The 57,542-nt window shown below is 49.4% G+C and carries 55 protein-coding genes and 2 tRNA genes (2 of these 57 only partly in view); 16 read left to right on the top strand and 41 right to left on the bottom strand.

Going from position 1 to position 57,542, the window contains the following annotated elements:
* Positions 1-1,048, top strand: partial view of a glycosyltransferase family 39 protein gene (locus AWQ23_RS01380; protein ID WP_062431885.1) — the 3' portion only. The gene continues 665 nt to the left of window position 1, outside the view; 1,048 of the gene's 1,713 nt are visible here — the last part of the coding sequence; the start codon falls outside the window, past its left edge; its stop codon occupies positions 1,046-1,048.
* Between the two features lie 103 nt (positions 1,049-1,151).
* Here the strand turns inward: AWQ23_RS01380 and AWQ23_RS01375 are convergent, their stop codons facing one another.
* The 4 genes from AWQ23_RS01375 to AWQ23_RS01360 form a co-directional block, all read right to left on the bottom strand.
* Positions 1,152-1,751 carry a superoxide dismutase gene (locus AWQ23_RS01375; RefSeq protein WP_030006045.1) on the bottom strand — a complete coding sequence of 200 codons (600 nt, stop codon included), beginning with the start codon at positions 1,749-1,751 and terminating at the stop codon, positions 1,152-1,154.
* 276 nt (positions 1,752-2,027) lie between these two features.
* Positions 2,028-2,100: transfer RNA gene (locus AWQ23_RS01370), tRNA-Ala, on the bottom strand.
* A gap of 73 nt (positions 2,101-2,173) precedes the next feature.
* A complete protein-coding gene (locus AWQ23_RS01365; RefSeq protein ID WP_062431883.1) occupies positions 2,174-3,097 on the bottom strand; it encodes an ABC transporter ATP-binding protein in 924 nt (307 codons plus the stop codon).
* Positions 3,098-3,134: 37 nt separating this feature from the next.
* Positions 3,135-4,652 (bottom strand): SagB/ThcOx family dehydrogenase, encoded by a 1,518-nt coding sequence (locus AWQ23_RS01360; RefSeq protein ID WP_062436438.1) that lies wholly within the window; start codon positions 4,650-4,652, stop codon positions 3,135-3,137.
* 49 nt (positions 4,653-4,701) lie between these two features.
* Here AWQ23_RS01360 and AWQ23_RS16285 point away from each other — a divergent pair, with 49 nt between their 5' ends.
* Positions 4,702-5,742, top strand: coding sequence for a hypothetical protein (locus AWQ23_RS16285; protein WP_062431881.1), 1,041 nt, complete (start codon positions 4,702-4,704; stop codon positions 5,740-5,742).
* Between the two features lie 133 nt (positions 5,743-5,875).
* Entirely contained in the window at positions 5,876-7,750 is a 1,875-nt protein-coding gene (uvrC, locus tag AWQ23_RS01350) for an excinuclease ABC subunit UvrC (protein WP_062431879.1), read from the top strand.
* A gap of 39 nt (positions 7,751-7,789) precedes the next feature.
* Here the strand turns inward: uvrC and AWQ23_RS01345 are convergent, their stop codons facing one another.
* From AWQ23_RS01345 to AWQ23_RS01320, 9 genes are all read right to left on the bottom strand, one after another.
* Positions 7,790-8,692, bottom strand: coding sequence for an Rpn family recombination-promoting nuclease/putative transposase (locus AWQ23_RS01345; protein WP_062431877.1), 903 nt, complete (start codon positions 8,690-8,692; stop codon positions 7,790-7,792).
* Entirely contained in the window at positions 8,689-9,972 is a 1,284-nt protein-coding gene (locus tag AWQ23_RS01340) for a valine--pyruvate transaminase (protein ID WP_062431875.1), read from the bottom strand. Before AWQ23_RS01340 ends, AWQ23_RS01345 begins: the two co-directional genes overlap by 4 nt.
* Before the next feature lie 37 nt (positions 9,973-10,009).
* Positions 10,010-11,848, bottom strand: a complete 1,839-nt coding sequence (locus AWQ23_RS01335) for an alpha/beta hydrolase (RefSeq protein WP_232308937.1) — start codon at positions 11,846-11,848, stop codon at positions 10,010-10,012.
* Positions 11,849-11,978: 130 nt separating this feature from the next.
* Positions 11,979-12,098 (bottom strand): photosystem II reaction center protein J, encoded by a 120-nt coding sequence (locus AWQ23_RS15660; protein ID WP_012305869.1) that lies wholly within the window; start codon positions 12,096-12,098, stop codon positions 11,979-11,981.
* A gap of 55 nt (positions 12,099-12,153) precedes the next feature.
* On the bottom strand, positions 12,154-12,273 hold the full coding sequence (locus AWQ23_RS15655; RefSeq protein ID WP_012305868.1) for a photosystem II reaction center protein L: 120 nt from the start codon (positions 12,271-12,273) through the stop codon (positions 12,154-12,156).
* A gap of 9 nt (positions 12,274-12,282) precedes the next feature.
* Positions 12,283-12,414, bottom strand: a complete 132-nt coding sequence (psbF, locus tag AWQ23_RS15650; RefSeq protein WP_071884891.1) for a cytochrome b559 subunit beta — start codon at positions 12,412-12,414, stop codon at positions 12,283-12,285.
* 46 nt (positions 12,415-12,460) lie between these two features.
* Positions 12,461-12,706, bottom strand: coding sequence for a cytochrome b559 subunit alpha (gene psbE, locus AWQ23_RS01330; RefSeq protein WP_012305866.1), 246 nt, complete (start codon positions 12,704-12,706; stop codon positions 12,461-12,463).
* A gap of 103 nt (positions 12,707-12,809) precedes the next feature.
* Complete coding sequence (locus AWQ23_RS01325) at positions 12,810-13,832, bottom strand: photosynthesis system II assembly factor Ycf48 (RefSeq protein ID WP_012305865.1); 1,023 nt, start codon at positions 13,830-13,832, stop codon at positions 12,810-12,812.
* Between the two features lie 65 nt (positions 13,833-13,897).
* Complete coding sequence (locus tag AWQ23_RS01320) at positions 13,898-14,245, bottom strand: rubredoxin (RefSeq protein ID WP_012305864.1); 348 nt, start codon at positions 14,243-14,245, stop codon at positions 13,898-13,900.
* A 257-nt stretch (positions 14,246-14,502) separates the two neighbouring features.
* On the opposite strand from AWQ23_RS01320, the gene AWQ23_RS01315 reads away from it, so the two are divergent.
* The 5 genes from AWQ23_RS01315 to AWQ23_RS01295 all read left to right on the top strand — a co-directional run bounded on the left by AWQ23_RS01315 (position 14,503) and on the right by AWQ23_RS01295 (position 18,278).
* Positions 14,503-16,431 carry a sodium:proton antiporter gene (locus tag AWQ23_RS01315; RefSeq protein WP_062431873.1) on the top strand — a complete coding sequence of 643 codons (1,929 nt, stop codon included), beginning with the start codon at positions 14,503-14,505 and terminating at the stop codon, positions 16,429-16,431.
* A 49-nt stretch (positions 16,432-16,480) separates the two neighbouring features.
* Positions 16,481-16,834 (top strand): iron-sulfur cluster assembly accessory protein, encoded by a 354-nt coding sequence (locus AWQ23_RS01310; RefSeq protein WP_030006037.1) that lies wholly within the window; start codon positions 16,481-16,483, stop codon positions 16,832-16,834.
* Positions 16,835-16,895: 61 nt separating this feature from the next.
* A complete protein-coding gene (locus tag AWQ23_RS01305) occupies positions 16,896-17,327 on the top strand; it encodes a hypothetical protein (protein WP_232308936.1) in 432 nt (143 codons plus the stop codon).
* A 15-nt stretch (positions 17,328-17,342) separates the two neighbouring features.
* Positions 17,343-18,218: a M48 family metallopeptidase gene (locus AWQ23_RS15645; protein WP_071884941.1), complete on the top strand. Its 876-nt coding sequence runs from the start codon at positions 17,343-17,345 to the stop codon at positions 18,216-18,218.
* Positions 18,197-18,278: transfer RNA gene (locus tag AWQ23_RS01295), tRNA-Leu, on the top strand. Before AWQ23_RS15645 ends, AWQ23_RS01295 begins: the two co-directional genes overlap by 22 nt.
* A 27-nt stretch (positions 18,279-18,305) precedes the next feature.
* Here the strand turns inward: AWQ23_RS01295 and AWQ23_RS01290 are convergent.
* The 7 genes from AWQ23_RS01290 to AWQ23_RS01260 form a co-directional block, all read right to left on the bottom strand.
* Positions 18,306-19,622: a TldD/PmbA family protein gene (locus AWQ23_RS01290; RefSeq protein ID WP_062431867.1), complete on the bottom strand. Its 1,317-nt coding sequence runs from the start codon at positions 19,620-19,622 to the stop codon at positions 18,306-18,308.
* 146 nt (positions 19,623-19,768) lie between these two features.
* Positions 19,769-21,187: a decarboxylating NADP(+)-dependent phosphogluconate dehydrogenase gene (gnd, locus tag AWQ23_RS01285; protein ID WP_062431865.1), complete on the bottom strand. Its 1,419-nt coding sequence runs from the start codon at positions 21,185-21,187 to the stop codon at positions 19,769-19,771.
* Positions 21,188-21,591: 404 nt separating this feature from the next.
* Entirely contained in the window at positions 21,592-22,323 is a 732-nt protein-coding gene (radC, locus tag AWQ23_RS01280; RefSeq protein WP_062431863.1) for a DNA repair protein RadC, read from the bottom strand.
* Between the two features lie 47 nt (positions 22,324-22,370).
* Positions 22,371-22,907, bottom strand: a complete 537-nt coding sequence (locus AWQ23_RS01275) for a DUF192 domain-containing protein (RefSeq protein ID WP_062431860.1) — start codon at positions 22,905-22,907, stop codon at positions 22,371-22,373.
* A gap of 56 nt (positions 22,908-22,963) precedes the next feature.
* Complete coding sequence (gene nblR / locus AWQ23_RS01270; RefSeq protein ID WP_012305855.1) at positions 22,964-23,689, bottom strand: response regulator transcription factor NblR; 726 nt, start codon at positions 23,687-23,689, stop codon at positions 22,964-22,966.
* 142 nt (positions 23,690-23,831) lie between these two features.
* Positions 23,832-24,773: an NAD(+) kinase gene (locus AWQ23_RS01265; RefSeq protein ID WP_012305854.1), complete on the bottom strand. Its 942-nt coding sequence runs from the start codon at positions 24,771-24,773 to the stop codon at positions 23,832-23,834.
* A 172-nt stretch (positions 24,774-24,945) separates the two neighbouring features.
* Positions 24,946-25,932: an SDR family oxidoreductase gene (locus tag AWQ23_RS01260; RefSeq protein WP_062431858.1), complete on the bottom strand. Its 987-nt coding sequence runs from the start codon at positions 25,930-25,932 to the stop codon at positions 24,946-24,948.
* A gap of 154 nt (positions 25,933-26,086) precedes the next feature.
* Here AWQ23_RS01260 and msrA point away from each other — a divergent pair, with 154 nt between their 5' ends.
* Positions 26,087-26,746 (top strand): peptide-methionine (S)-S-oxide reductase MsrA, encoded by a 660-nt coding sequence (gene msrA / locus AWQ23_RS01255; RefSeq protein WP_062431856.1) that lies wholly within the window; start codon positions 26,087-26,089, stop codon positions 26,744-26,746.
* A gap of 78 nt (positions 26,747-26,824) precedes the next feature.
* Here the strand turns inward: msrA and AWQ23_RS01250 are convergent, their stop codons facing one another.
* The 3 genes from AWQ23_RS01250 to cax all read right to left on the bottom strand — a co-directional run bounded on the left by AWQ23_RS01250 (position 26,825) and on the right by cax (position 32,723).
* Complete coding sequence (locus AWQ23_RS01250; RefSeq protein WP_062431854.1) at positions 26,825-29,875, bottom strand: plasmid replication protein, CyRepA1 family; 3,051 nt, start codon at positions 29,873-29,875, stop codon at positions 26,825-26,827.
* Between the two features lie 208 nt (positions 29,876-30,083).
* Positions 30,084-31,406: a carboxyl-terminal processing protease CtpC gene (ctpC, locus tag AWQ23_RS01245; RefSeq protein WP_012305850.1), complete on the bottom strand. Its 1,323-nt coding sequence runs from the start codon at positions 31,404-31,406 to the stop codon at positions 30,084-30,086.
* Between the two features lie 213 nt (positions 31,407-31,619).
* Complete coding sequence (cax, locus tag AWQ23_RS01240; RefSeq protein WP_062431852.1) at positions 31,620-32,723, bottom strand: calcium/proton exchanger; 1,104 nt, start codon at positions 32,721-32,723, stop codon at positions 31,620-31,622.
* Between the two features lie 130 nt (positions 32,724-32,853).
* Between cax and AWQ23_RS01235 the strand changes: the two genes are divergently transcribed.
* Positions 32,854-33,657 carry a nuclease-related domain-containing protein gene (locus AWQ23_RS01235; RefSeq protein ID WP_083500674.1) on the top strand — a complete coding sequence of 268 codons (804 nt, stop codon included), beginning with the start codon at positions 32,854-32,856 and terminating at the stop codon, positions 33,655-33,657.
* 76 nt (positions 33,658-33,733) lie between these two features.
* Here the strand turns inward: AWQ23_RS01235 and AWQ23_RS01230 are convergent, their stop codons facing one another.
* On the bottom strand, positions 33,734-34,702 hold the full coding sequence (locus tag AWQ23_RS01230; protein ID WP_062431848.1) for a protochlorophyllide reductase: 969 nt from the start codon (positions 34,700-34,702) through the stop codon (positions 33,734-33,736).
* Between the two features lie 302 nt (positions 34,703-35,004).
* On the bottom strand, positions 35,005-35,460 hold the full coding sequence (gene dtd, locus AWQ23_RS01225) for a D-aminoacyl-tRNA deacylase (RefSeq protein WP_062431846.1): 456 nt from the start codon (positions 35,458-35,460) through the stop codon (positions 35,005-35,007).
* A 66-nt stretch (positions 35,461-35,526) separates the two neighbouring features.
* On the opposite strand from dtd, the gene AWQ23_RS01220 reads away from it, so the two are divergent.
* Entirely contained in the window at positions 35,527-35,874 is a 348-nt protein-coding gene (locus tag AWQ23_RS01220) for a YtxH domain-containing protein (protein ID WP_012305845.1), read from the top strand.
* Positions 35,875-35,889: 15 nt separating this feature from the next.
* Positions 35,890-36,282 (top strand): hypothetical protein, encoded by a 393-nt coding sequence (locus tag AWQ23_RS01215; protein WP_012305844.1) that lies wholly within the window; start codon positions 35,890-35,892, stop codon positions 36,280-36,282.
* A 36-nt stretch (positions 36,283-36,318) separates the two neighbouring features.
* On the opposite strand, the gene hypD is transcribed toward AWQ23_RS01215, so the two are convergent.
* The 13 genes from hypD to hypE all read right to left on the bottom strand — a co-directional run bounded on the left by hypD (position 36,319) and on the right by hypE (position 48,666).
* Positions 36,319-37,404, bottom strand: coding sequence for a hydrogenase formation protein HypD (hypD, locus tag AWQ23_RS01210; RefSeq protein ID WP_062431845.1), 1,086 nt, complete (start codon positions 37,402-37,404; stop codon positions 36,319-36,321).
* Positions 37,401-37,649 (bottom strand): HypC/HybG/HupF family hydrogenase formation chaperone, encoded by a 249-nt coding sequence (locus AWQ23_RS01205; protein WP_062431843.1) that lies wholly within the window; start codon positions 37,647-37,649, stop codon positions 37,401-37,403. The genes hypD and AWQ23_RS01205 overlap by 4 nt, the downstream gene beginning before the upstream one ends.
* Before the next feature lie 132 nt (positions 37,650-37,781).
* The gene (gene hypF, locus AWQ23_RS01200; RefSeq protein ID WP_062431841.1) at positions 37,782-40,076 is read right to left on the bottom strand and encodes a carbamoyltransferase HypF; all 2,295 of its coding nucleotides are present in this window, start codon (positions 40,074-40,076) and stop codon (positions 37,782-37,784) included.
* A 7-nt stretch (positions 40,077-40,083) separates the two neighbouring features.
* Positions 40,084-40,866 carry a hydrogenase nickel incorporation protein HypB gene (gene hypB / locus AWQ23_RS01195; RefSeq protein ID WP_304440750.1) on the bottom strand — a complete coding sequence of 261 codons (783 nt, stop codon included), beginning with the start codon at positions 40,864-40,866 and terminating at the stop codon, positions 40,084-40,086.
* A 42-nt stretch (positions 40,867-40,908) separates the two neighbouring features.
* Positions 40,909-41,250 (bottom strand): hydrogenase maturation nickel metallochaperone HypA, encoded by a 342-nt coding sequence (gene hypA / locus AWQ23_RS01190; RefSeq protein WP_062431837.1) that lies wholly within the window; start codon positions 41,248-41,250, stop codon positions 40,909-40,911.
* On the bottom strand, positions 41,229-41,669 hold the full coding sequence (locus AWQ23_RS01185) for a hydrogenase maturation protease (RefSeq protein ID WP_062431835.1): 441 nt from the start codon (positions 41,667-41,669) through the stop codon (positions 41,229-41,231). The genes hypA and AWQ23_RS01185 overlap by 22 nt, the downstream gene beginning before the upstream one ends.
* The gene (locus tag AWQ23_RS01180; protein WP_062431833.1) at positions 41,669-43,093 is read right to left on the bottom strand and encodes a Ni/Fe hydrogenase subunit alpha; all 1,425 of its coding nucleotides are present in this window, start codon (positions 43,091-43,093) and stop codon (positions 41,669-41,671) included. The genes AWQ23_RS01185 and AWQ23_RS01180 overlap by 1 nt, the downstream gene beginning before the upstream one ends.
* 81 nt (positions 43,094-43,174) lie before the next feature.
* A complete protein-coding gene (locus tag AWQ23_RS01175) occupies positions 43,175-43,819 on the bottom strand; it encodes a CP12 domain-containing protein (RefSeq protein WP_232308934.1) in 645 nt (214 codons plus the stop codon).
* A 5-nt stretch (positions 43,820-43,824) separates the two neighbouring features.
* Positions 43,825-44,391 carry an oxidoreductase gene (locus tag AWQ23_RS01170; protein ID WP_062431831.1) on the bottom strand — a complete coding sequence of 189 codons (567 nt, stop codon included), beginning with the start codon at positions 44,389-44,391 and terminating at the stop codon, positions 43,825-43,827.
* Entirely contained in the window at positions 44,391-45,107 is a 717-nt protein-coding gene (gene hoxU, locus AWQ23_RS01165) for a bidirectional hydrogenase complex protein HoxU (RefSeq protein WP_062431829.1), read from the bottom strand. Before hoxU ends, AWQ23_RS01170 begins: the two co-directional genes overlap by 1 nt.
* Positions 45,108-45,173: 66 nt before the next feature.
* A complete protein-coding gene (gene nuoF, locus AWQ23_RS01160; RefSeq protein WP_062431826.1) occupies positions 45,174-46,778 on the bottom strand; it encodes an NADH-quinone oxidoreductase subunit NuoF in 1,605 nt (534 codons plus the stop codon).
* Between the two features lie 56 nt (positions 46,779-46,834).
* Positions 46,835-47,326 (bottom strand): bidirectional hydrogenase complex protein HoxE, encoded by a 492-nt coding sequence (gene hoxE, locus AWQ23_RS01155; protein WP_062431824.1) that lies wholly within the window; start codon positions 47,324-47,326, stop codon positions 46,835-46,837.
* A 293-nt stretch (positions 47,327-47,619) separates the two neighbouring features.
* Entirely contained in the window at positions 47,620-48,666 is a 1,047-nt protein-coding gene (hypE, locus tag AWQ23_RS01150) for a hydrogenase expression/formation protein HypE (RefSeq protein ID WP_062431822.1), read from the bottom strand.
* A 213-nt stretch (positions 48,667-48,879) separates the two neighbouring features.
* Between hypE and ureC the strand changes: the two genes are divergently transcribed.
* From ureC to AWQ23_RS01135, 3 genes are all read left to right on the top strand, one after another.
* Positions 48,880-50,589 (top strand): urease subunit alpha, encoded by a 1,710-nt coding sequence (gene ureC, locus AWQ23_RS01145; RefSeq protein ID WP_062431820.1) that lies wholly within the window; start codon positions 48,880-48,882, stop codon positions 50,587-50,589.
* 92 nt (positions 50,590-50,681) lie between these two features.
* Positions 50,682-51,260 (top strand): Uma2 family endonuclease, encoded by a 579-nt coding sequence (locus AWQ23_RS01140; RefSeq protein ID WP_157072178.1) that lies wholly within the window; start codon positions 50,682-50,684, stop codon positions 51,258-51,260.
* 128 nt (positions 51,261-51,388) lie between these two features.
* The gene (locus AWQ23_RS01135) at positions 51,389-52,714 is read left to right on the top strand and encodes a PhoH family protein (protein WP_062431815.1); all 1,326 of its coding nucleotides are present in this window, start codon (positions 51,389-51,391) and stop codon (positions 52,712-52,714) included.
* Positions 52,715-52,723: 9 nt separating this feature from the next.
* Here AWQ23_RS01135 and AWQ23_RS01130 read toward each other — a convergent pair whose 3' ends face one another.
* The 3 genes from AWQ23_RS01130 to prfB form a co-directional block, all read right to left on the bottom strand.
* Positions 52,724-54,208, bottom strand: a complete 1,485-nt coding sequence (locus tag AWQ23_RS01130) for an Ig-like domain-containing protein (RefSeq protein ID WP_062431813.1) — start codon at positions 54,206-54,208, stop codon at positions 52,724-52,726.
* A 58-nt stretch (positions 54,209-54,266) separates the two neighbouring features.
* The gene (locus AWQ23_RS01125) at positions 54,267-55,733 is read right to left on the bottom strand and encodes a hypothetical protein (protein ID WP_062431811.1); all 1,467 of its coding nucleotides are present in this window, start codon (positions 55,731-55,733) and stop codon (positions 54,267-54,269) included.
* Between the two features lie 49 nt (positions 55,734-55,782).
* A protein-coding gene (gene prfB / locus AWQ23_RS01120; RefSeq protein WP_157072242.1) for a peptide chain release factor 2 occupies positions 55,783-56,896 on the bottom strand; the annotation gives its coding sequence in 2 pieces (ribosomal slippage) (positions 55,783-56,823 and positions 56,825-56,896; 1,113 coding nt in all).
* Between the two features lie 364 nt (positions 56,897-57,260).
* Between prfB and AWQ23_RS01115 the strand changes: the two genes are divergently transcribed.
* Positions 57,261-57,542: the 5' end (the start) of a PRC-barrel domain-containing protein gene (locus tag AWQ23_RS01115; protein WP_062431807.1), read on the top strand. The gene runs 663 nt beyond the window's last position; the window shows 282 of its 945 coding nt (coding positions 1-282); the start codon lies at positions 57,261-57,263; the stop codon falls past the right edge of the window.

The raw sequence follows: 57,542 nt of genomic DNA, 5'->3' as shown, positions 1-57,542 counted from the left end.
CTTTGCAGAAGGGCTGGTTTTACTCTTTTGTTATGGTCAGGATTTAAGAAAAAATTGGCCCCAAAAATCTCTTGCAAAAATCTTTTTCCCAGGCTATTGGCAACGGATTTTTTGTGGGGCGATCGCCTCGGCAATTGTCGTTTTTCTGCTGCTCAACCACTGGCAAAGCCAAAATAATGACGAACTGACTTCCTGGCTCAATCAAGACTACGGTTGGGGGTTGGGAAATCTGCTGCCACCGCTCCGTTCCTTGGGGTGGGCTTTGGGGATGATTTTTATGCTACCCATCGAAGCAGATCAAACTTGGTTAGTGGTGGCCGCAGCGATCGCCCTTTTGCTGATTTTGCTTTGGTTTATTCCTAATCTGACGGCGGCATTCCAACAAGGCTGGGCACAATTAGAAGTCAAAATTTTCACAGGTATTATTCTTGCGAATCTGGTCACAATTCTTGGCATTACCTATGTGCTGAAGTTGGATATTACCCTAGCTCCCCGCTACCATTTCATTTATTTCCCAGCGTTAACGATTCTATTGGGATTTTTCCTGGCGCAGATGGGAAAAAATATCGCCTGTTCTAAGTTATTCTGGCCCCAAAATTGTCGTCTCAGTGCCCTAATGATTGTGGGTTTAATGGGTTTGAGTAGTTTGTGTGTCAATGTCGATCTTGCCTACCGGAAGCCCGAAAATAATCAGGCGATCGCCCAAGCCCTCCAACAAAATTTAGACAGGAATATTCCTCCGATTTTCACCACCCACTACTATGAATTAGGCGTTGTTCGCACCCAGATGGGTTTAGCTTGGGCTTTGCATCATCTCGATCCCAGCCTGCAACCTCAGTTTTTAATTCTCGATAACTTTTTCAAACAGGATGCAGCCGCCAAAGTCCTTGCTGAAACTGCGACTCAGCTCACGACACCAACCCAGATCTTGATGTTTAATACCCATTTTGCGCCCCCAGAATCCATCTGTCCGTTGCAACCAGAAGCAGGGCAAAAAGTGACCGGATATCGCTATCGTTTGTATTTTTGCGATCCTTCTTCTAATTAATTTCCCCATCACCAAAAAAAAGAGACCTACCCATGGTAAATCCCTTGTCAGTTAAGTTAGATATTTTGAAAAACCAAATGAATCTTAGGATTCAAACAAGACGTTAGGCCGCTGCGAGGTTAGCCGCCACGAAATCCCAGTTCACAAGACTGGTGAGGAAGGTGTTGATGTAGTCGGGGCGACGGTTTTGGTAGTCGAGGTAGTAGGCGTGTTCCCAAACGTCCATGGTGAGGAGGGGAGTTTGGCCTTCGGTCATAGGGTTGCCAGCATTGCCAGTTTTAGTGACCTTGAGGGTGCCATTGTCGAGGACGAGCCAAGCCCAACCACTACCAAACTGGGTGCCACCAGCGGTTTTGAAAGCCTCAACGAATTTATCGAAACTACCGAAGTCGGCGTTGATTTTGTCGGCGAGGGCACCAGTGGGTTGACCACCGCCACCGGGCTTCATGCAGTTCCAGTAGAAGCTGTGGTTCCACGCTTGGGCAGCGTTATTAAACAAACCTGCTTTGGCGGGATCTGCAGCTACGGCTTTGATTACGTCTTCGATACTTTTGCTATCCATGTCGGTGCCAGCTACGGCATCGTTGTACTTGGAGACATAGCTCGCATGGTGCTTATCATGGTGAAATTCTAAGGTGCTCTTCGAGATGTGGGGTTCGAGGGCAGTGTAATCGTAGGGTAATGCAGGTAGTTCGTATCCCATGGTGGTGTTTTCCTCGTTGGAGTTTGCAGGATGCTTCAGAGATTTCCTATCTCAGGAAGATTCTGAAGTGAGAGTTGTTCGTAGAACGTACTGATTGAGATCTTAGCATGAACATTTACCGACCCTGGGTAGAGACATCCGCACCCTTATCCCTTGTGGGGCGATCGCCAAAACCTGATTTTTTACTGCGACAGTTGGGCACAATGCACCACGACAAAAGACCCCTGGGCGATTGGGCACCAGAGGTCTTGGATTTTCTGAAGATAGTTTTTTCGATGGAGATAACCGGACTCGAACCGGTGACTTCTTGCATGCCATGCAAGCGCTCTACCAACTGAGCTATACCCCCTTAGGCACGGATAATATATTGCCCTAACTATTTTAGGCTTGTCAAGCTTTGGGGGAAAAAGTTTTGGCTCGCCCTAGCTCATTTGGGCTTCGGGGACGGCTTGCTGGTGGTTTTGGGTGATTTCGACATAGATATGTTCGAGCTGAATGCCTTGGCGGGCAATGGAATCGATGGGAATGCCCTGAAAAATATCGAGAATGTCTGAAAGTTCTAGGGCTTCTGGTAGCCAAAAGGCGAGATCACCACCATAGTCGCGTTGGGTAAAGCCGGCGGCGGTGCCCTTGGCGATCGCCCCTTCTCTGTCCGTCGTTTGCAGCAGGACAACTTCCTTGGCGGGAATCCGTTGGCGTAGTTCCGGAAGCGTCCCCTCGGCGATAATTTGTCCCCCTTTCAGAATGCCAATGCGCTGGCAGAGTCGCTGGGCTTCATCTAAAAGATGGGTTGTCAGCAAAATTGTCATGCCTTCATCCCGGAGCCGCTGGATTAGTTGCCAAATTTCATAGCGGGTTTCGATATCTAGGCCCGTGGTCGGCTCATCTAAAATCAGCAATTGGGGTCGGTGCATCAGGGCAATGGCAATGTTCATCCGCCGTTGCATCCCGCCACTAAGGGTTTCTACGGGGGCACCGTGGCGATCGCCAAGTCCCACTGCCTCCAAACAAGCGCCGATCTGCGCCTGACAATCCAATTTCGATAGCCCATAGATGCGACCATAAAACCGGAGATTTTCCGCACAGGTCAGGGTTTTGTAGAGCAAATTTTCCTGGGGGGCGACACCGATGATCTTTTTCGTGGCTTCAGAAAGGGGAGAAGCGGCGATTTCAATGGCACCACCGTCGGCCTGGAGTAAATTACACAGGATATTAATGGTTGTGGTTTTTCCGGCTCCGTTCGGCCCCAGGAGGCCATAAATTTCCCCGGTGTCGATCCACAAATCGAGGCCCTGGAGCACCGGGCGTTGGCCATAGGCTTTTGTGAGGTTGTTAATTTTCAACATAGGCGATCGCCTTTTTTCCCAATCTTAATGCTGTAATTTAGCCTTGCTCTGGTATACCGAGGGTCGTGACATAGAGCACCGCCTCATCATCGGGAATACCGAGAACCTCATTGACTTGATCATCGAAGAAGCCTCCAATGCCACTGACCCCCAAGTCAAGCTGGATCGCGGCAAGGTTTAAACGTTGTCCCAATTGGCCTGCATCCATGTGTAAGTATCGATAGGCGCGATCGCCATAGCGACTGACTGCTGCCCCTAGATCTGCCGTGTGAAAGACCAAGGCCGCCGCGTCTCGACCCAAATCTTGACCTAAACAAAGGTAATGCAACTCTTCGCGAAAATTTTTAAAGCGTATTTGCCGCAGTGCCTGGGCCTTAGGCGCATAGTAATAGCAACCCGCCTCTAAACCCTCGACCCCAGAAACCGCCACAAAGGTCTCGATCAAACTCAAGTCAAAATAGTCCGGATCGCCTAGTAGACCCTGTTCTCCATAGTCCTCAGGATGATAGGTAAAGTGGAGTATTAGTTGCAATTCTTCGAGGGTGAGATCTTCCCCGGTGTAAGCCCGGGTCGATCGCCGTTTTAACAGGGTTTCTTCTAAATCCTCCTGGTCTTCGCCCCAGTCAATGCGCTGATGATAACGATTTTCGGCATCAGTATTTGCGAGGGAAACCTTTAAGCAAAATGGAAAATTATATTTATCTTCCAACAGATTCGGTTGGTGGGGGGGCACCGAAGCCTTGGCCTGAATCATCGAAGCTTCATGGAGCGCTTTAAGTAGCTCGTCCTCTGCCAAATCAGGGTAATTGAAGGCCACCGGGGAGGGTAAGGCGGTTTTGCCGTGACTGGTTGCTTGGGGTTGTGGATTGAGGGCCATAATACTGGTCACAGCCTCTGTTTCGCCGTCGAGATAGAGGAGTTGATTCATCAGGCGATCGCTAAACCCACCGATGAGATGGGGGCGAAATCCATGGGCTGTGGCCGCCAGGTTCACATTGCCTAGCAAATGGCCCGTATCTAGAAAAATGCGACGGTAAGCCCGGGCTTCATAGCGCCAAGCCGAGCGATAAAAAATTGCTGTCGTTACTAGCGCGAGTTGGGTCTTTTCGAGGGCCGGATGGCGAAAGCAAGCTTCTTGGAGATCGACCCAACAGTGGTTATCCCAAAAGCGCAATAGGGTATGGGTTTGGGGCTGGTAGTGGTAAAGGCCCGCCGGGAGCAAGTCAGTGCCCCGGGAGATGAGATACAGTTCCGCCGGATACAGACCCCCCGCCGAAGGGGCCGTTCTGAGGTAAACAAAATCTCCTCCAAAAGTCGGGATCTTGGCGGTCAGCCCGTAGCTCAACAATAGTAGATAGGACAGGTTTTCCCATTGGGGCTCATTGCGGTCAAGTTCTAAATAGGGCTTGAGATCGTAACTGGTGCCAATTTTGTAGCCTTTGAAGGGACTCGGCTGCTGGGACCAGTCTAGGGATTTGCCCCGCTTGGAAAGGGTTTGAGGATCGTATTTGGTGCGTTGGTGATAATGGGCTGAGAGGGGTAAAGATCGGCTCATTTTTTCCCGAAAGCAAGAAAACTCTTCCATTATCCCCCTTGCTTCCCCCTTGACGGAAACTTTTTTCCCGGCGATCGCTTCTTTAGGTAGCATGAAAGGCGAGGCGATCACCCTTTGGAGTTTTCGGTTATTGACTATGAAAATCACTGCTTTACGATCGATGCTGCTACTTGGTTTGTTCAGTAATGGTGGCATCCTGCTTGCTCCCTCCCCCAACCAAGCCCAGACCCTCCTGGCCCAAGGAAATCTTACCCTTGCCTTTGGCCTTAACCAAGCGAAAAATCTTGCCCGCCAAGCCGCAGAGGATGCCAATGGTGGCCTGAGTCAATATCGGGCCGAACCTTCCATGCATGGTGATCCCTTGGCGTCCCCCTATGTGGACAATGGCGATGGCAGCTATACTTTCACCTTCCGGGGACGGCAACCGGCATCCACGGATTATGTCTACGAAACCGTCGTCACTGTCGCTGACGATGGCACCGCAACCATTGATTACAACGGGCCAATTCGCTCTGATAATTTCAACAGCACCAATATCGCTGCGGCGAGCCTCGACCTCAACCAGGCGAAGAACCTCGCCCGCCAAGCTGCTGAACGGGAGAATGGTGGTCTGAGTCAATATCGCGCTGAACCCTCCATGCATGGTCTAGCAGAGCAATCTCCCTACGTTAGCAATGGTGACGGCAGCTATACTTTTACCTTCCAAGGCCGCCGTCCCGAATCCCTTGATTACACCTACGAAACAGAGGTCAAGGTGCTGACGGATGGGAGTACCCAGATTCTTTACAATGGCGACGTGCGTACCAGTGACAGTACCGTAGATTCCGGCGCGACTATTGTTGATCTCAATCAGGCGAAGAACCTCGCCCGTCAAGCTGCTGAACAAGAAAATGGCGGTTTGAATAACTACCGGGCTGAACCGGCAATGCACGGCAATCCCAATGAGTCTCCCTATGTACTAAATGCCGATGGGAGCTACACGTTCACCTTCGAGGGGCGTAGACCCGGCTCCGTTGACTACACCATTGAAAGCGTTGTGACTGTTACCCCCGATGGCACCGTAACCATCAACTCCAACACGAGTCTGTAAACGGCCCATTTCACTGGGAAACAATTAACGGCGAGACCTTCCCAGGGAGGCCTCGTTTTTTTGTGTCGGGGCTGTCTTGATAGAAAATTGCTTACAATTTCTAAACTCCCTTCAACAATGTCTTGTCTTGGCCATGGCTACCTTGAATTCAGTGCCTTTATTGCAAGATCCAGAGCGATTACAACAACGTCTCCGGGAAATTCCAACGGAGCCTGGGGTTTATTTTATGCACAGTCGCCAGGGAGATATTCTCTACATTGGCAAATCCAAAACCCTGCGGAATCGGGTGCGGTCTTATTTTCGTGATGCCCGTTTGCATTCGCCCCGCATTGAAATGATGGTGCAGCAGGTGGCGGACATTGAATTCATTGTCACGGATACGGAAGCGGAAGCTTTGGCCCTAGAAGCAAACCTGATTAAGCAGCATCAACCCTATTACAATGTGCTGCTCAAGGATGACAAGAAATATCCCTATGTGTGTATCACCTGGTCGGAGGATTATCCGCGTTTTTTTATTACCCGCAAACGCCATATCGGCAGTAAAGGCGATCGCTACTATGGCCCCTATGTGGACACAAGGTTACTGCGGCATACTCTGGGCTTAATGAAACGGATTTTTCCGCTGCGGCAACGGCGACAACCGCTGTTTAAACATCGACCCTGTTTGAACTACGATATTGGTCGCTGTCCGGGGGTTTGTCAGCAGTTGGTTTCTCCCCAGGAATATCGGCAGACGGTGCAAAAGGTGGCGATGGTCTTCCAGGGGCGCAGTGGTGAACTAATTGAAACCTTAACGACCCAGATGGCCCAAGCCGCCGAAAATTTGCAGTTTGAGAAGGCGGCCCAAATCCGCGATCAAATCAAAGCAATTGGTGCGCTCAATGCCGATCAAAAGGTGAGCTTACCGGATGATCGGGTGTCCCGGGATGCGATCGCCTTGGCTGCCGATGAGCGTCATTGTGCGATTCAACTTTTTCAAGTGCGGGCGGGGCGACTGGTGGGAAGATTAGGCTTTTTTACGCCCCTGCCGGAAAATTTGGGGCCAGATTTAACGGTGGAATATGGCAAAATCCTCCAGCACGTTTTAGAAGCCCACTATGCCAATGTGGATGGGGTGGAAATTCCAGCGGAAATTTTGGTGCAATATCCCCTCCGGGATCAGGAATGGTTAGGGCAATTTTTAGGTGATCGCCGGGGTAGCAAGGTACAAATTCTCCAACCCCAACGGCAACTGAAAGCGGATTTGATCGCGATGGTGGAACGCAACGCCCAATATGAACTGAGTCGCACCCAACGCACTGCCACCAAGAATTTAGCGGCCCTCGAAGATTTAGCCAGCCTTTTGGATTTACCAGAGCTGCCCAAACGCATCGAAGGCTATGACATTTCCCACATTCAGGGGTCGAATGCGGTGGCCTCCCAGGTGGTTTTTATCGACGGCATTCCTGCGAAACAGGACTATCGCCACTACAAAATTAAAAATCCTGAGATTCACATTGGCCGCTCCGATGACTTTGCCAGCATGGCGGAAATTATGCGGCGGCGCTTTAAAAAAGGCTTGGAAAAAGACTGCCCCGATTTGATCATGATTGACGGCGGCAAAGGCCAATTATCCGCAGTCATGGGAGTTTTGGAGGAACTGAATCTAGCCGATAAGTTAAACGTGATTAGCCTTGCCAAGAAACAAGAGCAGGTTTATCTGCCCTACGAATCCAATCCCCTTAAAAGTGAAAAGGAACAGCCTGGCATTCAACTCCTCCGTCGGGTGCGGGATGAAGCCCACCGTTTTGCGGTCAGTTTCCATCGCCAACAGCGTCTCAAGTCCAGCAGGCGATCGCAATTGGATGACATCCCTGGTTTAGGCCACCACCGCAAAAAACAACTCCTCGCCCATTTCCACTCCCTCGACTATCTCCGGGAAGCCAAGCCCGAACAAATCGCGGAGGTTAAAGGGATTGGGCCGCGTCTCGCCGAGGAAGTTTTCCGCTATTTTCACGCGAGTGATTAAAGGACAAAAATTTCGAGATTTTTCCAGGAAGCTAACTGCTTAGGTTTCGTTGCCATAGGTCGCTAACCATTGATCTAAATCAGCACGGGACTGCATATCCAATAACGCTTCCCCCAGAGCCTCCAACTGCAACCGAGACAACTGGCGCAAACGTTTGAGTACAGCAGCATCTAACAAACCAAGACGGCGGGATAAAAGTTTTGTAAGTAGTGTGAATTCTCCCTCCTCAATCCCCTGCTGTAATCCCTGTTGTAAACCTTGTTGAAGTCCCTGCTGTAAGCCTTGCTCTACCCCTTGGGCGATACCCCGATTGAAAATTTTTTGATAGATCACCGATTCCTGCATAAGTTCCTCCTGGAAAAATTGCTCGATCATCGCATCTGTAAACTTAATCCCAGCTAAAATTTGCGTTGCAGCCTTGAGATTTAATTGTTCTGTCCTGTCTTCAATCCTATCCAATTGCTGACTGACTTGCTGCAACAGTTGTTCGGGAGCCTGGGTTTTGGCAAGAACCGCCAAAGGCAACAAACTCGGCAACTCAAAAAAGAGCTGTGGTTCTAGCTCCCAGAGCCGAATCACCCGGTAGCGATGAGTGGTCTGTTGTTGTTGAAAATAATCCTGAAACACTTCGGGCATCGTAGTGGGCTTGAGAAAAATAACGACTTGCTCAATCTCAAGGCGATAGCGCCGATAAAGCCTCACCCAATAGTCCAACATCCGCAGGGGCATTGGTGGGTTAGAAGTAGCCACCGTTTGAAATTCAAGATGGAGAATTTTTCCAGCAGTCTCCAAGAAAAACACCCCATCCGCCCGAATTGGTTCAAGGTTCAATTCCGTATTAAGAAAGCTCACACTCTCAAGGGCTGATTCCCCCAGAAGCCAATGAACAAAAGGATGGGGATCTGTTTCCAATAAAAACTTGAGAATGTTGTCGTAGCTCATTTCACCGAGGAACGATAGACGTTCTTTACCACATCACTGAGGCGGGCCATTGCGGTTTCAATTTCACTATCGGTAGCTGTCAAGCTAATGCGGAGACATTGCTGCTTGTGGGGCCAGTCTTCCCGGAGACCAGGGAAAAAGGGACTGCCGGGCACGGCAATCACGCCCACGGCTTTTAATTCTTGGTAGAGTTCCCAGTCGGTCATCGGCAACTCATCAAACCACAACCAAGCAAAAATCGCCCCTTCCCCTCGATGGAGATACCAAGGTACATCTTTGGGCATCGCCCGATCTAAGGCAGCTTCGAGGATTTGGATTTTGTTTTGGTAGTAGGGCCGGATCACCGTTTCGGCAATATGAGCTAAGGCTCCCGATTGGATCGCTCGGGCGGCGATCGCCTGACCATAGCGCGACGAATGAATGCAAGCATTGGTAAGAAAAGCCTGTAAAACCCCGATAAAACGCGGTTCCCCAATGGCAATCCCTACCCGTTCTCCCGGCAAGCCCGCTTTAGAGAGGCTCAGGCAGTGGATCACGTTGCCACCAAAGAGGGGTTTCATCTCCGTGAAATTCAGAGCTGGGAAAGGAGGGGCATAGGCCGAATCAATAAATACTGGCACATCATGGACGGCAGCCAGATCAGCAATCTTTTCGGCTTCTTCGTCGCTGAGGACATTTCCCGTGGGATTACAGGGGCGCGAGAAAATTACACAGCCGGTATTTTCATCAATATTAAGCTGACTAAAATCGGGGCGATATTTAAAGCGGTGGTTCGCCTGGTCAATGTCGAGGCTTGGTTTAAAAGCGCGGATGGCCTCTGGGTATAAACTGACGCCCCCATAGCCAGTGTAGTCGGGGCTGAGGGGAAGGATGATCGATTTCAGTTGGCCGACATTATCATATCCACCAAAGGCATTGGCCGCGAGGAAATAGAGGGACTGGGAACCGGGGGTGATGAGAATATTTTCGCCCGTTAAGTTCAGACCATAGCGTTGGTTAAAATCGGTGGCGATCGCCTCAATCAGGGGTTCATAACCCTGGGACGATCCATAGCGACAAACCACTTCCCCATATTCCGGACTATTGAGGAGATCATTGGTGCAATCGCGCCAGAGCCGTTCCACTTCCGGGATAATCACCGGATTGCCCGCACTGAGGTTAATAAAATCTTGGCCTGCCCCTGCTTTTAGGGTATCGATGATGTCTTTCATGATCGCCCGCACGCCGGTTAAACGCGACATTTGCGTCCCAAATTTCGATAACAGAGGTGCCTGAGACATTGTTATTTAAGTGGCCTGAAAATTGAACTTTTTCATCTTACCGTTTCTCCGAAATTCTTCCGGGTTTTTGATACAAGACATCAAAATTGTCTGGTTTCATTGCGAGAAAGGTTTCGGCTTCCAAGTTCGTCATCAATGGCTTGAGACTTTCCGTGAGAACGCCCTGGGGATAGGTGCGGTTGGGGGTTGGGTTTGGCGATCGCCCCATGTTCAAAAAAGCAGCTTGTTGGGTCGGGGTCGTTGCTGCGGCAGAATTGGGCGCCTGGGGTAAGCGACTGAGAAATCGTTCTAATTCTGGAGAAATCGTTTCCGTGAGGCGCAGCTTGATCGCCCCCTGGGATAGGGATTGCACATAGGCTCCCGTGAGAAACTGTTGGTAGTTTTGCCCCCTAGTTTGGTGGCGTGCCAAAAAGCTCAAGCTTACCCCCCGCACCATTTGTCGGACTGGTTCTGCTGCGTTGCCCATTACCTCTGGCACCAGGGTACTTTGGGCTAAGGCACTGTCGCGATTGCTGACATCGGTGACGCTCATGTGGGTTGCGCCGTCGGCGACGACGAGATACTTTTCGCCGCCCAACTGTTGAAAAGGCTTTAACTGGTGGGCCAAGCTTGGGGTTACAGTGTCTTTTGTGCTGGCAACGATCAAGGTCGGAATTTTAATTTTTTCTAAACCCTGCTCCCCAAAAATTTGATCGCTGAGGGGATTAAGGGCGATCGCCTGTTTGACCCGCTCATCCCGCAAATTCAACTGGTCATAGGGGAGTTTTGCCGCCGCACATTGGAGCCAGTCCCCCGGTGCTCTGGTTAAGGGGGTTGCCCGCTGGCAGTGGGCGCGGATGGCAATGGGATCGACAACTCCTCCGGCGATCGCCAAGGCTGTATAGCCCCCGAAAGAATGACCAATCACCGTCACATTGTCCGTGGCAAAGCGGGTCGTGAGGGTCTGATCCTGGTTGAGGCGCTCCAGTTGATCCAGCACAAACTGAATATCCTTGGGCCGATCGACAAATTCCGTCGCCGGGAGCAAAGTATCGAGATTTAAGCCCGGATTGAACAGTGACTGAATATTACTGCCCGGATGATCAAGGGTGACGACGGTGTAGCCATGGGAGGCCAGATGCACCGCCAGATAATCAAGAAAATGACGATTTGCCGCAAATCCATGGGACAAAACCACCAACTGAGACTGGGATTGGGGGCTATCAAAAATATCAATGGGAATAGTGCGATCGCGCCTTTCATCTTGCAGAATTAAGCTTTGACGCCGCACTGTTTGGGAGCCGGGGGCTGTGGGGTTCAGGTTTGCACGTTGGAAAATCTGCGGTTCCGTACTTTCGAGGGCGTCAGTTACCCTGGGGGCAAGCAATTGATTCTGAATATTCGGTAAATTGAGTTGCAACAAAAGGCTGGTCACCGCCGTGAGATCAATGGTCAGTTCCTGCTTGGGGTAAGCCTGCAACAAATTCAGGGCGCTGATTTCTACTCCCTGACCCAACACCAGATTCACCGTTGCCTGGAGATCCTGGACAGAAGTCCCCGGTAGAGCCGTTTGAATTTGCGCCAGGATTTGTTTTCCGGTGGGCGATCGCCACAACTGATCAAAAAATTGATCCGCCATCTCTGGTTCAATTTCTAAGTGTCGCTGGAGAAATTTCTGCAAATTACCATCCAAAAACACCCCGTAGGGTCGGAGGCTTTGGGGAACCTGACCCGTTTCGGCAAAGGTTTCTAAATCCCGCAATTGTAAAGTTTGTTGAAGTGGCCCTAATTTTAGCCGGAGGGTTTCGGCGGCGATCGCCTTTTCACTGGTTCCCCAGCCCAAACACAGGAGGCCAGCAATGCCCCATACCTTCAGATTTCGCAACTGCTTTTGCATATCTATCCACATTTAATGACTATCCCCAGCCTTGCCCAGACCTGCCTTCATCTTAGAAGTTCCCAAAACAAAACCACCCCTCGATTAGAGTAGGTGGTGTCTCAACAATTAATTAGAGCAAATGGTGCATCTAAACCGCAGAGCCTACCCCTGCATATGCACCGTAGAAAAAGATACCGACAACCGCAATGACGCCCATACCAGCGACAACTGCAACGATCCAAAGTGGGATTTTTCCGCCTTCAGACATGAGAACAACCTCCGAAAAAAATAAATTAAAGGGCTGAAATTAAAGGGCTGCCAGCTTAGTTAAAGAAGTAGCTGGAAAATAGAATACCGAGCACAGCAATCAGGAGTAAACCCAGATACAAAGAAGTCCGGTTTAGTTCCACAGGCTGTCTGTTGGGATTTTGATTTCTTTCCATCGGAAGCTCCTAACGTTGAATAAACTGCATAGCGGCGATCGCCCCTAGGAAGAAAACCGAGGGTACAGCCAGGGTGTGCACCGCCAACCAACGGACGGTAAAAATCGGATAAGAAACAGGTTGGTTAGAACCGCTTGTCATAATACAAAACCTTTTAGTGAATACAGCAAAGAAAAACGCGCGTTACTTAATTGTTAAACTCATTGATCTGATCAATCGCTTTGTAACGATCAGTCACAATGGGAATCTCTTGACGAGTTTCAGTAAAGTATTGGTCAGGACGGGGTGTCCCGAAAGTATCGTAAGCCAAGCCAGTGCTCACAAAGAGCCAGCCAGCAATAAATAACATCGGAATGGTGATGCTGTGAATAACCCAGTAGCGAATACTGGTCACAATGTCAGAAAACGGGCGTTCTCCGGTAGAACCTGCCATGCGACTATTCTCCTCTCAATTGTTAATGAAAAAAAACTTATTAAACAAATTAGCCTATATCATACGGAATTAACAGACACTCCCACAATAGAATGGGTTGCCCTTAGGCCGCTTCCGTGGATGTATCGTACCGTAAAATCACCCCCTGTTGCCCAAGGATGAAGCCTTTATTCTCATTTAAGAAAACGACTCGGTAAAAGTTTGTCGGGATCTCTTCTAGGGCAGCGTCCCGGAACCAAGTGTCGCCACCATCTTTACTCACAACAACACTGCCACTACCACCGACGGCCCATAGTTCTGCGGGGGTACGATAGCCAATGTGCAACAAACCAACACTGTTGCGATACTGCGGTGTCACCGGTTCGCTCCAGGCTTCTGCATTGTCTGGATTTGTATCGTCGCTAAATTGCACAACTCCCCCACGGGCTAACAACCAGAGTTTATCTTCGCCATTAAAGCCCATGCTCTGGAGGCGACGGGAAGAATTCCGGTTATGGGGCGTCCATTCTGTGTCCCCAGGCGACCAAGTGGAATAAAAATTACCCCGGGCAGAAACGGCCACATACTTACCATCGGCAGAACGTTCAATGGTACGGGCAACGCCAACGGCACCTTCGACAAGGGCTTTCCAGTTTTTGCCGCCGTCGGTGGTTTTGTAAATAGCCCCAAGATCGGTGACCATTTCGGCGGTGTTTGGCCCTAGGGCGGTGATGTTGTAGGGGGCACCGGGCAATTGACTGCTGAGGGCGATGCGACTCCAGTGCTCACCACCATCGTCGGTGTGGAGCAGGATCGAAGGCCGTCCGGTAATCCAGCCTTCTTGGCCAGAGAAGCTAACACCGGTAAAACTTTCTTTTTCGTCACCGAGATCGATAACTCGCTCGGCCCAGGTTTTGCCGCCGTCGGTAGTTTCAAAGAGGGTTTCTTTGGTACCGACAAGCCAGCCATGTTGGAGGTCGTCGGTAAAGGCAATATTGGCAAAGGTCGAATCGGTATTTAAGTCGATTTCTTGCCAGGGATTTTCGCTAATGGTTGGTGCCTGGACACAGCCGATGCACAATACCAAAACGGCGATCGCCGCAATGGCTTTTTTTAAGGGTTTTAATAGACCTAAAACTGAAGTCATAGCGCAATATAAAAGCAATAAAAGTAAAAATTTGGAATTAAGACAAGGCTTTGCTATGGGGGTCTTTAGTCCAGACCATAAAGGCTCAGGAAGAAAAGGATTGCCAAGCCCATGGCCCCAAAAATGAGTAGGTTTTTTTGGTTGGAACTGAGGTTATTCACACCAAAACCATATTTCAGATTTTCTTCAAAACCTGAGGGGGCATCCGCTGCACCAATATTGCGAAATTGGGCGCGATCAACGCTACAAACAGGACAGTTCCAAATGAGGGGCAGATCTTCAAAGGCGGTGCCCGGTGGCGTGTTGGTACGGCTTTCTCCCTTTGCAGGGGTGTAAATGTAACCGCAGCTGGGGCATTCGTAACTGGCGGGAGCCTTTTCGGCGAGGGTTTTTTCTATGGGGCGATCGCTCATCGTTCAGAGGGTATTTGACTAGCAAACCAAGGAAGTAATTATGAAAAATTATGACATAATCCGTAAACTTTCTTTAATTTATGAATCTGGCCAGCGGTATAAAGTGCAAAGTCAGCTTTTTCGTTTGCGGCGATAAATCCGGAGCAGTCACCACGGGGAAAGGCGATCGCCCTAGGGACAAATTAGGGGAGAAGCTATACTTTGATTAATTTTATGGCATTGCTGCAGATCCCTCCGGGGCAAGCTAGAACGTCCGCATGACAGATTCTTTTGATCTTACGTTGCAAATTATCATCACCGTCTTTGCGGGCATTAGTGCCCAGGTGTGTGGTGAGTTTTTAAAGATTCCGAGCATTGTGCTCCTCCTGATTTTTGGCATTGCCCTGGGAGGAGATGGCTTTGGGATCTTGCATCCGAGTGAATTTGGCGTCGGCCTGGAAGTCTTGGTCGCCCTAGCGGTGGCCGTCATCCTGTTTGAGGGAGGGTTAAATCTCAAACTCAAAGAATTAAATGAAGTTTCCGGGAGCCTCCGTAACCTCGTCACCATCGGTACTTTAATCACTTTGGTGGGGGGAGGTCTTGCGGCCCATTACCTCGCTGAGTTTCCCTGGGCGATCGCCTTTTTGTATGCCTCTTTGGTGGTGGTGACAGGGCCGACGGTGGTGGGGCCGCTCCTGAAACAAGTGGCCGTTGACCGTAAGGTGGCAACCCTCCTGGAGGGGGAGGGTGTACTGATCGACCCAGTGGGGGCCATTCTGGCGGTGGTGGTGCTCGATACGATTTTGAACGTGGATGCGGGCCTGGGGGAAGTGGCCAGTGGTTTGGCCCTCCGTTTGGGGATCGGGGCCGTTATTGGGGCCGCTGGTGGCTGGCTAATGGGTCAATTTTTGCGCCTGGCAAACTTCCTGTCTGAAGATTTAAAAAATTTGTTGGTGCTGGCGGGAATCTGGGGCCTCTTTGGTTTTGCCCAGTCGGTGCGAGGAGAATCGGGCTTAATGACAGCGGTGGTGGCGGGGATTGTTCTCCGGGCCTTTTCCATCCCAGAAGAGCGGCTACTACGGCGGTTTAAGAGTCAGCTCACGGTTCTTTGTGTGTCCGTTTTGTTTATTTTATTGGCGGCGGATTTGTCCATTGCCAGTATCTTTGCCCTGGGTTGGGGCAGTTTCTTTACGGTGGCGGTGCTGATGTTTGTGGTACGCCCCATTAGCGTTGCCCTTTGTACGGCCAATAGCGATCTAGATTGGAAGCAGAAATTTTTTGTTGCTTGGGTTGCGCCACGGGGCATCGTCTCGGCCTCGGTCGCCTCTCTATTTGCGATTATTTTGACGGAAAAAGGGTTTAACGGTGGTGCTTCTATCAAAGCTTTGGTTTTTTTGACAATTTTGATGACGGTATTTATCCAAGGCTTGTCGGCCAAATGGATTGCGCGGCAGTTAAAAATTACTTCCATTGAGGCGCGGGGGGCGGTGATCGTTGGTTCTAGTCCCCTCAGTCGGCTATTGGCCCAACTGTTTCAGCAGCAGGGGGAGTCGGTGGTGATCATCGATACAGACCCCAAGGCCTGTGAAGCGGCCCGCACAGAGCAGTTGGAAGTGTACCAAAGCAGTGCCCTAGATGGAGATGTGCTAGAGGAAATTGGCATTAGCTCCATGGGAGCCTTTGTCGCCCTCACCACCAACGGGGAAGTCAATTTAGTGTTGGCCCAGCGGATCATGGAGGAGTTTCATCCGCCGAGGGTAGCGGCGTTTTTTGAACAGGGGGATCCGGACAATGCGATCGCCAACAAGGGCAAGATCAGTCAGGTCTTTGGGGGCGGCTTTTCCGTCAAAGTTTGGAATCAATATATCCTTGATCAACAGGTCAAATTGGGAAAAACAACCATTGGCCCCAGGGATAAAAACCAGACTTTACCCTTCCAAACCCTCATTGATGCCGGTAAATTTTTGCCCCTGCTCATCCGCCGCCAAGCCAGCCTCATGATCGTGCGATCGCTAGAGGATCTTAAGGCCGAAGACGAACTTATTTACCTCCTCCATGACCCCCGGCCCCAGCTTCTAAAACGACTTTCGGGGGGAATACAAGCGCCGCGCCTCCTCTTAGAAACATTACCGGAAGTGGAAAAATTACCCCGCTCTCCCCAGGCGATCGCCCCGGCTGCCCTGCCTGAGCTTCCAGAGAACAGTTAAAATAGGGTCATGTTCAGCCCATAGATTGTGTGGAAATCATCGAGCAGCCATGACACAAACAACTACTGCCCCCGGCATCCAACTCACTGAAACCGCCCTCAAGCACGTCCTGATGCTCCGCGAACAACAGGGCCAAGACCTCTGGTTACGGGTGGGTGTGCGCCAGGGGGGATGTTCGGGAATGTCCTACATGATGGACTTTGATCGCCCCGACAATGTCAGCGAACATGATGAAGTATTTGACTACGAAGGCGGTTTTAAGATCATCTGCGATCGCAAAAGTATGCTTTATCTCTATGGCCTCGTCCTGGATTACAGCAATGCAATGATTGGCGGTGGGTTCCAGTTCACCAACCCCAATGCCAACCAAACCTGTGGTTGTGGGAAATCTTTTGGGGTTTAATAGAAAATCGCGTCTTTGCCCCTCATGCGGTCGGCAAGGTGCCTGTTTTTTATGAGCCCGAATGACAACTATGACCGAATTAACCATCGAACAACGGTTTGAAGCTGGTTTTAAGCGTTACGATGCCGGAGAATCTCCGGATGCCCTGCTGCCAGAGTTTATTGAAATCTGTCGGCTAGATCCCAAAAATGCCGCCGCCTGGAGTTGTGTGGCTTGGTTACATTTACTCCGGGGGAAAGCAGACCTTGCCCTTCCTGCGGCCCAACGCAGTGTCAAAATTGACCACCGCAACCCCCAAGCCCACATCAATCTAGCCTTAGCGCTCCTCGGTACTGGCGGTAAAGGGGTGCGCAAACATATCGAACTGGTGCAAAAGGTGATGGATTTCAGCGAAGAAGTGCGCCAAGATATTTTTGAAAATATTGACGATGGCCTCAAGCGAAAACCAGACTGGAAAGAGTTGATCAAAGTAAAAAACTGGCTGTCTGAGTAAACAACAGTAGAGGTGATTATTGGCGTGAAGCATTATTTTACCGGCCTAACCGCAGATCAATTTCGCCACCCCCTAGATCAAGAAGCCACCGCCGCTCTCCGCCGCCTGCCTGGTTTGGATCTGTTGGTACGCTCTTTGTTGGGGTCAACGGCAGAGCAGGTTTTTCAGTTCAATAATCTCGCGTCGAGCATTTTGGTGGGCGATCGCCAACTGCCCCACCTCCATCACCTCCTCCAGGAAGCCGCCCAGGTGCTGGATCTGACACCGCCGGATCTCTACATCCAGCAGAATCCCGTGCCCAATGCCTATACCTTTGCTATGCGGGGCCAAAAACCCTTTATGGTGATCCACACGGCTCTGGTCGAAATCCTCACAGAAGCAGAACTCCAGGCTGTCATGGCCCATGAACTGGGGCACCTCAAGTGCGAGCACGGCGTCTATCTAACCCTCGCGAATCTGTTAATGCTGGCCACCAATGTCCTCCCGGTGTGGGGAAGCTTACTTTCCCAGTCTTTGCAAAATCAGATGTTGGCCTGGTTACGTTGTGCGGAACTGAGTTGTGATCGCGCCGCTTTTTTGGTGAGTCAGGATCCGAAAATTATGATGTCGGTGCTGATGAAATTAGCGGGAGGCTCGCCGAGTTTGGCCCCGTTGTTGAACCTGGATGCTTTCATGGAACAGGCCAAAACCTACGAACATTTGAGTCAAAATCAGTTGGGTCAACTGTTGCAGGAAACTCAAACCACCCAACTCACCCATCCCCTGCCGGTGGTGCGCGCCCAGGAAATCTGGCGGTGGGCGAGTTCCCAGGAATATTCCCTCTTGCTTCAAAACAGAGATTCAGTTTATAATCACGAAGGTTCATCCAAGGGCGGATGGCGAAATTGGTAGACGCACCACACTCAAAATGTGGCGACTTCGGTCATGGGGGTTCAAGTCCCCCTCTGCCCATCTGAAAATAGTTTTGAAGTATTTAATCTAAATACTGTCGGTAACGCTGCTGAAGTGAAAGCTTTTCACCTTGAGGGCCGGAACCACAGTGCTGCCGTGACGTTCTGGGGTGGCGATCGCCTCCACATCCCGGAGTAAATCGGGCAAAGATTGATTAAAACGTAGATTACAGATCGGGTAAGCAAGTTTCCCGTTTTCGATCCAAAAAGTGCCGTCGCGGGTCATACCTGTAAATTCGAGGGTTTGGGGATTCACCGCCTGCACATACCAAGCACGATTGATAAAAATTCCCCGTTCTGTCTGGGAAATTAAATCAGCGACAGTCTGGTCACTGCCCGTCATCACCAGGGGAAAAAGGCTCCCGGTGGGTTCCTGGCCGGTTTGCCGCGCCCAGTAACGGTCATAGCTCAGGGTTCTCGGAATCCCTTCAGTGGCGATCGCCAATGGATTACAGGGCAAACCCTGACTATCAAAAGCTCCGGTTTGTAACAGGGGATGGGTTGGATCACGGTATAGATTCACCAATGGGCTAAAGATTTGTTCACCGAGGGGATGTTTGGCAAAATAACTGCGTCCCTCGGCGGCAGCCCGTGCCGACATATACCAAACTAATCGGGGGATCAGATTAGCAACTGCTCCGGCTCCCAGAACCACTGGGTAAGTACCGGGTTCAACCCGACGGGGATTTTGTGATCGCTTTGCCCGCTCCATGGTGGTCAGTACCATTTGCTCGATGGGCAACTCATCAATCCCCCAGGCTGTGCGACTCTGCCAACTGGAGCCATTGCCAATTTTGGCCGTGTAACTAAATTCTGCCTGGGTTTGGCGATCGCCTGCCCGTAAGCCCACCGAATTCCCCAGGGCATACACCTTAGCACTGGTACTTAAAATTCCTGACCCGTTTACTCCGGCTGCCTCGCTCCACTGGCACACCTGCTGAATTAATTCTCCCCGCTGTAAAGGCGATCGCTGCAGCGTTGCGGCATCAAATTTTGCTGTCCGCGCTGCGTACACTTGTTTTGCTAAAAGCGGTACCCATTCAGGATCCCCTGGGGCAAGCCTCGCTAAATCTTCACTCCGCCGTAACGCCACCTGGATCTGCTCCCAGTCTTGTTCGACGGTGGTGACACTGGCACTACGGGAACCGAAAGAACTTGTAATTGTTATTTCAAACTGATTTTTCTGCAAATTTTGTCGAATTTGGTTCTCCCCAAATCGGCCCAGGGTAGATTCCCGTTCGGCGATCGCCACCATTACCCCGTCCGATTCCGCCGCCCGAATAATTTTTTCAATCCAGTCAAAGGCCTGAGCTTGGGAAATTAATTGTGATGCCGTCGCTACCATGTCGAGTGCTGTCCATTGAAACTCTTTCCATTAAAACAACAAAAACCCTTCCACCGCAGTCGATAGAAGGGAGAATGTTTTGCGGAAAATATCTATATCATTTGAATGAATAGCCGCTCATTGAATCTGTTGGCCCAATACAAGACTTACTCTGCCCAGGCCGTATGGAAAAACTCACCCCGGGATTTATCGGTTCGTTCGTAGGTGTGGGCCCCGAAGTAATCCCGCTGGGCTTGGGTCAGATTTTGGGGTAAACGCGCCCGACGATAGCTATCAAAATAATCTAACGAGGCGCTAAAAGCTGGTACTGCAATCCCCAATTCATTTGCCGCCAAAATAACTGTCCGCCACGCAGTTTGGCGATCAATAATTGACTGTTTAAATTCCGGCGCCAGTAACAAATTCGGTAAATTCGGATTTTCCACATAGGCCGCCTTAATCTTGTCGAGGAAGCCCGCCCGAATGATACAGCCCCCCTTCCAGATCCGCGCCGTTTCACCGAGGTCTAGGTTGTAGCCATACTCCGCTGAAGCTTTACCCAGCAGAGCCATCCCTTGGGCATAGGAACACATCTTCGAGCAATACAACGCATCCCGTACTTGGTTAATAAAAGTTTTAATATCACCCCGATAAACGCGCTCCGGTGACGGTAATTCCAACGATGCGGCTTTCCGTTCATCTTTATAGGCTGACATCACGCGGGCATTCACGGCAGCATAGATCGTCGGAATTGGCACACCCAACTCCAGGGAACTCACCACTGTCCAGCGTCCGGTACCCTTTTGTCCTGCACTGTCGAGGATCAGTTCTACCAGGGGCTGATTGGTTTCGGGGTCAATTTTTTTGAAAATATCAGCGGTAATCTCAATTAAGAAAGAATTGAGCTCATCGGTTTGATTCCATTCCGTAAAGACCTCATGGAGTTCCGTATGGTTTAGCTTTGCGGCGTTTGCTAAGAGATCGTAGGCTTCGGCGATCAGCTGCATGTCACCGTACTCAATGCCGTTGTGCACCATTTTGACGTAGTGACCCGCACCGCCTGGCCCAATAAAGGTAACGCAGGGGCCATCATTCACCTGGGCGGCAACTTTTATCAGGATCGGTTCGAGCTCCCTGTAAGCGGCTTCTGTCCCACCGGGCATCAGACTGGGGCCGTTGAGGGCACCTTCTTCGCCACCACTGACTCCCATACCAACGAAACCTAAACCTGTAGCTTCGAGATCCTTGGTGCGACGTTCAGTGTCTTCATAGAGAGAATTACCGCCATCGATGATCATGTCGCCTTCTTCTAACAGCGGTTTGAGGTCATTGATTACATAGTCAACGGGAGCCCCGGCTTTAACCATCACCAAAATTTTGCGGGGACGTTCGAGGAGTTGGACAAATTCTTCGAGGCTATAGGCGGCTTTGATGTCCTTGCCGACGGCGCGGGTCGCCATAAATTCTTCTGTTTTGCTGGCGGTGCGGTTGTACACGGCAATCGGGAAGCCATTACGTTCAACGTTGAGGGCTAAGTTTTCGCCCATTACCGCGAGGCCGATGACGCCAAAGGTTCGTTTAGTCATATTGAGTGTTGAGTTGTTTTTCTAAGCGTGTGAGGTCTTCTTTTCTTTTACGTTAGCGTGTGGGTCTGATCTTGCTCAGAATTTGGTCATCATTTGTCGTGTTTCTTAAATATCGATCAAGGATCTGTGAAAAGTTCTTCAAATTATTGTGAATTCGTGACGGTTTAAGGTTGATTTAAGACTTCACTAGGGTGGCTTTGCCTTTTTCAAAACGGCGATCAGCTCGGTTTATCAACGCTTTAAGGCATCTTTTTCTGATTTTTAGTTTATCGTTGCGGCCAAGATCAATGAAAGAAAATAGGGAAATAAATGTCACCAAAAGACCCATAAAGTCGACAGATTCTATACATTATTGTTTTGAGTTGAAACGATTTTTATTGGAAAAGTTTATTAAAAAATATTTTTCATTCCGGTTGGGGGTAACAGTCCCAGAGATCCGTTTTTTGGCGTAGGCTGCCGAAGTTATCACGGCCAAGGATCAGGTGATCAAGGAGCGGAATGCCGAGAATTTGAGCAGATTGTAGTAAGCGTTCGGTGAGCTGTAAATCTTCGGGGCTGGGATCAACGTTGCCGGAAGGGTGGTTGTGAGCAATGATCAAGCGAGTGGCCCCATGTTTAATGACCTCGCGAAAAATTTCCCTGGGGTGGGCTAGGGTTTCGGTGGCCAAACCAATGGTGACAACCCTCGTGGCGATCAGCGTGTTTTTTACATCGAGACAGAGGACGGCAAAGCGTTCTTGGTCTTGCCACATGAGATCATTACTGAGGGCGATCGCCGCTGCTTCGGGACTATCAACGATGACTTTTTCGCTGGGTTTCGCTTGGAAAATCCGTTTACCGAGTTCAATCCCGGCGAGGATCTGGGCGGCTTTGGCAAGGCCCACTCCGGGGATGCTGATCAATTCTTGGGGGGTAGTGTGACGCAACACATCAAAGGGATCCCGCTTACCTTGGCTGCAGGTTTGCAAAATAAATTGGGCGAGGCCAACGGCAGAGAGGTTGCGGTGGCGATCGCCAGTGCTGATCAAGATGGCAATTAATTCGGCATTGGATAAATATTTGGCCCCCACTGCCACCAGGCGCTCGCGCGGTCGTTCGCTAGCGGGAATATCTTGGATCCGGGGGCTGTAGTTCATCTAGTTCTTAACAGATCAATGCACACAACTTGACGATGGGGATTTCATTATTCGTTGGTCTTGGTGACCTCGATGCGATCGCCTGCTTGGAGGTTAATTTCCTTCGCCAAACCGCCCCGAATTTCAATCACTTGATCAATATTGACGGTCGTTGGCGGCCCATAGGTAGGACAAGGATCATTTTCACAAGGGGGTACATCATGGGCGATCGCCTGCACGACTCCCTCCCGGAGAAAAATCATATCCAGATTGATCAAGCAATTTTTCATCCAAAAACTGACTGGGCGGGCGGGATTAAACTCAAATAACATCCCCCGATTATCCGGTAAAAATTCTCGATACATCAGCCCTAACCGCTGTTGTTCGGCGGTTTCTGCAACCTCTAGCCCGAACCGTTGCTCCGATCCCACGATCTTGGCCGTCGCCGTAATCGGGAGCATTTGCCCCTGGGGTCTGGGGGCGGATTGGCTCACCGGGGTCTCACTGGGAGGCGAATTAAGACCAGAATCATCAACCGGAAATGGGACACACCCAACCAAGACGGTGCCACAGAGAGCCAGACAAAGACGGGAAGTAAAAGACATGGTGCTTAGTTAAATGGTGGAGATCGAAGGGTGGCAGTTGGAACGCATTTTAAAACCTAGGGATCTTTTTTGAGGACATAACCGACTCCCCGCACAGTTTGAATTAGGCGTTTCTGGCCTTTTGCTTCAATTTTAAGGCGTAAATAACGAATATAGACCTCAATTACGTTAGATTCCCCTTGAAATTCGTTACCCCAGACATTTTCAAGGATTTGCTCCCGTGTTAAGACCTGTTGGGGATGGGACATCAAATATTTCAACAGTTCAAATTCTTTGACTGTTAGTTCAATGGGACGGGGTGAGTCACTACTTTGGCCTGGCGATCGCCACACCTGCCGGGTATTGAGATCTAAGATTAAATCCCCAAAAAAAAGTTGCTCCCGTTGGCCTGTTTGGGGCTGGAGATAAATTTCGAGGAGTCGTAAAAAGCGTTCCTGTTGGTAGGGTTGCAGCACATAATCATCGGCACCCGCTTCCAGGCAGATCACCCGTTCCTCAACGCGATCTTGGGTCACCAGAAATAAAATGGGCCGCACAAATTGCGCTTTGCGGAGACTGCGACAAAAGTCGATCCCCCGTTGTCCCAGGAGGGGATAGTCCACAATTACCATGCCTGCTGGTAACTGTTGGAGGCGTTGTTGGGCTTGTTCTACCGTTTCAACGGTAATGGTTTGATAGCCGAGATCGGCAAGATCTAGGGTGGCCCGTTGTGTAAACTCTTGATCCGTCCCAACGAGGAGAACATAGGCTAAACCATCGGCGGCATATTGGCTTTGGGGCATATCAAGCTATCGAAATCTTCCGAACAAAGAAAAATAAATGTGGCTAAATAAAAAAGCTCAAGGGGTAATCTTTTTGATTCTAGAAAGGCTCAATTTAGGGAAAGACAAATTTTCATGAATCTTTGCTTCTGATGCCATTTCCCTAAAGAACTTTGCGGGATGTGGGTTTCGCCACATGGGGGAGTCCCCAGCCCAGCTTCTCCCGGAGGATTCGGAAAAATTCAGGTCGGTGGAGGCGCACAAAGCGGGCATTGTAAGGCGATCGCTCTAAATGGACTTGATCCTCCGGCAAGACATAGGCTCCACCGTTACCATCAACGACCATCACTAAGCGGTGGGACGTTGCCGGAAAAATATTCACCGGTTCTGTGTCGGAAAAGACGAGGGCCCGGGACGCGAGGGAATGGGGACAAATGGGGGCGAGCTGGAAAACGGGCACATCAGGGGTAACGACGGGGCCGCCCGCACTGAGGGAATAGGCCGTGGAGCCGGTGGGCGTCGAAATCATAATGCCATCGGCGGCAATATCAACGGGGGCATGGCGACCAATCTGAATTTCAAAGTGGCACATCCCGGCTAGGGGTTCCCGGTGGAGCACCATTTCATTGAGACTGAGGGCTTCCCAAAGGAGTTCCCCGTCGCGGAAAAGCTGCACGGTGATCATCGAACGGTCTTCGATTTCGTATTCTCCGGCTAGAAGCTGGGCGATCGCCTCATCGAGGTGCTGGAGATACATTTCCGTCAAAAATCCGAGGTGTCCTGTATTAACCGTTAGCAACGGGATTCCCTTTGGAGCAACCTGGCGTGCGGCTGACAAGACTGTGCCATCTCCCCCCAGAACCACGGCAAACTGCATATTTTCATCGAAGTTGGGGGGCACCAATTGCTCAATTTTAGTGTGACACACGGGCTGTTGGTGGCCCGTTTCCTGGGTTGGCGGACATTCTGCATAGCCAAGTAGACCGCCAAATCCAGTGGCCGTAAACACTTCCCACCCTTTATTCCTCAAGGTTTTGGCTAATTCCTGAGCGACTTGGCAGGCAATGGGTTTGATGTCGTTATAGATAATGCCGGCTTTGGGCACAAGTAGAAGTGTCCTACAAACTTAAGGATATAAACAATAGGGTATCACTCAAACCGTTTCCCTTAATACCTATACGGTTGGCGATCGCCACTAATGAAACGTCAAGTTTTTAATTTTTCAGCAGCATCCCCCAGGTATCACTCCAGGGGAACACAACTGTAGTAAAACGTCCCTAAAACGGTGTCCGAATATTCGGCTTTTTCTTCCCGTTTTTCTTTTTGCCCTTATTTTTCTCGTAGTCAATTTCCTTCAGCTTTTGCATAATGCGGCTGAAGTATTCCTGTAAATAACTTTCGAGGGTCGTTGTTTCGGCGGGATCAAGCCCAAAGGTTTTGTAAACATCTTCCATCGGCGCGTCCAAAGGCTTACCCGTGGCCATTACTTCTGCAAAAGCCAAGCGATCCGACGCATTTTGCCCCCATTGGAAAAAGCGGCTGACCCGGCGCATTAACCGCAGAAAACCCAGGGATAGTCGGGCGATGCTGGCAGTTTGGCCAGAATAACGCTCACAAATGGCGATAATTTCTTCCCCTTTCCAAGCCCGGGTGCCCACCACTGGAAATGTTTGTTTTTCCGTGGCCGGAATTTTCACCGCCTGCACCGCAAACTTCGCAATATCCTGCGTATTCATGTAGGCGATCGGCGAACTCTCCCCAGTGATCCAAACCGCTTGATTTTCGAGAATGGGAATCGCGTATTGGGCAATCAACCCCTGCATAAACCCACTCAAGCGCAGGATTGTATAATTCATGCCCGCTTCCTTGAGATATTCCTCGACGCAATATTTTGCATCCATCAAAGGCACATCACGGTGCTGCTCTGCATTAAGAATTGAAAAGAAAATAAATCGCTCGACCCCAGCTTCCTTGGCGGCTTGGATCAGGTTTACTTGCCCTTCCCAGTCAACTTCCTTAACACCAATAGAATCCGTTGCCCGGGCCGTGGCAGCATCAATGACAGCATCAACCCCTTCTAGGGCTGGGAGCAAAGACTCGGGCTGGCATAAATTTCCGCCGATTAATTCTGCGCCCCACTCCTTGAGAAAGGAAGCTTTACGGGGATTCCGGACGAGACAACGGACTTGATGTCCTTCATCCAATGCCCGTCGCGCGACTTGCCTGCCTAATGTGCCAGTAGCACCGACCACCAGTAAATTCATTTAAATTCCGGTTAAGTAACGTTTTTTTAAGATTCTATAGAATTTTATCAGAAAGCGATCGCCCCCTCCCCCCATGCAGAGAAAAAGGCCGCCCCATCCGCCAGATCTTTTTGTCTACAATCAAGGCAGTCACCATGGTTAAAAATTAAGTCCTATGTTTTTTGGTTTGCTCGGTAAAAAGACCCAAATGCCTACGCCCCAGGAGGCTTTACCCGGTCGTACCCAAACAATGCCTATCCCCGATCAGCATTTCGTCAATGGCAATCCCATTGCTCCCCCCTTCCCCGCAGGGATCGAACTTGCGATGTTTGGTCTGGGCTGTTTTTGGGGGGCAGAGCGCAAATTTTGGCAAACCCCCGGCGTTTTTAGTACAGCAGTGGGCTATGCGGCTGGTCACACCCCCAATCCGACCTATCAGGAAGTCTGCTCTGGGATGACGGGCCACAATGAAGTGGTTCTTGTTGCCTATGATCCTAAGCAAGTGTCCTACGAGACTCTCCTCAAGGTTTTTTGGGAAAGCCATAATCCCACCCAAGGGATGCGCCAAGGTAACGATGTGGGCACCCAGTACCGTTCTGGTATTTACACCTACTCCGAGGCCCAGAAACAGTTGGCCCAGGCGTCACTAGGAGCTTACCAAGATGCTTTAAAGGCCGAGGGTTATGGCGCGATCACGACGGAAATTTTGGAGGCACCGGAATTTTATTACGCGGAAGAATACCATCAGCAGTATCTCGCAAAAAATCCAGGGGGCTACTGCGGCCTCGGTGGTACGGGGGTCGGCTGTCCCGTGGGTCTCGAAGCTAAATCCTAGTGACCCTCGGATCGCATAATTTTTGGACATCAGGGGCTTGGGTAAAATAGCCCCTTTTTTGTTGGTTTTCACCGCAGACTAGGACGCCTCTGGGGTCGGTAACTCAAACGTCAGTTGGACATAGTTTGATTCCGTTTGGTGCCGGGTTTCCTGAAGCTTAGCCAGGTATTTTTGGCAGTCTTCTTGCCAGAAAGCGGAGGTGCCTGGGCAATTTTGGTCGGTTTGTAGCCAATGTTGGAAGACCGTTTGGCGTTGATCCTGGGGCTGACTGATTTGGTAAATACGGGTGCGTTTTTTCTGGATGGTGGTGATCTTGAGGTATTTCAGTTCGAGGCCGAGTAGTTCGAGGAAGCGACGCAGAATCATGATCGGGGTAGAATTTTTCGCGAGGCCAATGCCAACGGTGGTCTTGATGGCGTCTCGATTTTCTAAGGCGATCGCCGCGAGTCGTTGCATCTCTGGATCGAGGTTGTGGAGCGGTCGATTTGCCTGGGCAAGGAGGGTGGTGATCCCCAAAATTTCCATGGTGCCGATGATTGCCCCCATTTGGGAGTGGTTAAAATCAGGCTGGAAAATTTGTCCGCCGCCCTGCTGCATCAGGTGAGTTGCAATTAAGGCATCTCGATCTGCCAGGTAAGGGCGACCTAGGGTCAGGAAATAGTGACGCCGCAGCTTTTGGTACCAGTGGTCATCATCTTTGGCCACTAGGGAAGCGGTGACGGGGAGATTGTAGCGTTTCTGGAGTTCGTATTTGCGGAGTTGTTGTCGTTCGGAAGGGCTTTTCAGGAGTTTCTTTTTCAGGCGTTGGTAGTCTTTGGTACTCAAGGGGGTTGCCTGGGCGATCGCCAAACATTCTGCTTGGTAATTGGTATCGCGAATGGAATTAATCGCCGTGGCCAATTGATTATCAGGTTGGCTTTGAGTGGCTGTTGTTTTACGGTGTTTTGGCACCGCTGACAATTGATGTCCTTCCCGCTGAAGATGAGCAAGCACGGCCTCGCGGTAGTTCACCATGCCCGCATTAATCCGCACCGCAAATTTGGCCCAACACAGAAGGGATTCAGCCTGAAAAGCAGTGTCTAAATCATCAAGGGCGATAAAGTCAGACTGTTGCAGCAGACGGATATTCGTTTGGGTGAGCCTTTGACTGGAGGTGAGTAGTGCCGGAATGGAAGTGGCCCCATTGCCGACGGTGTTAAAGCCATATTTGGCGACCCAGAGATGACGCGGAATATTTTCACGGACTCGACTCAGGGCCTGGCAAATGGAATTAACCGTTTGTACCCCCTGGGCGATCGCCCACACCGAGGTGAAATGTCCCTGCAAATCGAGACTAATCCCCGTTTCCACAGCTGGACTCGCTAAAACCACATCATACTGAGCGAGGGTTTGGTTAATTTGGCCCATGGCACCGTAGGCAGGATGTTCAGGATCCGCCAGGGATTCCGCATCAAGGCGAAGAATTTTGCGGTCAGGAAACTGATTTTTGAGGTAAATTTCGAGGGTCGAAGTGCTCCATTGGCTCTTGAGTTTTTGGGCCGACAGACAGATGAAAGGCCGCCCGCCCCCTTGGATATGTTGCACCAAGTCCTTGACTAGCCGTTTTGGTGTGCCATCGGGATAGTGATTGAGGGTGTAGTGGGTGGTGGTATCCGCTTGCCAGGTATTTTCAATGAGATAGGGCTGGAGCTTTTGGCCTCCCAGGGTCAGGAGGTAGTCAATGGAGACATCGCTCAAGTCGGCATCACTGATGTAAATTTGACCCTCGCCGACAAAGACATTTTGCAGCAGGTGCTTGAGGCTCTGGAGAATATTGACCCGGTTATCGCGACAGGTGCTGGAATTTAACCCGTGCCATAGCACTTGTTCTACTTCGTCAAAAATAATCAGGGCATCGCCCCAGTGATGGGGATTGAAACGGGCCTGGGATTTGCCATGCAGAGAATCAATGCAGAGGCCATAGCCATTAATTTTTAGGTTGGGTTCCTTGGATCGATCTTTGCCCTTGGGTAAATCACGGATGTAGTCGAGGCCAAACCGCTGACAGAGTTCTTCGACGAGACGAATGCGGTGTCCAATCACAAGGACGGGCTGTTGGCGGGCGATCGCCCCCGCAACAACTGATTCTAGCCAACGGGTTTTGCCCGTTCCTTTGGGAGATTTGAGCGCAATTAACTTGGCTGCTGGGGGAATTGTTAACTGCTCCGGGAGATACCGCTGGTGGAGGGTTTGGTGACGGGGATAGGTGAGTTGTTCAAGGTCTTGGGCTTTCCAAAGATCGAGGCTGGGGGCGTTTTGAAAGGCAGCTTCAAAGGCGGCTTGACCTTGGTTCGCAATGAGATCATCCACCCCTTTCCCGGCACGACGATCCCAGGTGATCACCTTGATGGGGCAACCGGCTTGTTTGAGTAGATAACCTGTTTTTCGGATGGCACTGCGCACGGCCCGGATAGTGGTGGGTTTTTCATCCTGGTCAAAGGCAATGTAAATGGTGCGCTGGCCGTGAATCAGTTTTTTCAGTTGGGGAATCAGTCGAGATTGGCCGATGCGGTGGCCAAATTCATCCTTGGGTGTCCGGATCGCGCCATAAATACCCGGTAGGGCGATCGCCCCGTAGCCGGCACTGAGGAGGGAGCCTGCTTTTTTCGCCCCTTCAGTAATAATCAGGGGGATTTGGGGATGTTCCTTTAGCCATTGCCAAAAGCCCCCATCGGGCTGGGTATCGTCCCAATCGTCTTGGCTAAATTCTAGTTGATGGCGGCGGGCCACCCGTTCCCACACATGGGGCGGCAGTCGCAACGCAAACAGGCCCGTACTCGTTTTTGGGGGGTGTTCGTACTTGATGGGTTTGCCTTTTTCTGGATTGACGCGGGGTTGTTCCGGTTTGAAACAGCCCCAAAGGTCAGCCTTTCCCGTCAAAATATCAACACCAGAACACCACCAGCCCCCGGCCTCGGTGTGTTGATAGCGCTGGAGGTAACTGTCCCCCAAACGACCATCATTTCGTCGGGGCAACGCCTCTGAATAGAGCAAATAGTCCAAAGGGCGATCGCCCTCTAGGGAAATAACATTCAGTTGGATGAGTTCAGGATCAACACAGCTTTGCTGCCATTCTTGAACATGATCCATGGGTTGCACCTCAGACGCTAGATGTAGGGTAACTAAGCATACTCCACTCTATATCTGGTGCGCAACTTTATTTTTAAAAAAATCTTAAGCAAATTTTAAGGCCGCAAATCCAGGGGAGTTGAGCCTGGGATCCGGGGGCGATCGCCACCGCAACAAGATTTGTAACGGCCTTTTAAAGGGCGATCGCTGACACCGAGGACTTGGGAGTTTAGCTATCCTGGGCGGGGCGGCTCGGTCGCTCAGTGCTGGCCTGTTTTTCGGGGATCACAATCGTCCCAGTGCGGAGTTGTTCGTCGAGCAGTTGGATCGCCTTGGCATATTGCGGGTCAGCCATTGTACCAATTTTTGTGCGATCTTCTTGCAATGTTTCTTGATCAGCTTCATCAAGTTCCACAATAAAGTCCGGCGCAATGCCTTCTTTATTGATATCCCGACCAGAGGGGGTCAAATATTTTGCCACCGTCACGGCAACCCCAGAATCATCCCCTAGGCGACGGACAGATTGGACTAGGCCCTTACCGAAGGTTTGCGTCCCTACAAGTACCGCCCGTTGATTGTCCTGGAGCGCGCCGGAAAGGATTTCGCTGGCACTGGCGGATCCCCCGTCCACTAAAACGATCAGGGGTTTATCTGTTAGGGCGCGGTCACTGGCCTCCTGGCGATCCACTTCCCCGACACGGTTTACCGTCGAAACAATCCCACCACCATCAAGCCACATTTGGGCAATGTCAATGCTGGCATAGAGCAATCCCCCAGGATTAGAACGTAGATCTAAAACATAGCCATCGACATTTTGGGATTCTAGATCGGCGATCGCCTCCCGCATCTCTGCCGTTGCCTGGGCGCTAAATTGGGTCAAGCGAATATAGCCCACATCCCCAATGGGACTCTCATTAATCCGTGCCTTTACCGGATGAATCTGAATCACTTCCCGGACAATGGGAAATTCTAATACTCGTTCATCTCGGCGAATAGTGAGGGTGACCTCCGTACCCCGTTGACCCCGGATCAAATTCACCACATCGTTGAGTTCCATCCCTTCGGTGGGTTGCTCATCCACAGCAACGATCACATCTTGGGCCATAATGCCCGCTTCAAAGGCTGGCGTCTCTTCAATGGGTGCAATCACGACCACCTCTTCTGTATCTTTATCCTTGGCGATCTGAATGCCGACCCCGGTCAACTCACCAGACGTATCAACCTGTAAATTTTCAAAATCTTGGGGGGGCATAAACCGGGTGTAAGGATCTCCCAGGAGATCTAACATTTCCCGAATTGCATCGTAGGCTTCATCTGTGTTGGCATAGTCTTTGCTGAGAAACTCTTGCCGCACCTGACGCCAGTCATTTTGGTTAAAGGTCGCATCAACGTATTCTTTGTTGATGACATACCAAACCTCGTCCACAATTTCCTTTGGGCTGTCTTTGAGGTAGGCTTGACTTTTAGAGTAGTGCAGCCCTGCCCCTGTAACCGCCACAGTGGTTAACACTAGAGCTGTTGCACCGAGTACAAAGGGTTTAGAGTTTGACATGGAAGGCTTCAGATAATTAGTAAGTTGAGACTGCCCCCATCAATAATTTGCACGACAGCCACTATACCTATGCTAATGCAGCAAACTTAAAATCGGGAAGAGCGATGAAGATTTCCCGATTAGATCAGCATTATCTATGACAATTAAAAAAATAAAGACGAACCAAGGTTCGCCCAAAAAAATTAGCAGCTTGATTGTGTTGAATATCTCGGCCTAGGCCAATCCAGGTACAGCAGGATGGAAGAAAAAGGCCAATCCGAGCACTGTATAGGTCGCTAGCAACAAGCTTCCTTCTAACCAGTTGGAGTTGCCGTCAGAACTAATGGAGTTGGCAATCAGTACAGCCACGGCCACGGCCACCAGTTCAAAGGGATTAAAATCAAGATCCATCGGTTGACCAATGACCCAACCAGCAATCACTAAGACCGGGGCGACGAAGAGGGCAATTTGTAAACTAGAGCCAACGGCCACGGACACAGACAGATCCATTTTATTTTTTAGGGCAACGGTAACAGCGGTGGCATGTTCTGCGGCATTACCGATGATGGGCAGGAGGATTACACCTGTAAAGAGAGGACTGAGGCCGAGGCTTTCGGTGGCTGCTTCGAGGGAACCGACTAAGAGTTCCGACTCAATGGCAACGGCGAGGGTAACAATCAGTAGGACTCCAACCCAGAGCCAAAGGTTAACTTTTGCCTTGGCTTCTTCTTCTGTTTCCCCTTCTTCTTCGATTTCTGCGACCCCCACATCATATAAATAGGAGTGGGTTTTCATCGAGAACAATAAAGTGAGGCCATAGACCAAAATGAGCACAATGGCTACGGCAACGGAAAGATTTTGGAGAGTTGCTTGGCCGATACCAGCGGAGGTGTACTCTACGGCAGTGGGAATTAGGATCGCAATTACCGCCAAGTTCATGGACGAAGCATTAAGGCGGGCAGCGGTGGGCTGAAAGTCTTGTTCTTTGAACTTGAGGCCACCCAGGAGCATTGCAAAACCCATCACCAGGAGCAGGTTACTAATGATTGATCCGGTGATCGTGGCCTTGACGACATCGACGAGGCCAGACTTGAGGGCAATGAAAGCCAAAATTAATTCGGTAGCATTACCAAAGGTGGCATTGAGCAGACCACCGAGGTTGGGGCCGACGACAACGGCAATTTCTTCGGTGGCTTCTCCCATGAAAGCGGCGAGGGGCACAATGGCGATCGCCGCTGTGCAGAACACGGTCACGGGACTCCATTCAAGGAAGTGGCCAGCCAAGGAAATTGGGATAAAAGCTAGCAGGGCTAGGAAAAGAGTGTTTTTGTTTAGCATAGAGACGTAAGGGTTGCGCTAGTGTCCAATATAGACGCGAAACCAAGAATCTGCGCCCCTTTCGGCAGAGATTCCTCTATGAAGCATTGCAAAGTGGTGATCGCCGTTACACTCGTATTTTTTCAAGTGTATGAAATCGGTATCAGATTTAAAAATCCACAGTAGACTAAAATCGCAGCACTTCTTTACAAAGTCAATGCAAACAATATCTCAGTCTCCCGATTTAAAAACATTTTTTGCCCAAGAAATCGAGAAGAAAAGAACATCTCAAACTCAGGAAATCTATGCGGAAGTGGGAAATAATCCCTTGGGTTACTTTGCGGTAGGTATACATCAATTCAAGAATTTCAAAAATCAAGTCCAAGGCAATATTGGAGAAAGCTTTATTGCACTTTTGTTGAGTCAGCTACCAAAAAAATGGGCAATGGGAAAAAATATCTTTATCCCAACCCGTAGCCAAAAGCTAACAGAGATTGATTTATTAATTGTCGGCACAAAAGGCATTTTCCTCCTGGAAATCAAAACCTGGAAAGGGTCTTTTTCTGCGTATCGTGACCGCTGGAAAAGGAGAGAAGGGAGTCGTTGGATACCTTTACAAAACAGTCCAACCCAGCAGAGCCTATACCACCAAGAAGCTTTTCAGACTTGGCTTGACATCCAAAATTTATCCATTGACAAAAATACCATTATTGCACCCGTAATTTTTCCTGCTGCCCAGTGGGTCGGTACTAACCATTGTTCTGTCCCGGTAATTACTGCCTTGAGTGAATTAAATCGTTTGATTGTTCAAAGAAAAGATTACTTGGATGATTTTCAAATAGAGGCTATTGTGAATGCTCTTCAAGAAATCGCAGTGCCTATGCAGCAGACAGACTCGCAAAAGCCAACCTTAGCTAAATCTAAACCTATTCTCAAGAAAAAATACCACACATGAAGCAAAAAAAATCTCCCTTGATGGGAGACGTTAGCAATCAAATTACTCTCTTAAGGAATAGGAATCAGGATAGAAATTAGGCTGGCATCCCGACTAACTTGGCACTGAGATCCCAAAGGACATCTGCTTTGTTGTCATCGAGAGCTTCATCAGAAACTTCTTGCATAAAGGCTTCCCGTCCTTGTTGTTGGCGGTTTCCCCAACTCCAGTAAACACCAGACACATCGAAGCCAGAATCCGCGACGACTTTGGCTAAACGTTCACCTGCAACTTCCTCAGTCACATACCCACCGGTGATATTTTTTTGGAACCAAGGGAAGATCTTCCGGAACAGACCATAGTGATTTCTAAAGAGGCCCGTTTCGGCAACGCAACCCGGATAGAAGGAGTTGAAGATAATCCCGGTGTCTTTGTGATAGCGGTTGTGGAGTTCCCGCATGGTGAGAATATTGCAGAGTTTGCTGTCTTTGTAAGCTTTACCGGGTTTAAAGATTTTGCCGTCGATCATGGCGACAGGGGGCTTAAAGCCAGCGGCCATTCCCTGGAGATCGCCGAGGTCGGGGGGTGCAGGAATGGGAATTTTGCCGCCTACTTCTTTCGGGTTGGCGGTGACAGTACCGAGAATCACAAGGCGTTTGTCTGCGGCAGGGGAATTTTTGAGGTCTTCCAACATCAAATTGCAGAGCAGGAAATGACCCAAGTGGTTGGTGGCAACGCAAAGTTCATAACCGTCTTTGTTGCGTTGGGGTTCCTTGGCAAGGGGCAGATAAACCGCCGCATTACAAACTAGGGAGTTTAGGGTTTTACCCGTTGCCCGAAAATCGGCGACGAATTTACGGACGCTATCGAAATCAGCGAGATCAAGGTGCATGATCGTCCGACTGGCTTCGGGGATACCAACTTCTTTGGCAACTCGTTCAGTTTTTTCGAGGTTGCGGCAGGCCATGACCACATGCCAACCTTTCTCGGCGAGGGCTTTGGCCCCATAGAGTCCAACCCCGGACGAGGCACCAGTAATGATCGCTGTTTTTTGTTGATCTGTCATGATTCTATGCTTTGGCGGAAGTTCATCACGTTAACTGCTTGTTGAAAATCTTACTATCGTTCTTTTCCCTTAATTTCAGGGGAATTCGTCGGGGAGAATTTGTCCTGGGAATTGGACGAGGCGTATTGGGGGGCTAAATTGGGCAAAGGCTTATGCCATGGGGCGATCGCCTTTTGATTGGGAGGACTGAAATGGCGATCGCCCAACTTTTAATATTTGTATCTCAATATTGCTCACTGCTTTACAAAGCCATATTTTTCGCAAAAACCTAGGGTAAAACTTTACTGAAATTTGAGGTCAATTCAGGCGGGTTTAGCCTCGCGTTCTAGGAGGAGGGTCACGGGGCCATCGTTGCTGATTTCCACCTGCATCATGGCACCAAATTGTCCGGTTTCGATCTTCAGCCCACTTTGGCGCAAGAAAGCCACAAATTTTTCGTAAATCTGTTCGGCTTGATCTGGTTTGGCAGAACCACTAAAGGATGGTCGTCGGCCCTTACGACAGTCGCCATAGAGGGTAAATTGACTAACCACAAGGATTTCCCCTTGGATATCTTGGATCGAGGCTTGCCAGGGATTGCCCTCAGGATCCGGAAAGAGGCGCAGATCAAGGCATTTGCGGGCGAGCCACTGTAATTCGGCGTCGGTGTCGGTGGGGGAAATGCCGACGAGGAGCGTTAATCCTTGGTTGATTTGGCCGACAATTTGCTGATTGACGCTGACCTGGGAACGTTGCACCCGTTGGAGAACAATTTTCATCGGTTTTAGTAGAAGCCGGGTTGAATACTACAATGGAGGCGATTTGTGTAATGGGAGAACTTCAATATGGCTGAGCGAAATGGTGGGGCCTTTGTGGGCGGTGTGCTCATTGGGGGCGCTGTGGGGGCGATCGCTGGTTTATTATTCGCACCACGCTCTGGGAAAGATACCCGAAAAATTCTCAAAAAATCCCTTGAAGCGCTGCCAGAACTGGCGGAGGATCTCTCTGATAGTCTACAACTCCACGCTGATCAACTCTCGGAAACGGCCCGGCGCAATTGGGAAGATACGCTGCAACGGTTACAGGAGGCGATCGCCGCTGGGATTGAAGCGAGCCAAACCGAAGCCCAACGCCTCGATGCCGAAGAAGAGGAACTCCTCCCTGTCCAAGAGATTGACCCGTCCCAAAATTAAACCGTTTCATTTACAGTGCAAGATCCCCTTTTTTGGCTACTCCTGTCTTTTTTGCTCGTTGCCCTCAGCCTTACCGCCGTCCTCGCCGCTGCTTTCCCGGCCTTTTTGGAACTGGGACGGGCGGCCCGTAGCGCAGAAAAACTCCTCGATACCCTCAACCGAGAACTGCCGCGCACCCTTGATGCCCTCCGGCGTACGGGGGGAGATATTACCGAATTAACCGATGAACTCGAAGCCAGTTTTAAAAGTGCCCGGGGGATTCTCCAGCAGACAGAAAAAGGACTGAAGCACACCCAACGACAAATTCAACAGGTGCAACGGGGCGGACGTAGTACTTGGACGGGATTCCAGACGGCTTGGCAAACGTTTTGGCGATCGCCCCGTAAAAAATCCAGGCGACGTCGTTAATTTTCCTTATTCTCTGATGTCATCGCCAAGGGAAATTTAGCCGTAACGGTAATAGGCAGCACAGGCTCCCTCGGAGGAAACCATCGGCGCACCAAGGGGACGTTCTGGGGTGCAGGTTGTGCCAAAGGCGGGACATTGCTTGGGTTTTTTTCGACCTTGCAGAATTTCGCCACTGATACAAGAAGAAGATGCTTGGGGCTGGAAATGCGTCAAATCTAGCTTAAATTTGCGAGAGGCATCAAAGACGGCATATTTTTCGCGCAAACCGAGACCACTCTGGGAAATTTCACCAATCCCGCGCCAAGTACGGGGCACAATTTCAAAAATTTCGGTCACTAATTGCTGTGCCGTGGCATTCCCTGCGGCTTGGACGACGCGACGGTATTGATTTTCGATATGCGATCGCCCTTCCTCCAACTGTCTCACGCAGAGATAAATCCCCTGCACAATATCCAAGGGTTCAAACCCTGTCACAATTAGGGGAATTTGGTGATTTTTGGCGATCGCCTCATATTCCTGATACCCCATCACCGTGCAGACATGGCCCGCGAGCAAAAAACCCTGAATGGTTCGATCCGGAGCGGACAAAATCGCTTCCATCGCCGGCGGCACTAACACATGGGCGACCAAGAGGGAGAAATTTTTTAAGCCCAATTTTTCAGCTTGGTAGACTGCCATCGCCGTCGTCGGTGCGGTCGTTTCAAAGCCCACCGCAAAAAAAATCACCTGTTTATCGGGATTTTCCTGGGCCATTTTCAGGGCATCGAGGGGGGAATACACCATTTTTACGTTTGCTCCCTGCGCCTTCACCGAGAGCAAATCGAGACTCGTCCCCGGCACACGCAACATATCACCAAAGGAACACAACACCACATCGGGCAACTGAGCCAAGGCGATCGCCTGATCAATAAGTTCAGCGGGAGTGACACAAACCGGACAACCGGGGCCATGAATCAAGGTAATTTCGGGGGGCAGCAGTTGATCGATGCCGTATTTAACGATGCTATGGGTTTGTCCGCCACAAATTTCCATGATTTGCCACGGACGGGTCACAAGGGCGGCGATCGCCTGCACATATTTCTGAACCGCTGCGGGATCGCGAAATTCATCAACAAATTTCATTCACTATCCACCCCCGCAAAGGACTCCATTTCCGCCAAAGTGGCAAGAGTTTCTGTTGCCGCCACTTCATTCAAAACACTCAGGGCAAACCCCGCATGCACCACCGCATAATCCCCCACTTGGGCTTCCGGCACATAGGCGAGGCTCACCTCCCGCACCACACCGCTAAAACTAACGCGACCCATTTTAAAAAGGGGGTCATCCCCCGTAATTTCTAAAATTTTTCCCGGCACAGCAAGGCACATATTTTCGCAATATTTTGATTGGATTGGCTACCGTTTATCCTAACGAATTTTTCGCCTTGATGTTATTAGTTTTAAGTTTTTTTATTAAGCTTTTTGTTGAGGCTCTTCTGGATGATTTCCCAACAGTAAAAATTAGATCGCTTGTCCAGCAACCGCCATAATCTGTCCCAAGGCGATCACCTCATCATTGGGCGGAAATTTCTGTGGGTAATAGACATTTGCTCCGCTAGACTCTAACTTTTGGATCGTTTTCTCTAATAAATATTTATTCTGAAAACAGCCCCCCGCTAAGACAATATTTTTTCGAGAATCAAAACCAAGCTTAAGGGTATGCAGATAAATATCGAAAATAATTTCCACCAAGGTATTGTGGAATTTTGCCGCAATAAAATTTTTAGGCAAGTTATTCTGCAAATCCTGAATAATACCCTGAAATATACCACGACTATCAATCTCTAAGATTGAATCATTTTTTGTATATTGAAACCGATAAAAATCTGGTATTTGCAAACCATTAATTGAAAATTCTAAAGCCATCGCTGCCTGTCCTTCAAAACTTTCTCTTTGTCTTAAATCAAGCAGAGAGGCAACCCCATCAAATAAGCGTCCAACACTAGAAGTGAATGGCGTATTAATGTCTTTTTTTAACATTGATAAAAGCAATTCCAATTCTGTTGCAGAAAAAGCCTGAATTGTGGGTAAATTTAACTTTTTCAATACCTGCAAATCATAGAGTTGAGACAACAAACTTAAAGCAGTACGGCGGGGTTCTCGACTCGCTTGATCTCCCCCCGGTAACGGAAACGGTTTAAAGTGAGCAATTCTTTCACAACCCTGTTTTGTCACCCAGAAAAACTCACCGCCCCAAATTGTGCCATCTTCACCGTAGCCCGTCCCATCCCAAGCCACCCCTAACAGCGGCGATTCAAGCTGATGTTCCGCCATACAAGCATATATATGGGCATGGTGATGCTGCACTGAAATCAAAGAAATATTCAGTTTCTGCGCGAGATTTTTAGCGTATTGGGTAGAGAGGTAATTAGGATGTAAATCACAGGCAATAATATCAGGTTGAAAGTCATAAATTTGACTTAATTTCTGTAATGTTTTTTCCATTGCTTGCAGCGTTAGCTGATTGGATAAATCGCCAATATGCTGACTTAGAAAAATACGATTTTTTTGGGCGATCGCCACCGTATTTTTTAGATGTGCCCCCATTGCCAAAACATTTTTCGAGAGCGTTCGTTTTAAGGTGAGTGGCTCTGGCGCATAGCCCCGCGATCGCCGCAAAATTATAGGCGTATTGTTCATCACCCGCACCACTGAATCATCCACCGGACGCAAAATTCGGCGATTATGAATTAAAAAGCCATCGGCAATATTTTTGAGCCTCTCTAGCGCTTCAGTTTCCTCAATGCAAATGGGTTCATCACTGCGGTTACCACTGGTTGCAATGACTGGAAAATTCAGGCCTTTTAATAACAAATGGTGTAGCGGAGTATAGGGCAACATCACCCCTAAATTCGGATTGTGCGGCGCAACATTTTCAGCAAGATTAAATTCTTTTTTCTTCTGTAATAAAACAATCGGACTGGCTTGGGAAGTCAAAAATCCTTCTTCTAATTGTGGCAGAAAACAATCATTTTTAATGGACGGCAAATCAGGATACATCACTGCAAAGGGTTTATCAGGACGTTGTTTCCGATCTCGCAATTGTTGTACTGCTTTGTTATTTCTGGCATCGACTAATAACTGAAATCCGCCTAAGCCTTTTAGGGCGACAATTTTTCCATCACGAATATATTGAATTGCTGCCTCTAAAGGTGATTGATTTGTATTTTCTTGCCCTTGGCAATGACTCAAAAATTCAAGTTTAGGGCCACAAATTGGGCAGGCGTTGGGTTGGGCATGGAAACGGCGATCGCCGGGGTCTTCGTATTCCCGTTGACAGTCGGCACACATCGGAAAATCTGCCATTGACGTTAGGGGGCGATCGTAGGGCAGGGTTTCAATAATGCTGTAGCGGGGGCCGCAATGGGTGCAGTTCGTAAAAGGATATTGATAACGGTGATTTTGGGGGGCAAAAATTTCTGCAATGCATTCAGAACAGGTAGCCAAATCGGACAAAACAATCGCTATTTTTTCCCCAGTTTGACTGGCATGAATTTCAAACTTTTTAAACCCAATAGGCTCCAAATATTGATATTTTAAAGCATCAATTTTGGCATGGGGGGGCAACTCTGTTTGCAGTTTTTCGAGAAATAAATTTAAAAGCGATCGCCCACCTTCTACTTCAATAGTGACCCCCGCAGCCGAGTTATTCACCCAACCGAATAAATTGAGTGTTGTGGCTAATTGATAAACAAAGGGACGAAAACCAACCCCCTGCACTGTACCTTGAATCTCTAACCTTAACCGTCGTTTCACAAGAAATTCAAGGAATTAATACAGGTTGCCCAACAATCATTTGATACTGGCTTTGAAGATAGTTTGACCAGTTATCCATGCCCTCCCCTGTGCGCGCCGATAGTTCAAAAACTTCTGCTTGGGGACACATTTTTTTGATATTTTCTAATGCCAAATTACGGTCAAAACCCACCACTTCAGCAATATCAATTTTATTAATAATGACAACATCAGCAGACTTAAACATTGTCGGGTATTTTAATGGTTTATCCTCCCCTTCTGTCGTAGAAAGTAACACAATTCTTTTGTGTTCCCCCAAATCATAGGCAGCGGGACAAACTAAATTACCCACATTTTCAATGATTAATAAATTAACACCATCAAGGGCAAGTTTTCGGGCGGCATTTAAGACCATTTCCGCATCAAGGTGACAAAGGGTTCCTGTAGTAATTTGGGCAACCGGAATATTATTTTTTCGCAGTCGTTGGGCATCGTTATCCGTTTCTAAATCGCCCACGATAACGGCTGAATTCAGTTTATTTTTTAATTGTTCAATGGTACGTTCTAATAATGCCGTTTTTCCTGATCCGGGACTTGAAACGACATTAATAACAAATAAATCTTTCGCCAAAAAATAGCCGCGATTACGCTCAGCTAGACGATCATTTTTCGCAAAAATGGATTGATTAATATCAATGGCATGGCTATGGTTCCCATTGTGATCATGGTGATGGTGATGTTCATGGTCATGGGGGTGATGATGGTCATGATGCCCGTGGGAATGATCATGGGCATGGGTATGAATTTCCACAGGTTTTTCAACAGCGTTACAACCGCAATTTCCACACATAATTTAAATCACCTCTAAGGATTTTAATTCGACTTCTTTACCACTTAAAATATGTTGACTTAAGTGACTGCATAAAGGGCATTCATAAAATAAATCAGGGGGTGTAAAAGGGCGATCGCATTGGGCGCAATAACAGGTTACAGGAACCGTTTCAATAATTAGTTTAGCCTGTTCAGCAAGGGTTCCGCCTGCCACCGCCTCAAAGGCAAAACTCAGGGCTTCAGGAACAACACCACTGATTGCCCCAATTCGCATGGTCAAGTTTAAAATTTTGGCGGCATTTTGTTTCTCGGCTGAAGCACAGGCGATCGCCACGGTTTCTGTCATAATTGCGACTTCATGCATGGTGTGACTTGTTTCTGTAAAAGCTGAATTGCTGTTTGGATGGCATTTTGGGTTATTTCAGAATAGCTTTCTCCCAATTCAAAATTTTGAGCCGGAATTAAAACGAAGTAGGCATCGGGGGCATAATGATAGATTTTTTTTGCTAAATGTAAGAGACTTTGGGGATCAATAAAATGTCCAAAATTGTGCTCATTATCTCTGAGTTGAATCCCCTGAATGGTAACAGTATTAATGGGGGCAGCATCAACAAAATAAACGCGCTCCACTTGTACCAAATCTTCCACTAATTCAGGGGTGAGTTGATGGGTGGCGATCGCCTTTATCTTTTCCTGATCAAAAAAAGCTTCCGCAACCTTTTGTCCTGCCCCGTCGTCAGAACGTAAGGTATTACCATAACCAATAATTAGAGTCTGTTTCATTAACTATCACGACGAATTTCTTTGACAATGGAACCATCAGGGGAAATTAATTGTAAAATTATCGGCATTTGTCCGGCGGCATGGGTCGAACAACTTAAACAAGGATCATAATTTCTCACCCCAGCTTCCACCCGATTTAAAATGCCTTCTGCAACAGTTTCACCGTGAATATAATGTTTGGCAATTTGGGTCACAGTGCGGTTGATCGCAAAGTTATTTTGTCCTGTCGCAATCACTAAATTTATCTTTTTGAGCAGTCCATTTTCATCCATTTGATAATGATGAAAAAGGGTTCCCCGTGGTGCTTCACTCACGCCAACAGCTTCGGTTTGATTCACCCCCGCCTCTGCTTGTAAACGATTAGAAAATAAATCGGGATCATCAATCATCCGCTCAATTCTTTCGAGGGAACCTAATATTTCAATCAGTCTGGCATGGTGATAAACAAAGGAAGCCTGCACAATTCTGCCGTGCCGTTGTCGATATTCAATCAGTTCTTGATCGGCAGCTTCGGTGCCAAAATGTTCGCAAATATTTAACCGTGCTAAAGGCCCGACACGATACACCCCTGTTTCGCCAAAAAGTTTGTAATAGGGGGATTTTAAGTAGGAATCTTCCTGTAATTTTTCCCCCAAAAATTCACGGTAATTGTTCGGATTAAGGCGATCGCCCACAATATTGCCGTGGCTATCGATCATCCGCAAAATGCCGCCATAATGTTCCCATGCGCCGGACTCGCCTACTAAACCCAGATAAAGACTCGGAAAATTACCGAAAACTGCCACTTCTTCCTGATGGGAGTCAAGAATTTTTTTAAATAAACTCAGGGCATTTTTAACGGTATTTTTTGCTTCCGGCAAACCCTCTTTAATGTAAGTTTGTCCTTCTTTTGTTAACGGCGATCGCACGCCACCGGGGATTGACCAGGCGGGGTGAACTTTTTGGCTGCCAAGGATTTTAATAATGTCCTGTCCAAACTTTCTCAGGCGGATTCCCCCCCGTGCTAAATCTGGATCAGCAGCAATTAAACCAAACACATTTCTTTTTTTTGGATCGCCATCCCAACCGAAAATCAAATCGGGACTACTGAGGTGGAAAAAACTGAGGGCATGGGATTGGGTAATCTGAGCAAGATTAATCATTCGCCGTAATTTTTCTGCCCCAACAGGAATCTTTACAGCTAATAATTGATCGCCTGTTTTTGAGGATGCAATTAGGTGACTGACGGGACAAATGCCACAGATTCGGGACGTTAAGGCAGGCATTTCCCAGAAAGGACGACCCTCACAAAATTTCTCAAACCCCCGAAATTCCCCCACATGAAAACGTGCTTCATTCACTTCTCCTTGATCATCTAGATAAATGGAAATTTTGGCATGTCCCTCGATGCGAGTTACGGGATCAATAATGATTGTTTTAGACATTTTTTACTCCTAGATAATTTTTCAAACGAACGCTAAAAATGTGTTGATTAAAATAGTTTTTATTTTAACGAATTATGACTGTTAACCACTACACCAATTATCAACCATTAAATGATCGATGGCTTCTGGATTTTTTTCTAAATATTCTTCAAGGGCGGTTTTGTCCACTTTTTTAGATTGTTGGTAGGCGGTTTCAGCTTGTAGTTCCTCTACCATTGCCCATGCTTGAATACAATCACTCGAATCATGTCCTTTTTCTTGGCAGATTAATTTTGCTTGTTGAATGGCGGCTTGCATTTCTGCGGCAAATAATAGTTCTTTGGGACGTTCTAAAAAATCACTTTTACTAATTAAATCTTCAACGGTAATTATCCCTAAAAGTTTGTCAGTCATGACGGGGGCGCTGTGCAAATTCCACTGACTAAATAGGCGGGCAACGTACTCCACCGCCAGATCGGGACTCACGAAAATACAAGGTTTGGTCATAATTTCATAGACCCGTATTGCCCTTGGATCACGACCATAGGCGATCACTTTACTGACGATATCGGTGGCGGTCAAAATGCCGTAGGCATCGTGAACATGGCGACGATCAACTATTAATACACGGGTTTTATTCACGCGCATACATTGGGTGGCACTGGCAATGGTCGCTAAACCTTTGATGGTCACCACATTGGGATTCATGATATCGGCGGCAGTCAGCATGGCAAATGTTTGGGACATAAAATCTAGCCGAATTTGATCATTTCTCGCCCGACCATCTCCGGCAATTTTCCTTCTAATAAGGGAGCGATCGCCGCTTTAATTCGGTCGGCATCGGGGGGGCAACCGGGGAGAAATAAATCAATATCAACGACTTCATGGATGGGCAAAACTCTGGGTAATAAGGGCGGCAAAATTCCTCCGGTAATTTGTTGGGGTAATTGGTGTTCTTCGGTGAGTTCTTTATAGCCCCGTTCTAAAATGGTTTGGGCATCACCTTTTTGGTTACGAATGCCCGTGACATTGGTCGTTACGGCACAGTCTCCAAAGGCAATTAATAGCTTGGTATTTTGACGAACTTTTTCTAACAATTCCAAATTTTCTTGGTTAGCAACAGCCCCTTCAATGAGACAAACATCGACATTTTCAGGGTAATCTTTGACATCGGAACCGACGGGGCTAAAGACCACATCCACATATTTTGTCAACTCAATTAAAAATTCATCGAGGTCTAAAAATGACATGTGGCAACCGGAACAACCCGCCAACCAAATTGTTGCAAATCGAATTTTTTGTTGGGTTTCTTGCGCCATTATCTTGTCCACTCCCCTTTGGTGCGTGCGGTAATTAAAAATTCAAGTTTTTGGCGATCGCCGAGTTTACTGCCTACGGTGGCTCCCTTGCGGAAAATTGATCCCGTTGGACAAGCATCCACACATTTGCCACAACTCGTACAGGCATCCACCGCCCCCCAAGGCTGATTTAAACCAGAGACAATTTTTGATTCACCGCCCCGATTCGCCACATCCCAGACGTGCGCCCCCTCGATTTCATCACAGACCCGAACACAGCGGGTACAGAGGATGCAACGGTTATGGTCAATGCCAAATTGCTTGTGGGAAATATCCACCTCCCGTTTTGGATATTGGTACGGAAAGCGCGAATGATCCATCCCCACCTCCACTGCCATATCCTGCAACTCACAATTGCCATTCGCCACACAGACGGCACAAACATGGTTCCCTTCCGCGAAGAGTAATTCCACCGTCATCCGACGATATTCTTCTAATTTTTCTGTGTGGGTCTGGACGACCATTCCCTCCATCACCTCCGTCACACAGGCGGGCTGGAGTTTATTACTCCCCTCAATTTCCACGAGACAGAGACGACAAGCTCCCACATCGGACACCCCCTCCAGATGACACAGGGTCGGAATGTGAATCCCCGCATCACGGGCGGCTTCAAGGATCGTTTCCCCAGCGCGGGCGCTGATTAGCTGATCATTTATCGTTAAAGTTTTAACTGCCATATTTTTACGATTTTGCTTAAGGTTCTCTCTGCAAGGACTGCATAAAATGGGTTATTCAAATACGGTTTAATCGGGAGCACTGCCCACGAGGGATTCGTATTCATCACGGAAATAGCGCAGGGTACTCAAAATTGGATTGGGCGCACTCTGCCCTAACCCACATAAACTTGCTTCCTTGACCATGTGGCAAAGTTGTTCGAGCAGTTCAATGTCCTTGGGGGCAGCCTGTCCCTTGAGCATTTTGCTTAACAGTCCCGACATCTGCACCGTTCCGGCACGGCAGGGGATACATTTACCGCAGGATTCGCACTGACAAAATTCCATGTAAAACTTCGCCACATCAACCATGCTAGTGGCTTCGTCCATGACGATCATGCCGCCGGAACCCATCATTGTGCCGAGTTTGATCAAAGAATCATATTCGATGGGCGTATCAAGGTAGTCCGCCGGAATACAGCCGCCGGATGGCCCTCCGGTTTGGACGGATTTGACTGTGCCACCGTCGGGGATGCCGCCGCCCATTTGCTCGACAATTTGCCGGACAGGGGTTCCCATCGGCACTTCGATCAAGCCGTTGTTGGTAACTTTTCCGGTGAGGGCAAACACTTTTGTGCCTTTGCTTTTTTCGGTGCCGATGCTGCTAAACCAGTCTGCCCCTTCACGGATGATCGGGACGATGTTGGCGTAGGTTTCGACATTATTAATTAGGGTGGGATGTCCCCACAGTCCGGACTGGGCGGGGTAGGGGGGTCTGGGTCTGGGGGTTCCCCGTCCGCCTTCGATGGAGGCAATTAGGGCGGTTTCTTCGCCACAAACGAATGCCCCTGCGCCAATGCGGATGTCGATGGTGAAATTGAAGGGGGAATTAAAAATCTGGCTACCGAGTAAACCCTTACTTTTGGCTTGTTTGATTGCTTTTTCGAGGCGTTGGATCGCGAGGGGATATTCTGCCCGAATGTAAATATATCCGTGGTTTGCGCCCACGGCATAGCCGGCGATCGCCATCCCTTCGAGAACCCGGTGGGGGTCACTTTCGAGCACCGCCCGATCCATAAATGCCCCCGGATCCCCTTCGTCGGCGTTACAGACGACATATTTTTGATCCCCCGGCATTTTCGCGACGGTCGCCCATTTCAATCCCGTGGGATAGCCGCCGCCGCCACGCCCCCGTAGGCCGCTCTGGGTAATTTCTTCCACCACCGCCATCGGGGTCAGATCTTCGAGCACTTGGTGCAATGACCGATAGCCGCCCCGCGCAATGTACGCTTCAATCCGTTCGGGGTCAATTTTGCCGCTATTTTCTAGCACCACGGGTTTTTGTAACGTGAAAAATGGCGCTTGGCGATCGCAAATTTCCAGCTTATTCGAGGGCGTTTCCCCCAATGCTACATCGACGATCTCTGGGGCAACTTCTGGCATCACCTGCTGAAAACAAGTCTCCTCGCTCACATCCACCAACGGCGCAAAGCCACAGAGTTTCATGCAACCGACGGGAACTACCTCCAGGCGATCGCCCAAATTTTTTTCTTTAATCCGTTTTTCCAGCTCCTCTTTTACCGCCAAACTCCCAGAAGACATACAACCCGCCGCCGTACAACAGCGAATCTGAATTTTCCGATGCCTATCCTGTTCCGCTTCCGCAATTTCAAACAATTCCGCTAAATCCGTCATCTTTCCCGCAAATCCTGCCTACAAATAAAACACCGAAATCTGATCCCTGATCCCCGTCAACTCCCCTCAGACAACTGCCGCAACCTTGCCATCACCTGATCAGCATTCTGTTTCCCGCACACCTCATCGTCATAAACCACCGCTGGCGCAATGCCACAGGCCCCAATACAGCGCGCCGTAACCAAAGAAATTTGATCATCAGGGGTTGTTTCCCCCGGTTTAATGTGGAGAGTTTCATCAATTTTATTGAGGAGTTCTTGGGAGCCTTTCACGTAGCACGCCGTCCCCAAACACACGACACAGGTATGTTTCCCCTTCGGCTTTAAGGAAAATAAATGATAAAACGTCGCCACCCCGTACACCCGACTGAGGGGCAGTTTTAACCCCCGCGCCACATATTCAAGCACCTCATCTTCGAGGTAACCAAAGACTTCCTGGGCCTTGTGCAGAATCTCAATCAGAGTATCTTGGCGATATTGATTCCGTTTCATGGCGACTTCCAGCACCCGAAAACGTTTATCCGCAGGAACCGCATGGGAAATGGCCATGGTAATCGTCTCAAATGACAGTAAAAATCAGGCGGTGATCGCCTTTGCTTTCATCTTAAAAAGGATTAATCCCAAGGATCAATTAAACGCCTTGAAACCTCAGAATTCTACAGAAAAATTTAAGCTTTTTCCCTAAAATGTTAAGTCTTACAAACGAACCTTGATTGTATAAAAATCAGCACCAGCTTTTTGCGAATTAAGATAAATTTGATCGCACTATAAAACAATTATTTTGTTGTTTAATTCCGGAAAAATTTGGCAGTTAATAATTTTAATCAATGTACAAAAAATACTTAACAAATTCGCGGTAATTGTTCACCACTCAGACGTTCTAAAATGCGTGTTACCCCCAGATCATTTTCTACAATCACGGGGGCGATCGCCAAATGTTGTTCCCCACAGTTTTGGGTTGTCACGAGACCAATTTGACGGGCGTTGGGGTTGTGGTGCTGCAAAATCGCTAGGCCTTCCGCCGCCTCTGCTGCTGGCAAAATCGCCACAAAGCGGCCCTCGTTGGCGATATGTACTGGGTCAAAGCCAAAAATTTCACAGGCCCCGCGCACCGCTTCAATTACAGGAATTTGATTGCCATGGACTTTAAACTGATATCCAGCGGCGATCGCCAACTCATTCAATACTGCCCCTAGCCCGCCCCGCGTGATATCCCGTAAACAATGAATTTCAATCCCTGCTTTTAACAAATCCTGTACCGGATCCACCAAGGGGGCACAGTCACTTTCAATGGGACTTTCAAAGGCTAACCCTTCCCGCTGGGCCATAATCGCGATGCCATGGCGACCGAGATCTCCGCTGACTAAAATCGCATCCCCAGGGGCGATCGCCTTTGGTTGAATATTAAGCCTAGATTCAATAATGCCAATGCCTGATGTGTTGATAAACAGACCATCCCCCTTACCCCGCTCCACCACCTTCGTATCTCCCGTGACGATCTGTACGTCGACTGCCTGGGCCGCCTGCTGCATCGAGACCACCACCTGCCAGAGGGTTTCTAAGGGCAAGCCTTCTTCTAAAATGAAGCCCACACTAAGGTACAGGGGCCGCGCTCCCGCCATCGCCAGATCATTCACCGTGCCGTAAATCGCCAATTTGCCAATGTCTCCCCCCGGAAAAAAGAGGGGCTGCACCACATAGGAATCCGTCGTAAACGCGAGTTTCTCCGTCGATACTGGTAAGGCCGCCGCATCATGGCTCGTGCAAGTCTCACCAAAGGCCGTGGCAAACATTTTGTCGATGAGGTCTTGCATCAGTTTGCCGCCGCCGCCATGGGCCAACAGTACATGGGAAGTATTTTGTAAGGGAAGCGGGCAGGTTAAATCCATGGGGGCATATTGCTTGCTATTTTTTCGTTTAAGGTAGCGCCTCCCCAAGGGAAAAAGAACCCCGCCATCATTTTGGGTAATGAAAGTTCAAATCCTGAAGTTTGCGGGTGAAATATCGCTGATCTAACAAGTTGTCTCAGCTACGGTTCGGGGCTTGGGAGATGGGGTAATCTGGACTGAAGAATTTGAGCCTCAACGCAAGAAGGAGTCCCCATGAGTTACCGGATGTCGCGCCGTGCCTATGCAGAAACCTATGGCCCCACGGTGGGCGATCGCCTGCGCTTGGCAGATACGGAACTGTGGCTGGAAGTGGAACAGGATTTCACCACCTATGGGGATGAGGTGAAATTTGGGGGCGGGAAGGTGATCCGCGATGGCATGGGACAGTCCGCTGTTACTCGCGCTGATGGGGCGGTAGATACGGTGATTACCAATGCGCTGATCGTGGACTGGTGGGGCATCGTCAAGGCCGATGTCGGCATCAAAGACGGCAAAATTTACAAAATCGGCAAAGCTGGCAACCCCGATATCCAGGACAATATCGACATCATTATCGGCCCCGGCACCGAGGCGATCGCCGGTGAAGGGCATATCCTCACCGCTGGGGGCATCGATAGCCACGTGCATTTTATTTGTCCCCAACAAATCGAGGTGGCGATCGCCTCTGGGATTACCACAATGATTGGTGGCGGCACTGGCCCAGCTACGGGCACCAATGCGACCACTTGTACCCCTGGAGAATGGCACATTTCTCGGATGCTCGAAGCCGCCGAAGGGTTTCCAATAAATTTAGGATTTACAGGGAAGGGCAACAGTGCCAAACCAGAAGGACTGATCGAACAGGTTCGTGCCGGGGTAATCGGCCTCAAACTCCATGAAGACTGGGGCACAACCCCCGCTGCCATCGACAATTGCCTTTCGGTCGCCGATCAATTGGATGTGCAAGTCGCAATTCATACCGACACCCTGAACGAAGCAGGTTTTGTGGAAGATACGATCGCTGCCTTTAAAAATCGTGTCATCCACACCTACCACACTGAGGGGGCTGGGGGTGGCCACGCACCGGACATTATCAAAGTCTGTGGTGAAGCGAATGTATTGCCATCTTCAACAAACCCGACCCGTCCCTACACCCTCAACACCCTAGAAGAACACCTGGATATGTTGATGGTTTGCCATCACCTCGATCGCAGTATCCCCGAAGATGTCGCCTTTGCCGAGTCGCGCATCCGTCGGGAAACCATTGCCGCCGAAGATATTTTGCATGACCTGGGGGCCTTTAGCATGATTTCCTCGGATTCCCAGGCCATGGGGCGCGTTGGGGAAACAATCATTCGCACCTGGCAGACGGCCCATAAGATGAAAGTTCAACGGGGCGCTCTGGCTCAGGACACTGGGGAGAACGATAATTTTCGCATTAAACGCTACGTTGCCAAATACACGATCAACCCAGCGATCACCCACGGCATTTCTAATTACGTCGGCTCCATTGAGGAAGGAAAATACGCCGATCTCTGTCTCTGGAAACCTGCTTTCTTCGGCGTCAAGCCAGAACTGGTGATCAAAGGGGGGGCGATCGCCTACGCCCAGATGGGAGATCCTAACGCCAGCATCCCCACACCGCAACCAATCCACATGCGGCCAATGTTCGCCAATTTTGGGAAATCAATGCAATCTACCGCCTTCACCTTTATTTCCCAAGCAGCCATGGAAGCGGATGTGGCGACGCGATTGGGTCTCCAGAGAACCGTTTTACCTGTTACCAACTGCCGCAACTTAACGAAGCGCGATCTGAAGTTGAATGATTACCTGCCTAGAATGGAAGTAGATCCAGAAACCTATCATGTGCGGGCCGATGGAGAAATGCTCGTCTGTGAACCGGCCACTGTTTTACCCATGGCCCAACGTTACTTTTTATTTTAAAGACCATTTTGTTAAAAATAGAAAAAGACCCTTAATATTGGCTTCAAAGCAACATTAATTGTCTATCGGCTCAATGAAATCGGAGATCGATAATGATTTCTACAGTCCCTCAACTTTTTACGGTAGAAGATTATCTCGAACAGGAAGCGAGATCAGTCTTAAGACATGAATTTATTCAAGGAAAAATTATTCCCATGGCAGGGGCTTCCGCAAATCACAATCGTTTGACTTTAAATCTAAGTCGCTTATTGCCGTTTGAAATCAGCGATCGCCAATACGAAATCTTCGTCAGTGATATGCGTCTTTGGTTACCAGATGTGGCTAGTTATCTTTATCCTGATGTGATGATGATTGAAGGCGCACCAGTTTTTGTTGACGAGAGCCAAATGGCGGTGACAAACCCCTCTATGATCGCTGAGGTACTTTCTAACTCCACCGAAGGATTTGATAAAAATCAAAAATTTGCCCTTTATCGCACGATTCCCCAGTTACAAGAGTATTTGTTAATCGATCAGACTTACCCACGGGTAGAGCTTTATCAAAAGGTAGGCGATCGCCAATGGTTATTAACTGAATTAATGGGGGAACATGCTGTTATTAAATTCAAATTTGCTGCGCTAGAAATTAAACTTTCAGAATTATATAAACGGGTTAACTTTGTTGAGAATTAATTGCCTAAATACTTTATGAACCCATAAGCTCAGTTCCCCCTAAAAGAATTTTTATTGCAAAGGTAACACTGACGGGATCAAACAAAGGACGATAGAACTATGAGCTATTGATCCTTTGGCAGATCTCTATGAAAAAAGTCTTTGTCCTGGATACGAATGTCCTGCTCCATGATCCCAAGGCGATGCTGTCCTTTGCGGATAACGAAGTGGTCTTGCCGATCACGATTATTGAAGAATTAGACCGCTTCAAAAAACAAGTCGATTCCATTGGTCGTAATGCCCGGCAAGTTTCCCGTACCCTTGATGCCCTCAGCCATGGGGGATCTTTGGTGCAGGGAATCACCCTCGATCAGGGAGGCTTGCTGCGGGTGGCCCTCTGTAAACCAGAAATTCTCGAAACTTTGCCGACAGAATTGGCAGGGGATTCTGGCGATAATGAAATTTTGGCGGTGGCCCTAACGGAACAAAATAATTGTCAATGTCCGGTAGTGCTTGTCAGCAAAGACACGAATCTACGCATTAAAGCCGGTGTCTTGGGCTTGACTACGGAAGATTATGAAACGGGCAAGGTCAACCTCGATGAGTTTTATGGGGGGACAATAGAAGTTCTTGTAGATGCAGAGGCGATCGCCAAATTTTACCAAGACGGAACTGTGACCCTACCCGAAAGCTTTTTTCCCAATCAGGCGATAACCCTCGTTGATCGCCTAAAGCCAACCCACACTGCCCTGGGGATTTGTCGCGGCGATGAGCATCAGGTGGTGCCCCTCCATAAAGCAACGAAAGCTCCGGTTTCCAATATCCAAGCGCGTAACCGTGAACAAAAATTCGCCCTGGAATTATTGCTGCAGGATGAGATTCAACTGGTGACGTTGGTCGGGAAAGCGGGCACAGGTAAAACTCTCCTGGCCCTTGCTGCCGGGGTGGCGAAAGTGGCCGGGGAGCGCCTCTATAATCAACTGCTCATTTCACGGCCCATTGTGCCCATGGGCAAAGATTTGGGCTATCTGCCGGGGGAAATAAAAGAGAAACTCACCCCCTGGATGCAGCCCCTTTACGACAATTTAGATCTGATTTTCAATACCCAAGACCTCAAAGACAAACCGCGCCACTGGCGGCACGGCTACGAGGAACTGATGGAATTGGGCTTGTTGCAAATCGAACCCTTGACCTACATCCGAGGCCGTACGATTCCCCGACAAATCTTGATCGTTGATGAGGCGCAAAATTTAACGCCCCACGAGGTGAAAACCATTTTGACCCGGGCCGGAGAAGGCACCAAGATTATCCTCACCGGGGACGTCGAGCAGATTGATAATCCCTATGTGGATGCGTCCAGTAATGGGCTGACCTATGTGGTGGAAAAATTTAAACAGGAGGCGATCGCCGGCCACATTACCCTCCTCAAAGGTGAGCGATCGCCATTGGCAGAACGGGCCTCAATCCTGCTTTAAAAGCTGATTCTAGGGCAACCAACGGGGATAAACTCCCGCAAAGGGTAGGGCCTCCAACTGAGTTTGGTCGGGGGTTTCACCGGGAACAATAAGCCAAAGTTGCCCCCCGGCGATCGCCTCCCCGGATGCCGTCCGGAAAAAGGGTTCTTCCACGTCGGTAATGTCCGTCACCACCTGGCTAAAGAGCAACCCCAGACCATCGGGGGCCATGCTGAGGGCAATATCTTGGTATTGGGTCAACTGGGCGAGGCGATAAACTGTCTGGGTTTCGAGATCAATCTGGGCAAAATAGGGTTGCTCCCGGTATTCGTCCCCAGGGATTAATTCCGTCAGTAAACAATAAAGCTGGGTTTCTGTGGGGTTAAAGTCGCAATCTAGCACCGAGCCGTCCGTATCCAGCAATTTTTGCTCCTGGTTGCGGCTATTGACCAAATACAGCGATCGCCGATAGCGCAATTCTGGATTATCACTGTTGAAATCCACCAAGACCGCCGTTGTCCCATCGGGCGAAAAGGTGACCACCTGACCGAAACGGGGCAAAAAGTCGAGGGGTTCTTCTTGGATATCTTCTAGGGAAAAAATACCAATCCCTTTCCCCTGGGGCAGGGCAATGGTTTTCCCGTCCGGGGCGATCGCAAAATCTCCCCCCGACAAGCCCAACGGTTGCGGTTCTTCCCCAGGCATCACGAGCCACAGCCCAAAGTCCGCCGGATCATCCCGCTTGACCCGTTGCACGGCGATCGCCTCTCCATCCGCTGCGAGTTGAAACTGCAAATTTTGGTAGGTACGATTATCTAAAACCAGTTCTAAATCTGAAGAAGTGTCATCTTCCCCAAGGCCCGTGCTTACCCGATAAAGCTGACTATCCTGAATCCCTTCTGCTGGGCGCGTCCGATCCACCGCACTAAACAAAATTGCTTTCCCTTCCGGATACACCTGAAAGTCCAGCACCACCAAATTCGGCGGCGTTAAAATGCGTTTTTCATCCTTTGTCCAGTTGTATAAAATTAACCGTCCCTTTTCCTGCTGTGTCTCATCGGTGCCCACATAGGCCAGGGCGCGATCGCGGGTGCGAAAACTACTGGAAAATGGCTGCATCGTCTTGCCTAGATTTCCCGAAGCCGCAAATTTTTCTCGCGCCCCCCGCAATGTCAGTTGATAATCCTGGCCATAGGGAGCCGGTGCCAACAGCGTATAGGCCAAACGTTTACCCGCCCAACTGGTCTTGCCAGGGAGCGGCGGATCAATAACTAAATTATCCTCAACCCCCACCGCATCCATCGGTCGGTCGAAGGTCAAAATAAAGGCCGTATCATCACCACCAATGCGTTGTTCCTGCCAAGAAAATTCCCGCACCCTCGGCCCGGTATTAAGCGGACAATCCACGCCACACAGTTGCTCACCGCCGACACCGATGCCGATCATCAGGCTAAAGATCACAATCAACAGGAGGGCAAGACGATCAATGCGGGTCATGGTTTTCAAAACGGTCATAGGATCTACGGGGGCTAATTGCTCCCATTAAAAAAGGAAAGTGCAGCAAAAAAAATCGTTAAGGAATCCACTGGGGTTGATAGCCCGGCAGTAGGGATTCCGGTGGAACAGGCTGAATTTCTGTATCTGTCCCCAACTCCGGGAGTGCCAATAGCCAGAGGCGGCCCCCTTCCACCGCCAGGCCCGTGGAAGTAAACAGATCACTGGTGGGCGTTGGTGGAGTCGTGACCACCTGATCGAAGAGGAGGGCAACCCCATCGGCGGCAATGCTCAGGCCCACATCCCGGTAATTCGGTAAAGCGAGGAGGGCGGTTTCTTCCCCCGTTTTGAGATTCAAGGCACTGAGAAAAGGTTCCTCAACCACTTGGCCTGAGGTTTCATTTCGATCCAGCTTGAGGCAATACAAAAGTTCCGCCGCGCGGGGTTCAAAGCGACAATCAATAATCGGCGTGAGGGTGCGTAAAATTTCTGTGGTTTCTCCCTGGGCGTCAATGCGGTGGAGGGAGTAAACGCCATTGGCCTGCTGGAGGGCGATTTGTTGGGTTTGGTCGGGGGAAAAGGCGAGGAGCTTCGTAAATTCTTCCTTGGCTTGGACAGCACCACCATTACGATTTAGGGGCACGAGGGAAAGTTTATTTTGTTGGGAAATGGCAACAACTTCGGCATTGGGGGCGAGGAGGAAGTCATCGGCGGGAATCCCTAGGGCGCGGGGTTCGGCTTGGCCTTCAATGACCCACAAACTGCGATCGCGGGGATTCTCTCGATTTGTGCGCTGAATAATGATCCGTTCTCCATTGTCCGCAAGTTGAAAGGCCCCATTGCGATAGTCTGTGGCTGTTAAGACAGACTGAATGCGCCCGGCAGGTGGGGGGCTGTCGGTAGAGCCTTGGAAATTTAAGCCTGTGCTCACGGTATAGAGTTGTTGGTCGCCAATTTCAGCCTGGGCCGATCCGCGGGGAATGGCAGAAAATAACAGGCGATCGCCTTCAGGATACACATCCAAATTGAGAACGATGAGGTCGGCTGGGGTGAGGACACTTTTTTCCTGGCGAGTCAGGTTATACAAAATCAAGCGGCCCCGGTCAGTGCCGTCGGTGCCAATGTAAGCAAAGGCCCGGTCTCGACTTTTTACCCGACTCAAGAAAGGCACAATATTGGGCTTCTCTGCCGCTTCTGGGGTAGGAGCAGCTAGTTTAAATTGATAATCCTGGCCGTAGATGGGGCGTTCATCGAGGCTATAGAAAAATGTTTTGCCGACCCAACTCCAGCGGCCTGCCAGGGGTGGTTCAATGGTGAAATTTTCCGTGACGATAGCTGGATCGAGGGCCTGGTTAAAGGACAGTTGAAATTGTTCGTCCGTTACCCCAATTTGTTGCCCCTCCCAACTAAAGGCCTGCACTTGGGTGGGGGTGCGATCGCCAAATCCCCACAGCAGTGCCACCGCTAACGTAAGGCTAAAAAGGGCAGCGAGGACGACTTGATCGAAGCGTTTGAGGCGAAAAATATCCAAAACTGAAGAAGCCACGAAATTTTGCCACCTTGCATTTTAGCTCACCGTTCCCCATTCCCCGGTGCTAGTCTCCCACCCAGGTGTCCTGGCGCAGGGAGGCTTCAATAAAAGCATCGAGGTCGCCATCCATGACCCCATCCACATCGGTCGTTTCGTGGTTAGTGCGCAGATCCTTGACCATTTGGTAAGGGTGAAAAACATAGTTCCGGATCTGATTTCCCCAGGCGGCCTCCACCATATCTCCCCGAATTTCAGCGATTTCCTGGGCCCGTTGTTCCTGGGCAATGATTAATAACTTTGCCTTGAGGATCGCCAGGGCTTTTTCTTTGTTTTGTAACTGCGATCGCTCTTGGGTACAGCGCACAGCCACCCCCGTAGGTAAATGGACAATCCGTACCGCCGTTTCAACTTTATTGACGTTTTGCCCCCCCTTACCGCCTGCACGGGAGGTGGTGATTTCTAAATCTTTTTCGGGAATATCGACTTTAACGGCGTCATCCCCCAAAATGGGCATCACTTCCACCCCAGCAAAACTGGTTTGGCGTTTGCCATTGGCATTAAAGGGTGAGATTCGCACCAAACGGTGGGTGCCTTTTTCATGCTTGAGATAACCAAAGGCGTAACGCCCGGTCACTTCGAGGGTGGCTGATTTTAAGCCCGCTTCGTCCCCTTCGGAAATTTCTGCCAGCCGTACCTTATAGCCTTGTTTTTCGCTCCAGCGGGTGTACATCCGCAACAGCATTTCCGCCCAGTCCTGGGCATCGGTGCCCCCAGCCCCGGCATTAATCGTCAGCACAGCACCGAGGTTGTCATATTCCCCGGAGAGCATCTGTTGCAGTTCCCAGCGGTTTAGTTCCTTCTGGAGACCATCAAGGTTTTCCATCGCTTCCGTGAGGAGGGCCAGGTCTTCTGCTTCGGTCAATAATTCGGCGATCGCCGCCGCATCTTCAAACTGACCCTGCCACTGTTGATACTGGGCCACGGTGCCCTTTAGCTCCGTCAGCTCCTGGAGAATGTCTTGGGCCCCTTGTTGATCCTCCCAAAATTCTGGCTGGGCCGCCTGTTGTTCGAGGTCAAAAATCTTCGCGTCTAAGGTTTTTAGGTCAAAGATAGTCCTGGGTTTTCCCCAGGTGCGCTTGGACAGTTTCGAGGGAACGCTTTAAATCGGTTAATTCCACCATAGATCTTTGGGAGTTGTGGCAAATACGCAAAAAGTACAGAGACAGCCGGCAATATCGGCAGACAATTATAACGAAATCCCTTGCTGGAAAAAAATGATCATCTCAAATTTCCGGCGCGATTCGCTAAAATAAAACCACCCACGCAATGGAAAAGTTGTCAAGAATACCCCGAAATGATAGAGTCTGCTGAATAATTGCCACTAGGCTACGGTGCACAGTCGAGATCAATTCTCTCAACATTTTGCTTTTGCTATTGTACGGAACTTTCCGGTGCTGTTTCCCCTGAACCTTCACATGTCCCCATTACCTTTAAGCTGATTTTTCCTGTTTCCACTAACGCATCGCCATTAATTTAGACAATATGAGCATTGATTCTATCCGCCTACGCAACGAATTCATTAACACCCAGGTGATTACCCGCAACCGAGGGACGCGCCTAGGGGTTGTCAAGGATGTATTAGTGGACATTGACCGTCGCGAAGTTGTTTCCTTGGGGCTACGGGATAGTATTTTCTCGGTCTCTGGAATGCCCAAATATATGTATCTAGAGGCGATCACCAAAACCGGAGATGTCATCCTCGTTGAAGATGAGGACGTGCTGGCTGATGTGGATGTCGAAGCTTACAGTCCTCTGATCAACAGT

This window comes from Picosynechococcus sp. PCC 73109, assembly GCF_001521855.1.
Lineage (GTDB): Bacteria > Cyanobacteriota > Cyanobacteriia > Cyanobacteriales > MRBY01 > MRBY01.
This window is presented reverse-complemented; position numbering and strand designations above follow the sequence as displayed.

Excerpts from the sequence above, each read along its gene's own strand:
- AWQ23_RS01250 (WP_062431854.1), bottom strand. The coding sequence starts at position 29,875 with ATGGATCATGTTCAAGAATGGCAGCAAAGCTGTGTTGATCCTGAACTC.
- AWQ23_RS01175 (WP_232308934.1), bottom strand. The coding sequence starts at position 43,819 with ATGTCCCAAACATTTGCCATGCTGACTGCCGCCGATATCATGAATCCC.
- hoxE (WP_062431824.1), bottom strand. The coding sequence starts at position 47,326 with ATGGCCATTTCCCATGCGGTTCCTGCGGATAAACGTTTTCGGGTGCTG.
- AWQ23_RS01260 (WP_062431858.1), bottom strand. The coding sequence starts at position 25,932 with ATGAATTTACTGGTGGTCGGTGCTACTGGCACATTAGGCAGGCAAGTC.
- psbE (WP_012305866.1), bottom strand. The coding sequence starts at position 12,706 with ATGGCAGGTTCTACCGGAGAACGCCCGTTTTCTGACATTGTGACCAGT.
- AWQ23_RS01135 (WP_062431815.1), top strand. The coding sequence starts at position 51,389 with ATGAAAAAAGTCTTTGTCCTGGATACGAATGTCCTGCTCCATGATCCC.
- AWQ23_RS01320 (WP_012305864.1), bottom strand. The coding sequence starts at position 14,245 with ATGAGCGATCGCCCCATAGAAAAAACCCTCGCCGAAAAGGCTCCCGCC.
- msrA (WP_062431856.1), top strand. The coding sequence starts at position 26,087 with ATGTTTTTTGGTTTGCTCGGTAAAAAGACCCAAATGCCTACGCCCCAG.
- AWQ23_RS01290 (WP_062431867.1), bottom strand. The coding sequence starts at position 19,622 with ATGGTAGCGACGGCATCACAATTAATTTCCCAAGCTCAGGCCTTTGAC.
- AWQ23_RS01305 (WP_232308936.1), top strand. The coding sequence starts at position 16,896 with ATGACAACTATGACCGAATTAACCATCGAACAACGGTTTGAAGCTGGT.
- hypE (WP_062431822.1), bottom strand. The coding sequence starts at position 48,666 with ATGGATTTAACCTGCCCGCTTCCCTTACAAAATACTTCCCATGTACTG.
- AWQ23_RS01310 (WP_030006037.1), top strand. The coding sequence starts at position 16,481 with ATGACACAAACAACTACTGCCCCCGGCATCCAACTCACTGAAACCGCC.
- AWQ23_RS01315 (WP_062431873.1), top strand. The coding sequence starts at position 14,503 with ATGACAGATTCTTTTGATCTTACGTTGCAAATTATCATCACCGTCTTT.
- AWQ23_RS01180 (WP_062431833.1), bottom strand. The coding sequence starts at position 43,093 with ATGTCTAAAACAATCATTATTGATCCCGTAACTCGCATCGAGGGACAT.
- ctpC (WP_012305850.1), bottom strand. The coding sequence starts at position 31,406 with ATGTCAAACTCTAAACCCTTTGTACTCGGTGCAACAGCTCTAGTGTTA.
- AWQ23_RS01365 (WP_062431883.1), bottom strand. The coding sequence starts at position 3,097 with ATGTTGAAAATTAACAACCTCACAAAAGCCTATGGCCAACGCCCGGTG.
- uvrC (WP_062431879.1), top strand. The coding sequence starts at position 5,876 with ATGGCTACCTTGAATTCAGTGCCTTTATTGCAAGATCCAGAGCGATTA.
- cax (WP_062431852.1), bottom strand. The coding sequence starts at position 32,723 with ATGCTAAACAAAAACACTCTTTTCCTAGCCCTGCTAGCTTTTATCCCA.
- AWQ23_RS01220 (WP_012305845.1), top strand. The coding sequence starts at position 35,527 with ATGGCTGAGCGAAATGGTGGGGCCTTTGTGGGCGGTGTGCTCATTGGG.
- gnd (WP_062431865.1), bottom strand. The coding sequence starts at position 21,187 with ATGACTAAACGAACCTTTGGCGTCATCGGCCTCGCGGTAATGGGCGAA.
- psbF (WP_071884891.1), bottom strand. The coding sequence starts at position 12,414 with ATGACAAGCGGTTCTAACCAACCTGTTTCTTATCCGATTTTTACCGTC.
- ureC (WP_062431820.1), top strand. The coding sequence starts at position 48,880 with ATGAGTTACCGGATGTCGCGCCGTGCCTATGCAGAAACCTATGGCCCC.
- AWQ23_RS01335 (WP_232308937.1), bottom strand. The coding sequence starts at position 11,848 with ATGCAAAAGCAGTTGCGAAATCTGAAGGTATGGGGCATTGCTGGCCTC.
- AWQ23_RS01140 (WP_157072178.1), top strand. The coding sequence starts at position 50,682 with ATGATTTCTACAGTCCCTCAACTTTTTACGGTAGAAGATTATCTCGAA.
- AWQ23_RS01235 (WP_083500674.1), top strand. The coding sequence starts at position 32,854 with ATGAAATCGGTATCAGATTTAAAAATCCACAGTAGACTAAAATCGCAG.
- AWQ23_RS01340 (WP_062431875.1), bottom strand. The coding sequence starts at position 9,972 with ATGTCTCAGGCACCTCTGTTATCGAAATTTGGGACGCAAATGTCGCGT.
- AWQ23_RS01275 (WP_062431860.1), bottom strand. The coding sequence starts at position 22,907 with ATGTCTTTTACTTCCCGTCTTTGTCTGGCTCTCTGTGGCACCGTCTTG.
- AWQ23_RS01325 (WP_012305865.1), bottom strand. The coding sequence starts at position 13,832 with ATGACTTCAGTTTTAGGTCTATTAAAACCCTTAAAAAAAGCCATTGCG.
- AWQ23_RS15660 (WP_012305869.1), bottom strand. The coding sequence starts at position 12,098 with ATGTCTGAAGGCGGAAAAATCCCACTTTGGATCGTTGCAGTTGTCGCT.
- nblR (WP_012305855.1), bottom strand. The coding sequence starts at position 23,689 with ATGCCCCAAAGCCAATATGCCGCCGATGGTTTAGCCTATGTTCTCCTC.
- AWQ23_RS15655 (WP_012305868.1), bottom strand. The coding sequence starts at position 12,273 with ATGGAAAGAAATCAAAATCCCAACAGACAGCCTGTGGAACTAAACCGG.
- hypD (WP_062431845.1), bottom strand. The coding sequence starts at position 37,404 with ATGAAATTTGTTGATGAATTTCGCGATCCCGCAGCGGTTCAGAAATAT.
- nuoF (WP_062431826.1), bottom strand. The coding sequence starts at position 46,778 with ATGACGGATTTAGCGGAATTGTTTGAAATTGCGGAAGCGGAACAGGAT.
- AWQ23_RS01360 (WP_062436438.1), bottom strand. The coding sequence starts at position 4,652 with ATGAGCCGATCTTTACCCCTCTCAGCCCATTATCACCAACGCACCAAA.
- AWQ23_RS01230 (WP_062431848.1), bottom strand. The coding sequence starts at position 34,702 with ATGACAGATCAACAAAAAACAGCGATCATTACTGGTGCCTCGTCCGGG.
- hypA (WP_062431837.1), bottom strand. The coding sequence starts at position 41,250 with ATGCATGAAGTCGCAATTATGACAGAAACCGTGGCGATCGCCTGTGCT.
- dtd (WP_062431846.1), bottom strand. The coding sequence starts at position 35,460 with ATGAAAATTGTTCTCCAACGGGTGCAACGTTCCCAGGTCAGCGTCAAT.
- AWQ23_RS01130 (WP_062431813.1), bottom strand. The coding sequence starts at position 54,208 with ATGACCGTTTTGAAAACCATGACCCGCATTGATCGTCTTGCCCTCCTG.
- AWQ23_RS01185 (WP_062431835.1), bottom strand. The coding sequence starts at position 41,669 with ATGAAACAGACTCTAATTATTGGTTATGGTAATACCTTACGTTCTGAC.
- hoxU (WP_062431829.1), bottom strand. The coding sequence starts at position 45,107 with ATGGCAGTTAAAACTTTAACGATAAATGATCAGCTAATCAGCGCCCGC.
- AWQ23_RS01345 (WP_062431877.1), bottom strand. The coding sequence starts at position 8,692 with ATGAGCTACGACAACATTCTCAAGTTTTTATTGGAAACAGATCCCCAT.
- AWQ23_RS01205 (WP_062431843.1), bottom strand. The coding sequence starts at position 37,649 with ATGTGCCTTGCTGTGCCGGGAAAAATTTTAGAAATTACGGGGGATGAC.
- AWQ23_RS01170 (WP_062431831.1), bottom strand. The coding sequence starts at position 44,391 with ATGGCGCAAGAAACCCAACAAAAAATTCGATTTGCAACAATTTGGTTG.
- AWQ23_RS01375 (WP_030006045.1), bottom strand. The coding sequence starts at position 1,751 with ATGGGATACGAACTACCTGCATTACCCTACGATTACACTGCCCTCGAA.
- radC (WP_062431863.1), bottom strand. The coding sequence starts at position 22,323 with ATGAACTACAGCCCCCGGATCCAAGATATTCCCGCTAGCGAACGACCG.